The following is a 57,671-nucleotide window of genomic DNA, read 5'->3' as shown; positions in this document are numbered from 1 at the left end:
ACATCAGGAACCAGCAGGTTTTCCGCCTCCAAAAGGTTTAGTGCAATTACCTGTTTGTGCAATTTCGGGGTTACGGCCAACACCAGATTGTACCTCAGTGGTGCAAGAATATTTCTATCCTGAAGATAAAAGTAACTACGAAGGTGAAAATCAGTTCAATTTACCACCAGAGTATGATGAATGGTTGGCAAAACAACAGCAATCGAATTTTACTTCTACCAATTTGAGAATTTTATCTCCGCATCATGGCGATTTATTTTTACTCTATCCAGCTGAAGAAGCGAAGCAAAAACTCGAATTTAAGCTAGTCGGAAATAAATCTGCGCCTGTGGAGTGGTGGCTGAATCGTGAAAAGCTAGATACACACTCAGCTAATTCTTTATTTTGGTATTTGCGTCCTGGTAATTGGACTTTGTCAGCGAGAAGCGGGGAAATGAGTGATAAGGTAAGTTTTCAGGTGGAATTGGCTAATCTTAAACCCACGCGTCGGGGATTTTCTATTAGTAATTCTCCGGTAAAGAGGAATCGCCCATAATTAACAGGACTTACGCAAACAATAGCCGAAAAGAATGATTTTCTTCTTAGGGGCAATAGCTTTCTCCTGCAAAGACGCTACCGCGTAGCTTGCTTCCACATCCCTTGCGCGTCCTGTAAGCAAGTAGTACGGGAAGTCTTTGACTACATGAATTACCCCAGATTGCGTGTAGTTTTTCGTAAGTCCTAATGAAATAGTAAGTGGCCGTGAATAAATCAGGACTTAGGCAAATAATAGCTGAAAAGAATGATTTTTAGGTAGGGGCAATACCCTGCGAGAAGCCTTCGTCCACATGAATTGCCCCTACAGCATGTAGTTTTTTGTAAGTCATAGAAATAAAATTCTACACTCAATATCTTCGGCTAAAAAGAAGGATGAAGATAGAGGACTAATGGACTAATGTCTGTAAGCTAACAATAACTTGTATTTGAGTATCGCCACTTTTTACTAAAATATGATCCTAAATTCCAGCTTATGTAAATATACTAACGTAAATTTACTCTGATTTTTATTTTGTGAAAATTTAAATATTAGTGAATATACGAGTTACGTTTCACTTTTATCTCAATAGGATGTAACCAAACATAGTAATTCGACTTGAATAATGATCAGCATACTGAGAGTCAAACCTTTGTCAAGTAAAGCTTTTCTCTTAAAATCTTTTGATTAATAAAAGCGGATTTCTATATATGCCAGTGAAATCTAGGCAAGAGCAATATTAATCAATCAAACCTGCAATTCAGAGATTTTGAGGTCACAATTAGACTTTTTCTGCAAACTATAACCCATTCTGTACACGGGTTTTAGACAACATTGATATACCTATTTAGACAACGTAACAATGAGTCTTTCATATAGTTGCTGATAGTTTAAAGGTGGAAACTAGTGTCGTTTAATTTTGAGTATTTACCCTAATTCGGATGTTATTTAATCCGCGCTAGCCTTTTTAAGCATTAATTTGATTCAGCAGAGATAGCATTTATCTACTTAGTTGATGTCAAGTAACTTTTCTGACTAGTCTATTAGCTGTAATTACCTTTAATCATCCATTTTAACTAAGATTATTGGCAAATAGACTCAACTTATTGCTAGCCCCATACTCTAACAACTAGCAAAAGTTTAAAAAAGCTATCTCTGAATTGACACAAGTTAAACAAAGAAGAATTCAGAATCAATCAATACAGGATTTAGCGCAAAGTGCGGTCTTTTACCCTTGGGAGAAGAGGAGCAACTTTGTAAAAAAGACCCAGCACTCACAATACGGTTCGGTTAAGGTGCATAGGCACTTATTGATCCCCCTTAAAATATTCATAGCCCTCCTTTTTAAGGGGGGTTGGGGGGATCAAGTCTTATCCGAACCGTATGCCACCACTCATTCAAAAGCACCAAATTCAAAATTTGGTGGGGGACTTAAACCCGTTTATTCAGATGCTCTCTACAGAAGCTGCGCGTAGCTTGCTTAAGAGTAGCGCGAACTCCTTCCTAATGCGCCTATCCTCCACTCGTACAGAACTCAGAATGAATTCTAATTCCTGAATTCTGATTGTTAACTCAGCACGGGCTAAACGCCCCGCTATCTTTAACAGCACTCAAAACTCACCACTCTTCATTACCCACATCAAAAGGAAGTTAAAAATGTCAATTTTGTTTCCTCTACAGCCAAAACAGTGGCTCGGACGGATAGTATCTGCGCGGCTAGTTAGCTTGCTCGCCCTGCTTACAACTGTGATGCCCTTTGAGGTTCTTTCCACCCCAGCATTAGCCATCCCACCAGCTGCGTCTGTTGACACCAAGGTTAACGTGCCTAGTACAATGAGCGATCCGCCTTTCAATATTAGCCGTTACTTGAAAGTGCCGCCCAACTTCTCCATCTCCGTTTATGCTCGCATTCCGAATGCCCGCTTTATCGCAGTTGCTCCTAATGGCAATCTTCTAGTGTCGCAGCCCGCTACCGGTAAAGTGCTAATTGTCAGGGCAAATGGCAGCAAAGACCCAATTATTTCTGAGTTCGTGACAGGTCTAAGCAAACCGCACGACATTGTGTTTCACACGATTAACAACATCACATACGTTTATATCTCTGAGAATAATCAAATTAACCGCTTCATCTACAAATATGGAGACATAACCGCGCACAATCGCCAAGTTGTCGTAGCTAACTTACCATACCCCAGCACCTCGGAACTCCAAGGTCATTACGCTCACGAACTGAAAAATATCGCACTCGATACTAACCACAAACTATACGTGTCGATCGCCTCGTCCTGCAATGCCTGCGTGTCAGATACTGTCAGTAACCCACGGCGCGCTGCGATTTACCAGTACAACGCTGATGGAAGCAATCCGCGGCTTTTTGCCCAAGGTTTACGCAATGCAGAAGGGCTGGCATTCGTCCCTGGCACAAATGACCTCTGGGTAGACGTTAATAATCGAGACAATATCGCCTATCCTTTCAAGGATGCTACTAACAACTACGGTAAGGTTATCCCCTCCTACGTGGACAACCACCCGCCAGAGGAGTTCACGCGAGTTCGAGATGGCGGTAACTACGGTTGGCCATTCTGCAACCCCAATCCTGACACCTCAAGTGGCTTCTACTATATGCCCTTCGACCGCGACTATCAGTTCAATGCTGATGGACATGTTAATTGCAATGCGATGGACAAGATTATCAGAGGTATCCCAGCGCATTCGGCTCCCTTGGGACTAACCTTCTTACAAAATACGAAGTTTCCCAGCCTGTACTCAAGTGGGGTACTGGTGGGGCTGCACGGCTCATGGAATCGGCAGCCGAAAAGTGGCTATGCTGGCTATAAAATAGCTTACTTTCCCTGGGACAGTACGACAAAGATCCCAGGAAACCAGATGGATTTAGTTAGCGGCTGGACACTTCCAGTAACGGAAAAATACTGGGGGCGACCCGTGGATATGGCAGTAGATCAGCAGGGCAATTTGTTAATCTCAGATGACTGGAGTGGCACGATCTACAAACTCTCCTACAAGTCGCCACACTGATTTGTCATCGGATGTGGAAAAGGGGGAATGGTTCACAAATGATGTTAGCGAACCACTCCCCAGATAAAATTTATTTCTAGATTTCATCCAATTTCACACAAACTCTGATACATAAGTAGTAATATCATGTCCGCTTGATTACTTATTAAACCTGAAGAACCCCACCCCGCCAAAGCTGTTCTTTGTCTCCCCTCCCGAAGAGCGGGGAGGGGATTAAGGGGTGGGTATAACTAATTACCTGGACATAATATAAGACAAAATTAATTACACAAAATGTAACCTGAAACCCTTATCCCGCCGAAAATTTAACTTTACAAGTAAGGTTGAAGCATCTAGTTGTAGCTGATTTGAATCCAGCAACAAATAGACAAAGGAAAAGAAAATGATTGTAGAGACGTAGCACTGCTACGTCTCTACAAGGGTTCTGGGTAACGCATATTTAATTTCTGGAGATGTCTAATGATCATAGCGATCGCAGACTGCGATCTAATATAGGCTTTGGTAGCAGCGCATAGATGTTCGCCCTCATAACAGATGGGGAAAGTGTCAAAGTCTATATCAACTCAAAATAGGGACTGTGATGCAAAACTCCATCAACCGCCAGCAAACTTTTGCCACAGTGTACTAATCCGATCACAGACTCTCGTAGGTGAGTTCCGCATTTGCCCAGTTGGTTTCTGCCAGAAATTCCCTAAATGTGGTCAGAAGTCCAGGAAATTCCTCTTCTCGTAAACGTTGGACATCGGCTTGATAACCTTCTTTGCGATACCACTGAATCAAATCGAACAGTTCCTTTTGCAGCAATAGTAAGAAAATCCAGGCGGGTGTCTCTTTGTAGACAACTTTCATTCCCTGTGCTTGGGAGAATGCCTCTGCCATCCCAAGAGGAGTCAGCACATCGCCAGCTAATTCAATTTCTTGACCAATATACTTGGTGGGATGTTTGATTACGTAGGCAGCAACACGGCCCATGTCCTTGGTTGTAATTAGATGAAGGGGCAAATCTTGCTGAATAGAAAACGGGAAACTACCTTTGAGAATAGAAGGTCGCGTGTACTTCTTCCAAAACTCCTCCATAAATAAGCAGGCTCGCAACATAGTAGTCGGTAAGCCAGCTTGTTTGAGAATTTTTTCTACTTGGTACTTTTGCTCAATCCGGGGGATTCCTGAATTCCTGTCCGCCCCACCTGCGGAATTGTAGACAAAGTGCTTAATGTCAGCTTGCTTGGTAACTTGTGCAACTCGCCTTGCTCTCTCCACCTCTAGCGGGTCAATTTTAGTGGAGTCCGCAGAAGTAGCGTGGCAGTAAACAGCCGAAATCCCTGCAAATGCTGTTATCAGGGAGGCTTCATCGTCGAGGTTAGCTTTTACCAGTTCAACTTTGGCATCGTTGAGCTTTGCAAGAGTTGGACGATTAAGGTCAATTTCTCTAGTGATGACTCGCAGGTTGGTAACTCCCTGTTCGAGAAATCCCTTGACGACATTTCCACCTGTGCCGCCAGTAACTCCGATGAGTAAGACTTTATCGGTGTTTGACTCTGTGCGATCGCGGAAATTTGACATTCTCTCTTCTACCTGGAGTTCTTTAATTAAATTAAGTTTATACAAAGACAGGAGAAGCAAACAATAAACTTGTACGATCTCTCTGGGGTGACGTAGGCGTAGCCCAACCTAGGCATCGCTTTGTTCTTTCCTAATGCCCAATGCCCAATGCCTAATGCCCAATGACTAATCTAGAATCCTACCGCGCTTTGGCGCTGCAAGTTACCTGTCATGCAGTCAACCAAACAAACGATGCGCGATCGCTCATGCAAAACTCCATCAACCGCCTAGCTCAACAAATTGCTGCTAGTATCGCTTTCATTGGCTTCGATTGTCGTTTAATTGTACTGCCAGAATATTTCCTCACTGGTTTCCCGATGGGAGATTCTCTCGGAGGATGGGCAGAAAAAGCTTGTATAGAAATGGCTGGGGCGGAGTATGAAGCACTTGGTAAAATTGCTCAAAAGCATAAAATCTTTTTAGCTGGTAACGCCTACGAAGTTGACCCCAACTTTCCCGGATTGTACTTTCAAACCTGCTTTATCATTGACCCCTCTGGCTCAATTATTTTGCGATATCGGCGGCTGAATTCCTTGTTTGCCCCCACCCCTCATGATGTTTGGGATAAGTATCTTGACTGCTATGGTTTAGAGGGAGTTTTCCCCGTTGCCAAAACTGCGATCGGTAATTTGGCAGCTTTGGCATCAGAAGAAATTTTGTATCCAGAAGTGGCGCGGTGTCTGGCGATGCGAGGAGCAGAAATTTTTCTGCATTCCACCTCGGAAGTATATAACAAAAACCTTACGCCCAAAGATGCAGCAAAAATCACTCGTGCCGTCGAAAATATGGCATACGTAGTTTCAGCCAATACCGCAGGCATCGCTAATATTGCCATCCCCATTGCTTCGGCTGATGGTGGCTCTAAAATCATTGACCATCGCGGAATCGTTTTAGCAGAGACAGGTGCAGGCGAGAGCATGGCAGCTTTCGCAGAGATTGACCTAGTAGCATTACGCCGCGATCGCCGCCGACCGGGGTTAAATAATTTACTTTCGCGCCAACGGTTTGAGCTATACGCCGAAAGTTATCGCCAGTCACACTTTTACCCTGCTAATACTATGCTGGAAACAGAAGTAGACCGCAAACACTTCCTCCAAACGCAGCAAGCCACCATTGAGCGGTTAGCCAAATTGGGGATAATTTGAATTTGGGCATGGGGCATTGGGAGTAATAACAAATGACTAATGACAAATGACTAATGACAAAACCAATAGAAGTCCGCAATCCCCGAACTGGCAAATTTGACTACGTAATTATCCCGCCGCCCTCAAAGCTGCTGGTACAACAATGTAAGCGCACACGCCGGGCGCAAGTTCGCTGGCAGCAGTTGGGTTTAGAGGGGAGAATTGAAGCCTTACAGCAGTGGAAACAAGCGATATTATCTGGACGCGATCGCTTAACGGAGGCTTTGGTAAATGATACAGGAAGATTGTCAGTCTCAGTATTAGAAATAGACTCCTTCTTCTCTAGCATTGATCGCTGGTGTCGGTTAGCGCCGGAGTTGCTGCAAGAATCTGCAAAAAATACAGCTATTCCGTTTATCGCCTTGCAACAAACATCCGTTCCTTATCCCCTAGTTGGGATAATTAGCCCGTGGAATTTTCCCCTGTTGCTGTCTACCATTGATACCATTCCGGCATTATTAGCGGGTTGTGCGGTGATTGTCAAACCCAGTGAAATTGCTCCCCGCTTCGTAGCACCAATGATTACAGCCCTCAACGCCGTTCCTAAACTCCACGATGTATTAACTTTTGTTGAAGGAGCAGGCGCAACCGGATCTCTTTTGATTGAAAATGTAGATTTGGTATGTTTTACAGGCAGTGTAGCCACAGGGCGAAAAGTAGCAGAAGCGGCTGCTAAACGGTTTATTCCAGCTTTTTTAGAATTAGGCGGAAAAGATCCGGCGATCGTCTTAGAATCAGCCAATTTAGAATTAGCAACCTCAGCAATATTGTGGGGTTCGGTCGTTAACACCGGACAGTCATGCCTCTCAATTGAGCGAATTTACGTTGCAGAATCCATATTTGAAAAGTTTTACCATCAATTAGTAGCCAAAGCACATCGCCTTAGGCTAGCCTACCCGACAATTGAAAGTGGAGAAATTGGCCCGATCATCACCGAAAGACAAGCAGCAATTATTAGCGACCATCTCCAAGATGCAGTCGAAAAGGGAGCAGTAATTCACTGCGGCGGTGTAATTGAAGACTTAGGTGGGGGTTGGTGGTGTCGTCCGACAGTTATCACTCAGGTTAACCATTCGATGAAAGTGATGACCGAAGAGACTTTTGGCCCGATTATGCCAGTCATGCCTTTTGCGACAGTAGAAGAAGCAGTCTCTTTAGCGAACGACTCAATTTATGGATTAAGTGCTGCTGTGTTTGCCTCGGAAGCGGAAGCTTTAGAAATTGCCTACCAGATAAATGCAGGTGCTATCAGTATCAACGATGCTGGACTCACCGCTATGATACATGAGGGAGAAAAAAATGCCTTTAAATTCTCTGGTCTGGGAGGGTCACGCATGGGTGCAGCAGCGCTGAAACGGTTCATGCGAAAAAAAGCTATTTTGATTAAAACTAACGCTACTAATGACCCTTGGTGGTTTGAGAATGGGGAGTGACCAATGCCATCATCACTCTGTTCAAAATATTTTACTAGAGGCGATCGCCTCTGCCTTTGTTCAGAACACAAGTAGATTCGTTCAGAACACAAGTAGATTCGTTCAGAACACAAGTCTGTTCGTTCAGAACACAAGTAGATTCGTTCAGAACACAAGTCTGTTCGTTCAGAACACAAGTCTATTCGTTCAGAACACAAGTCTGTTCGTTCAGAACACAAGTCTGTTGGTTCAGAACACAAGTCTTTGAGACACTCTAGAAAGTAGGACTTACGCAAACAATAACCGAAACCCTTATTTTCAGGTAGGGGCAATTCATGTAGCTTTAGCTGACCGCAGGGTATTGCCCCTACAGCGTGTACTTTTGCGTAAGTCCTAGTGTGCATTGATGTCACACAAAAAAAGTTCAAACTATTAAGAAAACCTATAGGTCGGTTTCTACAATAGCGTTACACTCTATAACGGACTAAGCCTTTATGTAGATCCTGTAGCGCCTGATGAACCTAGCCGATATCCTCAAAGACTCAAACTACAAACTGTCGCAGTTTACTGTGGCGGAAATTGAGCAGTTAGAGCAGAGCATTACTCTTAAATTACTTAACATCTTGGAGTAGCAATGAAAGCACTTAAAGTCATGGCAACGATTAATGAGCAAGGACAACTAACCTTAGATCATCCTCTCATAACAGATAAAAACAGTCGTGTAGAAGTTATTATTCTAATTTCAGAAGAGGAAATTCTGAATGATCAATCTCAAGCAGAAGTCTTAGCAGATTTCCGCCAAGCTTGGCACGAAGCCATGACTGGGCAAACTATCCCGGTGGCTCAACTTTGGGAAGGGCTTGAAAATGACTGAACAGCCTTTCATTCAAGTTGAAGCTTCGCCAACGTTCAACCGAAATCTACGCGCTCTTGCCAAGAAGTATCGCAGTATTCGGAATGATATACAACCCGTCATCGAACAACTTGAGCAGGGAGAGTTGCTAGGAGATAAAATACCTGGGGTTGGTTATGCGGTCTTCAAGTTAAGAGTCCGAAATAGCGACACTCAAAAAGGTAAAAGCGGTGGCTATCGTCTGATTTACTATGTCAAGACAGCAATGGGAATTATTTTGCTGACTATTTATGCAAAATCTGAACAAGTCGATATTGCCGCAGATGACATTCAGAGCATCATTACAGAATATGAGCAACGCGCGATCAAAGATAAAGAGGATATCTAAACAAGAGCCAGCGAACCTCCTTACAACGTCCAAATCCCAAGCGAAAGGTAGTAAAGCGATGCAAGCAAAACTCCAAGAGCAACTTTCCCCCAATGATGCCGAAGTTATTTTAGGATGCTTACCTGAACGAATTCGCGCTGCTCTAATTGCTCGTGCTACTGAAATTGAATATCCAATCGAAGCAGTTATTGAGATGGCAATTGCAAGTTTTCTCGATACAGAGGCGTTAGGTTTTGCAGATTGCAAGCCAGGGCGTGGACAATAAAACCGTCAACTGGCGATCGCAGGCGGCGGAACTGGCGAAAGATATTGGTGTGGATAAAAGAGGTTACTTGCAGCAGATCAACCGGAACATTAGAAGCTGAGGATAAACGCGATCGCTTGGAAGAAAAACGGAATTCGTTATGCTTGACGTCAAGTTATAATTTATGCTCTCACGACTGAAGTCTCAGCAGTGGGATGAATACAGAAGCCCAATTTTTCGCAGACTCTTTGCTATTGGAGAATTTTCAGTCAGGATTTCGGCACTAATTAACGTGAGTTCGACGGATAGGAAAGGCCAAAAAGGTTGCTAGATATGAATTTGCTCAACTGGGCAGACCATAAGGCGATCGCTAGCCGCGCAAGCCCTCTCAATTTTTGGCGGTTACAGCGATGTCATGGCAGCCCGTAGTACTGGTTTTGCCAGTTTATCTTCTAAAGAATTTACGCCAGCGATGATTAAAGCCATCTTTGATACCTTCCCCACTCCCCACTCATAATATGCGAACATAATTAAGTTGTAGCTGACTACCTGCACAGAGGTTTAAAATGAAGACTGGCATTTGCTGTCACAGACTTAAAAGTTCCAGGCATTGTAATAAAAGACTCTGGTTGTACAGCGAAAACTTTTCCCGATTACTTTACTCGATTTTTCCAGATGTTAGAACAATAAAAGGTGAATTGCAATGACTTCAAATATTCGAGAAGCAATGCCTGTACTTGCCCGTCATCAAGGAGATTGGGTAGGAACTTATACATTAATTGATACAGCAGGAAAAATACTCGATAAGCATGAGTCTCACTTAACTTGTCAATTTCCAGAAAATGACTCTCATCCCTACCACCAAATCAATCGCTACAAGTGGTCTGATGGTAAACAAGAGGAGCATGAATTTCCCGGAACCTATAAAGATAATAAGCTCTGGTTTGACACCGATCGCATTCAAGGAAAAGCTTGGGAAGTCGATGATTCAGTTGTTATTTTGTGGTTTGGTTATAAGACAAACCCAGAAATGAGCTTATATGAAATGATCTACATTAGTCCTGACAATAACAATCGTGCCCGCACTTGGCATTGGTTTAAGAATAATCAAATCTTTCAACGCACCCTAATTCAAGAAGAACGGCTAAGATAGTAATTTCTCCCGTCAGCAAGCAGGGAAACAAGATTTCTGCTCCCTCTCCTTAATAAGGAGAGGGTTGGGGTGAGGTTTAAAGAGCCTTCTACGAAAGTGAAATGCTTCCGGCGGATTCCGTATAACTCAATACAGTTCACTTAAGCATTTATTTCTTCTCTCTGTGTTCTCTGCGCCTCTGCGGTTTGTTAAAAAAATTAACTTTCACAAAGAGTTTTAGCCTTAACCCAAGCATATTGCTGTATAACTCTCAGATCAAATTTAAACTTAGTAAGGTACACGCATGGCCAAAGGTGACAAAATAAACTTTTCTACTCCTAGCGGTTTCCCAGAATTTCTTCCTAGTGAAAAGCGTCTAGAATTATATTTGCTAGATATCATCCGTAGAGTTTTTGAAAGCTATGGATTTACGCCCATCGAAACACCTGCTGTAGAACGTTTAGAAGTTCTGCAAGCTAAAGGGAATCAAGGCGATAATATCATCTATGGCATTGAGCCCATCCTGCCACCAAATCGACAAGCCGAGAGGGACAAATCGGGTGAAACTGGTTCGGAAGCAAGAGCTTTGAAGTTTGATCAAACAGTTCCTTTGGCGGCTTATATTGCCCGTCACCTGAATGAGTTAACCTTTCCCTTTGCTCGCTATCAAATGGATGTGGTTTTTCGGGGAGAACGGGCAAAAGATGGGCGTTTTCGTCAGTTTCGTCAGTGTGATATTGATGTAGTCGCTCGTCGTGAACTCAGCTTGCTCTATGATGCTCAAATGCCTGCAATTATCACTGAGATATTTGAAGCAATTAATATTGGTGATTTTCTAATTCGCATCAATAATCGCAAAGTTCTGACTGGGTTCTTTAAGTCAGTGGGAATTGCTGAAAACAAAATTAAATCCTGTATTGGCATCGTTGATACTTTAGAAAAAGTTGGTGAAAATAAGGTAAAACAAGATTTAGAAAAAGAGGGTATTTTAGCAGAACAATCCCAAAATATTATTGATTTTATTAAAATTGATGGATCAGTTGATGAAGTATTAGATAAGCTCAATCACCTCACAGAAAATCTATCAGAAACTGAGCAATTGAGCCTGGGAGTTGCCGAATTAGAAACGGTAATTGCAGGCGTGCGTAATCTCGGAGTTGCCGAAAATCGTTTCTGTATTGATTTATCCATTGCCCGTGGTCTTGATTACTATACTGGCACAGTTTACGAAACAACCTTATTAGGACATGAAGCCTTAGGTAGTATTTGTTCTGGCGGTAGATATGAAGAATTAGTCGGAGTGTTTTTGGGCGAAAAGATGCCTGGTGTAGGCATTTCTATCGGTTTAACTCGCTTAATTAGTCGTTTACTAAAAGCTGGGATTCTTAGTACCTTAGCTACTACACCAGCCCAGGTGATGGTAGTAAATATGCAAGATGATTTAATGCCAACTTATTTAAAAGTTTCTCAACATCTGCGTCAGGCTGGAATTAATGTTATAACTAACTTTGATAAGCGCCCTTTGGGTAAACAATTTCAACTAGCTGACAAACAAGGAATTCAATTTTGTGTAATTATTGGTTCTGAGGAAGCAGCAACACAAAAGTCCTCACTCAAAGATTTAAAAACAGGTGAGCAAGTAGAAGTGTTACTGGTAGATTTGGCTGAGGAAGTTAAAACAAGGCTTGGCTAATAAACTAGGACTTACGCAAAATATCTCTCAAACTCTGATTTCTCCGTGTCACGCCAGTTGCTACAAACTCCTCCACCCCCCTTCGGGTTCGGCAGTTCCTCATGGGGGAAACCCCCAAGACCGGACTGCCTCACCGCAATGCACTGGCTTCTCTGCACCTCTGCGGTAGCCTGCGGCAAGCCGAAGCGTCTACCTTATTCCGTAACTCGTGCGTAAGTCCTATAAACTACGAAAGTTCTAAGCAAAAATATATGACAATTCTCAACGCTCGTAATTTATCCTTACAAGAAGTTCAGCGTTTGTTTGGCTTTCAAGAACAATATAGTGACTCATTTTCTAACTACTTATCTTTGAAACCTTTCACGGAAGCAGAACAGCAGGAACTTCTGCAAATTAGAAATGACTTTGATAGATATCTTACAGCAGGCAAAGTTTCTGAAGGTCAGGTAAAGTTTCTTGTAGTTGCCCCTTTACTAAGATTAGCCGGTTTTTATCGCTATCCTATCGAGATTGTTTTAGAGGAGAATATTGCTGATATTGAAGTTGAAGATGAAGATATCAAAATTAAAGGAAGATTTGATATTTTAGCTGTTAGTAAAGCTCAACATACAAAACCTCAAACATATTTTTGGGTATTGCTAATTGAATCTAAAAATAGTCAGATTGATATATCCACAGGTTTACCTCAGCTACTCACATACGCTTATAAAAATTTAGATAATCAAAAATCAGTTTGGGGATTAACAACTAATGGTAGAAGTTATCAGTTTGTCTATATCGAACAAGGAAATCCCCCGATTTATTACCTGTTGCCAGAATTAAATTTAATGGAAAGAGAGCGTTCAAGTCAGTTATTACAGGCTCTAAAAGCAATTTGTCAGCTTTAAATGCTTTGCTTCCCTGGCAATGACTCAGGACTTACGCAAACAATAGCCGAAACCGTGATTTTCTTCTTAGGGGCAATTCATGTAGCTTTAGCTTTCCTACGGAACGCTACGCGAACCCGCAGGGTATTGCCCCTAAGAACGTATTTGTATCATTATTAAAGTGAAACGGTATTACCTAAAGCGACAGGATTGATCTATAGTCGGAGTCTCTTCTAGTTGCACCATTATTAGAACAGCTGGCGCATCGCCTACTGTTCCAGATAAGTGACCTTTATGACCTTGAGTGTCTGCTTTTGTACCCTGGTCTTCTCCAAATGAAATTTCGCCAGAACCCATCTCGACTCGCACTCCGTCCATAGTCTCCACAAACCAGCGTCCCGATACCGGGATGATCCATTGGGGCTTTGGGTTCTCATGCCAGTTGCCAACCCAACCCACGGGTAGCACAGTAAAGGTGATTGTAGCACCAGACTGCTTCAATTTAGAAAGCCACTGCGGCGAGGTATCTGGAGCTATGCCTTTCTCGATGAAGTCCTCAATTTGACAACGGGACTGGTGACTTATACCGTCGTGGTCAGTCCAGACGTGCCAGTAGTCAATTGTTGGTTTGTGTGATGAGTTATTCTGCATAAAAATGGCTCTTTTTTATTGTGCTAGTAATTGTTACTAATTAACCACAACGGTATAATTGCGTTGTTCCCATTTACTGGTTTCAATCCAAAAAAAGGTAAAGCTGATTGGCTGTTGCTGCTGATCACAAACAGAGATATCGACAAAATTCACTCCTAACTTTGTGGAAGTAGAAGGCGTATCTTTCACGGTTTGCCAATTATCATCTGACCAGTGCAATTCAAAAGATGCTAAAGCGTGAATTTGCAATGTGTAACCTTTTTTAACTTGGCTGATTTGTCGATTGAACTTCCAAATTTCCAATAATTTACACTCTTGTCTTGCGCCCAGATATCGATTTGCCACCTCTGGAATAAAATCAAACACCTGACCGTCATTATTTGACCGTAGCAGCTTGATATACTCTGCGTGCGCCCACATTAAAGGCATAGCAGAACCTGTTGGTTTTCCTAAATACATATGGATTTCAGGTGTATCTGCTTCATCCCAAACCTGTTCTGCGAGCAAACAAGTGTCTGAAGCAAATCCTTCCATCGCTTTGATATATGTTTTGACATCGCCGCCAGCAGCTAGTTCATAATGTCCTCGTTCTCCTGTCAAAAGAGGCCAAGCACGTCCTTGTCCCCAACTGATATAAGGACTGCCATCTTCTTGCTGACCATAGCCGTCGTGGTTGTAACGATGCCAACAAGAACCAACGGGTGTATCTACTTTCAAGACTGCATCAATTACTTTGACAGAATCAACGATAATTGGGTCATCTGGTTTACGAATTCCATAGCGTACTAATTGCAGAAATCCGCCATCAACAATTTCCTTTGCCGGAAATTCTGCCGGTTCACCAGGAGGTTGACTGCTGATAAAAAGAGTTCCTTGGTTAGGATTTTCGTTGGGTTGAGGATTATTAATATCTGAAGGAGTAATTCGGATATAATGCCGTTTGATGCCAGGAACTAAAGTTCCTTCAGTAGTAACTGTCCAAGCTTCGATGTGAGATTCTAAAAAGTCAGCGTACTCTTCTATAAACTTTGCTGTTGCTTCATCCTCACGTTCACGAACAAATTGAGCAGCACAAATTAAGGCGGCAATATTGGATGCTAGTGTTGATGGTGAATAACCGCTATTTTCTTCCCAGCGTTCTTGTTGAGTCGCAGGTCCCTGACGAATTAAATAACCCGCCGCCCGCAGAACCATCGGATAGACATCGAAGTTTAAGCAAGTTTTCTGCTGGTGCAATAACCACGCTAATAAAATGGGAAATGCCACCTCATCAAGCTGGATACCTGTCCAGTAAGGTTTACCATCAACCCAGAAGTTTTGGGGAAAACCGCCATCTTGTTGCTGACTAGTGGCAAGATAAATTAGCGATCGCACTGCTGTCGCTGTTTCCCCAGCTGCCACTAAACCTGATACACTGCTAACCATATCCCGCGTCCAGACAAGGTGATATCCTCCTTGGTCTTGGTCGTCTTTGGCTTCACCCCAAGGGATAGCCAGAGATGCAATTAACGCACCCGGATAAATTTTGTCTTCATGTGCTAACAACAAGCTAATGCTGTTGTGATACAACTTACCCTGATCGTAAGAAACATTTTCTAATGGTTTGATGCCATCGCGCGATCGCTTCCACTGTTCCTTGTATAGCTGCTTCTGCTGTTCAAAAGGAATATTTAGCGACTGAAAAAGCGTGGAAATTGCATTGTGCAGATTTGTACCAAACGCCAGTCCTAAAGTAAACTCTTTAGTGCTATCTAAATTTAGTTTTCCAGTCAGAGCAATGTTGCCATCCACAGCACTATCAAACTCCCAATCCATCTGAAAATTATCAGCTAAGTCTGTCCAGCCATCACTTTCACCAACGTAACCACAAGAAAGATGGGTAAAGGGAACTGTTGCACCCATCGCTAGCCATGTTCCTTGTTTCTGCGCCGTTAAAATGTGATGTCCAGCAACTTCTATGACGTAACCATTATTACCTCTGCCGCTAACTTCCAGATGTGGCGCACACAAGGCGTATAGCTGGAGTTGGGAGACAAACTCGGACTCTCCTGTTAATTTTGTGTGTTGTAAAATACAGGATAAATGTGGGTCGGCAATCACTTCTTTGATTACGGCATAACGCCCTTGTGGATCGGAATTAGTGATGCGGTATCCTAAACCATGAGTCCACATCGGTTCAATTTTTGATTCGAGATGGCGTTTTTCTTCGTGAAAAAAGCTTTTCCCGTCAGAAATTAGATACTGTAAATCCCGAATTTGGGGTTTATCTACTGTGGGATGGTAAACCTCAGTGACAACACCGTTCCAGATAGTAAACCAAATGTTACTGGAGGTAGAGTAAGCTGTTCCGACTCCATCTTTATTCGCCTGAGTCCATCGAGGTTCGATACCCGGTGAGCCAAAAGCCTGTCCTTGACCAAGAATTTTTACCATGATTTATTGTGCCGATCAGCTTTAAGTTTTTTTTAAAAATGCTGTATCTGATATTTATCTGATTTAAAAATTTATTGAGCAGGTTGAGAATATCTGCGAGCAGCAGTTAAAGATTTGGCTTCAATAAAAATTTGTTTTATTTCAGGATGTTTTTGGCGGATTTTTACTTCTAAACTTTCTACGGTTAATGCTATTTCCTCGCCTGTGAGATTTGGAGAAAATTGAATTTCTAAGTTGAGTAATACTTCCTGTGGAGCAAGCTGCATTGTTAGCACCCGGATAACTTCTTTGACTCCTGGTTCTGTTTTTTACAAAGAGCGGATATTAGCTATAGTTTGAGGATCGGCACTTTCACCAACTAATAATCCTTTACTTTCTCTCGCTAGTACCACTGCTACTATAGCTAAAATAATGCCAATAATCATTGAGGCAATGCCATCAAAATAAACATTATTAAATAAATGTCCTAAGAAGATTCCGATAAAGGCAACGATTAAACCTAAAATTGCCGCAGTATCCTCACATAATATTGTAATTACTGTGGGATCTTTACTATTTCTGATTGCTTGCCAAAAATTTTGTTTACCCTTGGTTGGCAAAAACTCTCTTAAAGCTACAATCCAAGAAAAACCCTCCAATAATATTGCTATAGCTAACACAATATAATTCCATTTTGGGTCTTCTAAAGGACTGGGATTAATTAAATGAATGATTCCTTGGTAAATTGACATACCGCCGCCAATGGCAAAGACCAGGAGAGCAACGATGAAAGTCCAGAAGTAAAGTTCTTGACCATAACCAAAGGGATGGCTAGCATCTGCTGGCTTTTGGCTCCTGCGAATTCCCAGCACAAGTACCAGTTGATCGACAGTATCTACAACTGAATGAATCCCTTCAGACATCATGGCAGAACTGCCAGTAAAAGAGGCGGTGATAAATTTAGTAATAGCGATCGCTAAGTTAGCACCCATCGCCGCAAATATAGCTTTATTAGATGAATCAGATGCCATAAAAGTAAATCATAATTATGTATAAACTTCTAATTCACCATCGAGATGGGTAACTTCCCATTGGGTTTGTTCGCGATCGCGCCAAAAGCGCAATCCAACCGTAGCGTTTCCTACACTTAGATTTGTCAGTTCCAAATCTGACAACCACTTTGGTAGTGAAGGTTGTACCTTTAACTTTCGCTGTGGTGCATCAGCTTCAAGTCCTAAAATGGTGCGAATCAGTAAAAGAATCGAGCCAGCAGCCCAAGCTTGGGGAATATTGGCATCTGGATAAGGTACAGGAAAGTTATTTTCTTGGCGTTCAATTCCCGCAAATAATTCTGGCATCCGGCCAGATTGAAAATAACTAGCAGCAGCAAAAATCCCCTCAGCGATGCGGTTTGCTTCTTCGTGATAGCCATACTTTTTTAATCCAGCCGCAATGATGGAGTTATCATGAGGCCAAACACTACCCCGTTGATAACTAATCGGGTTATAAGCTGGATTTTGGGCTGAAAGAGTCCGCACACCCCAACCACACCACATATCTGGTTGAAAAAGTCGGTTAACAACCTTTTTTGCTCGTTCCTCTGGGACGATACCAGACCAGAGTAGATGCCCAGGATTTGAGGTAATTGATTGAATTTGCTGCTTTTTATCGTCTAATCCTAAACAGTAAAAGCCTTCTGATTCCATCCAAAAGCGATCGTTAAATCGTTGATAAAGTGATTCTGCTTTTTGACGCAGCTTTTTCGCTTGTTCTTTTTCCCCCCAGACTTCATAAATTAAAGCTGCCCTTAGCCAAGCATCATAAACGTAGCCTTGCACTTCACACAAAGCGATTGGCGGCTCAACTAACTGACCATTTGGGTAAACTATTGAATCACCCGAATCTTTCCAAGCTTGATTCCGTAATCCTTTTGACGAACGAGTTAAATACTCAACAAAGCCATCACCGTCAAAGTCGCCGTATTTGTCAATCCAACTTAGCGCCTTTTCCAGTGGCGCTCGACACTCATCAAGCATACTGAGATCGGCGTTCCAGTTATAGGCTTCAGCTAGAGTCACAATCCAAAGGATGGTAGTATCTACTGTTCCGTAGTAGGGTTTGTATGGAAGTAGATTTAGTGTAGTTAACTCATCGCGCCGTAGTTCATGTAGTATTTTGCCCGGTTGGGCATCGTGCCAATCATCCAACTCAGTTGCCTGGAGTTGAGCCAGTTTCAGTAACGTGCCACGGGCAAATTCATGATAGACTGCGATCGCTTGCAAGCTAGCAATTATTGAGTCGCGCCCAAAAACGGCGACAAACCAGGGAATACCAGCAGCAGGCATCCAAAATTGATGCCCATTGTCATATACCTCAATCCGCAGCGCTCCCATATCGACGAGCGCTTGCTGATAGTATTCGGCAATTTCAGCATTAGACGATTGCAACTTTGTCGCATTAGTCAGAAACTCATCCCTGACTTTTGCGGCTTTTGTATTGTAAGGCACAGCGCAGGTGTCTTGAGGTTTGAAGACATTTCCATCAGCTAAGGCTGTAAAGTTGATACAAGTATGCCATGTCTTGCCAGGAGCGATCGCCACATCAAACATTAAACGACCATTGGCATAGCGTGGCTGAGAACTAGCACAAACTGGTTCAATCACAATACCTCGGAAAAAAGAGCCGTTCCGATATTCAGTCGTGAGTAGACCATTTTCCCATTTGGTTTCTGTTTCACCTCGCGTCAATATTTGCTGTGATTTGACATCAAAAATGTCCGCAAAATCCGAGCGCACAGCTAGCATTAATTGAAATTTAACAACTTCATTATGATAGTTACTTATATCAATATCTTCATGCATCCCTTCCACAATGTCGCGCCGAACAGTTACAAGCAAACTACCCGCAGCTAAAGAGCTGTTGATAGTAGGAAGTTGCGGGTTGGTGAATTGGTAAAGCGCATTATGATGGGTGATATTGCTAGAGGCTAGCAGCGAAAGTCGGTAGCGATTGAGAGAAATTTCGTAGTAAGAAATTAGGCGTGTGTCCCAAACAAAAAAACCTTGAGGTAAATTTTCGTCGATGGAACCATCACTAGCTGTTACTAGAAAAGAGGAACCATCGTTGATGGTTATCAAACCAGGATTGACAGTAACTTTTGTCGGCATTGTCAATTAACCATTTTCTGTAAAACCTGGATATAAGGTCATACCACCGTCTACAAACAGAGTTGTACCGGTGACATAATCGGAGTCATCAGAAGCCAACCAAACTGCTGCTTTGGCGATGTCTTCCACATCTCCCACACGTTTGGCTGGAATTAGTTTTAGTAACTTCGCTTCTGCTTCTGGAGTATCCCAAGCTGATTTATTGATTGGAGTTTTGATTGCACCAGGGGCAATACTATTAACGCGAATTTTGTGGGGTGCAAGTTCTTGGGCAATACTTTGCATCATCATATTTATACCGCCCTTACTCGCGGCATAATTAACATGACCTGCCCAAGGAATTACCTGATGCACTGAACTTATACAAATAATCTTACCTGCGGCAGATGAAATATCGGGCTGTACGCCTCGGCGCAAGAATTCTTTTGCAGCTTCCCTAGCACATAAGAATTGTCCTGTCAGGTTTACCCCAATGACTGTATTCCATTGGTCAATGGTCATATCTACAAAGGGTGAATCTTTTTGCAGACCCGCGTTGTTTATTAAAATGTCAAGAGTGCCGAATTGCTGGAGTGTCTGGCTGAACATCGCCTTTATTTCGTCTTCTTTGCTGACATCAGCTTGAATGGCAAATGCTTCACCATTAGCGGCTTTGATATCATCAACAAGTTTTTGGGCTTCTTCGGCTTCAGAATGATAGTTGACAGCTACTGCTGCACCTGATAAAGCTAAATAGCGAGCGATCGCTTCACCAATGCCAGAACTAGCACCCGTCACAAGTGCTTTTTGACCTTTGAGTAGGTAAGGGGAATAGCTCATAATGCTCTCGATATTTTTAAAACTTGCATTTGGATAAGATTTTTGCTTTCTGGGCGTACTATTACCTTGGGAATTTAGATTGTCATAATCGGTAAATTATAGATTCAAGAAGAAAAACTTTTTCTTTCTGATTTTAAGAAATACTGAGGATTTTTCTAATCTATCTAGAGAAAGATAAACAGTATATTCTTTTACTGCGTAATATTTTATTTCAATTATTTGTCATTTCTGTTACCAGAGGATGTCTTTATTTTTTAAGATTTGTAAAATTTTAATTTTCCAGCTAATATCAATCTCAAGAAAGATTTATGGTATATTCAGACTTGGGTTATTAGTTAAGGTAAAATTTTTAGTTAATCAATCTAAATGACTTAAATAAGAAAAGCATATAAGAACATTAAGGTATTTTATCCGCATTTAAAGCCGAGGCAATTTATGAATTGTATGATGTCTGTCTGCCCTTAATTGGAAGTACAGAGGCTGTGGAAGATGCCTAATGAAACGTATGTACAGGTAGAAAGAATTCGAGCTATTGGATTAACTGTGACAAACTGCGATAGCTCTTTGGATTTCTATAAAGAAGCGCTTGGTTTTGAACTAGTTTCCGACATCACTGTTGAAGGACAGGATTACAGCGATCTACAAGATGTGGCTGAGGCAAAAATTCGCATTATCACTTTACGACTAGGTGATGAACTTATTGAGTTGATGGAGTATCTTAACATTCAGGGTAAACCCATTCCCAGCGATTCACAAAGTAATGACCTGTGGTTTCAACATCTGGCGATTGTGGTGAGTGATATGGATCGCGCCTATGCTCACTTGTGTTCATTTCCCATTGAAGCAATTTCAGTTGCGCCCCAGACAATGCCACCTGATAATGAAGCATCTGCTGGTGTCCGTGCCTTCAAATTTAAAGACCCTGATGGTCATGATTTAGAGTTAATTTCGTTTCCGCCTGATAAAGGAAAAGATAAATGGCATCAAAACAGTCATCGCTTATTTTTGGGAATTGATCATAGTGCAATTGCAGTTTCTAACACCGAGCAAAGTCTAAACTTTTATTGCGACCTCCTGGGAATGCAAATTGATAGCCGCAGTCTTAATTGGCAGTCAACCCAAACTCGCTTGGATAATTTACCAGGGGCTGAAGTCCGAATTACAGCACTACGAACTGTTCAAGATGGTATGGGAATTGAACTGTTAGACTATATTTTGCCTGGAAAAGGTCGTCCTATACCGAGTGACTGGAAAAGTTGCGATATTGCACACATGCAAATTGAGCTAGTTGTCAATGACATTGAGCAAGCAGTAGAGATACTGCGGCAGAATGGGGTTCAGTTTGTGTCATCGCGGGTTGTACAGTTTACTGATAGTGCAAGTCCTTATCGCCAGGGGTGTTTAGTTAAAGACCCTGATGGACACGCAATATTGCTAATTGCGGAATCCTGAAGTGACTTGACTCTATCAGAAGCCTTTGTATACATTGAATTTTAAACTTTATTTTGATCAGTTATCGGCAAAGGCTTTTGCAATTTGTTTTAACCCACTTTCTAAGACATCCCGTGGAGTTGCAATATTGATCCTCTGAAATCCTTCGCCGCCTTTACCAAAGGTTGAACCATCGCTTAACCATACTTTTGCTTGATTAAGCAAGGTCTCCTTGATCTGATCGTCGCTGCGTCCCATACCCCTGAAATCCAACCAGACCAGATAAGTCCCCTCTAAAGGGATAGCTTTTACCTGGGGGAGATGGTCACGAACAAAGGACGCTAAAAATTTAAAATTCTGATAAAGGTAGGAGTTCAAGGCTTCTAGCCAGGGTTCACCATACCGATAAGCCGCAATGGTAGCTTCAATGCCAAAGGTATTTGTCATCATTAATCCTGCTTTGGACAGCTCAGTTTTAAACCTGTCACGCAGCGATGCGTTAGAGATGATTATGTTGGCAAGTCCCAGTCCAGCGAGATTAAATGTTTTACTTGGGCCTGTGCAAGTCACAACGCGGCTGGCAATTTCATCGGAAAGCGTTTCAAGTACGGTGTGTTTATACCCCGGCATGATCAGGTCTGCGTGTATCTCATCAGAAACAACCACAAGGTCATGTTTCAGACAAATTTTTGCAAAACGATTTAGTTCTTCGAGACGCCAGACTCTCCCCACTGGATTGTGAGGACTGCAAAAGATGATCAATCGCGTCTGGTCGTCGATAGAACGTTCCAAATTATCGAAATCGATGGCATATGTGCCGTTTTCGTGTTGAATCAATTGGTTGGTTACTAGTTGCCGACCGTTGTTGATCACCGCATTCATAAAGGGGTAATACACTGGGGGTTGAATAATCACCTTATCCCCAGGATTTGTGAAAGCCTTGACCGCGAAGTTTAATGCCGGAACAACCCCAGGAATGAAGGTAATCCAACTCTGTTTAACCTTCCAAGCAAACCGCCGCCGCATCCAGCTGATCACAGCATCGTAGTAATCGTCAGTTCTGACGCTGTAGCCAAAAATTCCATGTTCTGCGCGTTGTCGGATGGCTTCGCAAACCTCAGGGGGAGCCTCAAAATCCATGTCCGCAACCCACATGGGTATAGTATCTTTAGGCTTAAGGTATCGTTCCCGGGTATCATATTTGAGAGAACGAGTATTGGAACGTAAAATGATTTTGTCAAAATTATAGTTCATTTGAACATAATACCCCTAAAAGTGAAATTGGGGGCTGAAACTATTAATCTCTCGTGGGAAATTTAATTTTTGTCAGTGCTATTAGTGCTTGGGAAATTTCGATTAAACAGTCTTTAGGAAAGTTAATAGTTCCTACTAATTTGGAGGACGCTTTGCGCTTTAGTCGGTTTGAGGTTTTAGCGATTACGTTGGCACATGGAATAAAGATTGCTGATTTGCCAATTATCCCATTCTTGCCAGTGTTAACGATGATTCAATGTCCAAAAATTAAAGCATCCAGCGAATATGCACCAGGACCTAAAACTGCGATCGCAATCAGCATAACGCAGTACATAAACGCTTTTTCCCAACTTGGTGGTTCACCTTTTCCTAAAGGGCCTTGATACTGGTCTTCAGGAATTAAGTAGGGATCTTGGGCTACAAAAGGTTTACTTCCAGAGACATCTAAATATATCGCATAAATCATTGAGCCGAGAATGGGCAATGTTGCTAAGAATGTTAGGAATCCCACAATCAGAAAAATTCCGCCACCTAACATAGACGCAGCTGATAAAAAGCAAAGAGAGATAGGCATTTTTAGAGACTCAGCCCAGCGTCGAAGATGCGTTATCTTGGGATAGCCGTGTAGTAGAAATAACCCACCAAGGCTAACTCTTAATAGTAAAAGTGCCAATCCTGGGAGTCCGTCAGGATAGACACCAGAGAGTGAACTTAACAAGTGTAGTCCTAGCTGTGGGAAATTAAATTCAGCTAGAAAAAAGGCGATCGCTACACCCAGCCCAAATTGATAAATCATAGTTGTACACCACGGGTATTAAGGTCTATAGCATATAAGGAATGACCGGCTGTGATAAATAGGCGATCGCGTTCCTTTCCACCGAAAGTTAGATTAGTGCTGATCTCTGGCACAAGAATTTTTCCCAACTGAGTTCCATCGGGGGCGTATACCTGCACACTGTCTTCAGAACTAGTAAAAATGTTGCCATGTTCATCAACCCGCAGTCCATCCGGTTGTCCTGGATCGATGACACAGAAAACACGGCCATTCTTCAGATAGCGATTGTCCCCAACCTCGTAGACGCGAATATGATGAGGTCCGCCAGGAATATTAAACGCAGCTGTATCCGAGACATACAAAAGGCTTTCATCTGGACTGAAAGCCAGGCCATTCGGGCGCACCATGTCTGTTACTACCGGATAAATTTCACCACTAGCCGGATCGAAGCGATATACGTAACTTCCCGGTTGTTCCTGTTCGCCGCCGTAACCTTGGTTCGGCTCAGTGATGCCATAGGGCGGATCGGTGAACCAAATTGTGTTGTCACTTTTGACTACCAAATCATTTGGACTGTTAAGGCGTTTGCCTTGGTAGCGATCGACTAAAACCTTCCATTCACCATCATGTTCGCGTCGGATAATCGCACGCAGACCGGAGGAACATCCAACCAGACGACCCTCCAAATCGCGGTAATTACCGCTTTGGTAATCAGATGGATCTCGGAGGACACTGACGTTGTTGGTAGGACTCCAGTGCAACAGGCGGTTGCCGTGAGCATCACTCCACACAATACTGTCATCTTCGTGGAAGTAAACAGCGCCTTCGCTATGGACTGCACCGTTCGCTAGCTCCTGGAGTGAAGCACCTGGGCGTACTAAGGCAGACATGCGATCGTCATAAATCTCAATGGCTTCAGGCATAGGAATATCTTATTATTTAACTTGCTTACTGGCCACAAATAGTCGGTTCAAGTTAATATTAAATTGCTATAAAGGTACACTTACATCTTTTTTCCCAACGGAGTGTATAACTCATAACTTATATGTTTAGGGTTAATTGTTAAGTATAATTCTTCAGGTAATTGGTATAAAGATAATTATTAAATAACTTTTAATTTACCTCAAACCGTTGATATAGATCGTACAAACATCTTACATATATGATGAACATCACTGAGCGCTACGACATCATCATTATCGGTACGGGAGCCGGTGGAGGGACACTGGCTCACCGCCTTGCACCTACAGGTAAAAAAATTCTAGTGCTGGAACGAGGCGACTTTTTGCCCAGAGAAAAAGCTAACTGGAATCCAGAGGAGGTTTATCAAAAACATCGCTACCATACAGATGAGCAATGGTATAACAAGGAAGGCAAAGCTTTTAAGCCTCAGACAGGTTACTGGGTTGGTGGCAATACCAAACTCTACGGTGCAGCCTTAATTCGATTCCGAGAGCGAGATTTTGAAAGGGTAATTCACAAGGGAGGAATTTCTCCAGAATGGCCTTTGAAGTATCAAGATTTTGAGCCGTATTACACACAGGCAGAAAAGCTGTATGATGTGCATGGCAAGGAAGGGGAAGATCCCACAGAACCACCTCGCAGCGAACCATATCCCTATCCGCCAGTCAGTCATGAGCCAGATATGGAATCCCTTGCTGATGGTATCCGCAAACTGGGTTACTACCCATTTCACCTACCACTAGGATTAAAGCTGAATGAAAGCGATCGCAGCAAGAGTCTCTGCATTCGCTGCGATACCTTTGATGGATATCCTTGCCTTGTAGGTGCAAAAGCCGATGCCGATGTTAACGCCATTCGTCCTACCCGCGAAATGTATGCGAATTTCACGCTTTTAACTAATGCCAAAGTCTTGCGGCTGCATACCAATGAGTCGGGGCGAGAGGTTACAAGAGTAGAAACTGAAATTGCTGGGGAAAAACATTGGTTCACAAGCGATATTGTGGTTGTTGCCTGTGGTTCTGTCAACTCAGCTGCTTTGCTATTACGGTCTGCTAACGATCAGCATCCCAACGGATTAGCAAACAGTTCCGATCAGGTGGGGCGGAATTTCATGAAGCAACTGGAAACAGCTATAGTTTCCATACATTTAGAGGTGAATCACGCCAACTTTCAAAAAACGATCGCTGTCAACGATTTTTATTGGGGAGAGCCGGATTTTCCTTATCCGATGGGCATGGTACAAAATACAGGTAATGTGCTAGCCGATATGATTCCGGGAGAAGCTCCACCACTAATGGCTCCATTTGTCAAGCTGATTCCTGATTATGAGCGCCATTTACTAGCCGAGCGATCGGTTGGCTGGTGGTTGCAAACAGAGGATTTACCAGATCCGAATAATCGGATTCGGGTGATGGGTGACAAGATTCACGTTGACTATACACTGAATAATACTGAAGCAAGCGATCGCTTAATCCATCGCTGGACATCTGTACTCAAGTCAATCCCTGACTCTGCTAAACACGTCCTGCCATTTAGCCTTTATCCCCGTACTAACCTACCTGAACAAGCAGTTGCCCATCAATGTGGTAGTTGTCGATTTGGGACAGATCCCAAAACCTCAGTCCTTAACGTCAATTGCCGTACCCATGATGTCGATAATCTCTACTTGGTAGATAGTAGTTTTTTCCCGTCAAATTCCGGTGCTAACCCGACATTAACGATTATGGCAAATGCATTACGCGTTGGCGACCTACTTGCAGCCGCGCTGAGTGCAAAGCGTAGCTGAACGATTCAAAAAGGGCAAACATTATGACGAACAATGAACAGGAAATTACACCACAACAGCAACCACAGATTCAATCTCAACCAGACGATTTAGAAGCGACAGATTCGCCTCATCCCCTGGCTACAAGTGTAGGTGCTGTGGGAGGTGGTGTTGCAGGAGCCGCACTGGGTAGCTCCATTGGTGGTAGGTTAGGTGCTGCAATTGGTGGGATTGCAGGGGCAATTACTGGTGGGGTTGCAGCGAATAAGCTGGTTGAGTACGCTGAAGAATTAATTACAGAACTCCAGCCGACAAGTGGATTGGGATTAGGAGCCAATCACAAACCAATTGAACTACTCCCTCACTATTCTTGGGAAGAATTACAAGCATTATCAAAACCACAGGGTGGACAAATTCAAGTCCCCTAATCCAAAGATTTAAATCTCATCTAAGTTTATAAGCGTAGTTTTTGCCCTTACCCTAAATCCCTCTCCCATATCTGGGAGAGGGACTTTGAAATTCTGGCTCCCCTTCTCCCAAATCTGGGAGAACGGGTTGGGGGATGAGGGCATCCTTTTGATCAGCGAAGAACTACAGGTTTCAAGATAGACGCGGTTTAATTATTAATATTGAGAATAATATGAATTAATCCGATCGCAATACACTTCACCAAAACTATGATCGGGATGAATCTCAATCATCATATCAACCACTATTGCATCTTTTACCAACGGCTTGATGAATAATTCCGGGTGAAGCGATCGCCCTTCTAAAAAGCTGCGACTATAATTTTGCTGTAGCTTAATATTTGATTCAATGACAAATCTTTTTCGTTGCAGCCTAACGAAGCTGGTCAGTCAACCAAGGGTTAAGATAGCTTTTATATAGGGAATTTGGATTGGATTGCATCTTATGCCCCGTACCAGGTAACGGAAACGTAGAAACCGCAATACTTTGTGCGAAATGACTTGTTTGTGAATCTTTACAATTTGCTGTAAGCCTTATATGTTACAGTTTACAAGTCTCCCAGAATAGAAGAGAAATATTACCTTTCTCTCTAGGTAAGGTAAATGTCCTTGCGGAGAGTTTTTTGTGAAGGTCACGTCTGAGTCTTCCAGCCACTCTTTATTAAAAAACATTCCTTTTCGCCATCCGACGCGATCGCCAAACTTTTCGTAGTCTTTTCCAACGTTTTCCCAAATCCGCTTTTGCACACTAAACCCAAAGTGCCCATCACTGTATTTTACCCACAGTTGGTCAATGGTGCGTAAATCAGGGCAAGGAAAGTTTTCAATAGATTCAGAATTTAGCCAGCCTTTTTGTTCTCTGCCAGTGGCTTTAAGCATAACAGCCAGAGTTTCTTGATCTGCTTCTTTCCAATTCCCAGCTTTCAGTAAATCGCGTAACCGTGTATAGCCTACACCTTTCTCAGACAGGAGATCGTTACCAGTAGATTGCTGTTCTAGTTGCAGCTTATCGGCTTTTTCTTGTTCTCGTTGTCTTTGTAGCCTATCTGCTTCTTCTTGCTTTTGCAGTCTCTCTGCTTCCTGTCTTTGTAGCCTATCTGCTTCTTCTCGTTTTTTCTGTAGCCGCAGCCTTTCTTGTTGCTGTTGTTGTAATTTTCTGGTTTCCTCTTCTTGTTCCCATAGTTGCAGGCTTTCTGCTTCCTGTTTTTGCCTTCGTTTGTCTCTTAGCTTCTCAGCAGCAGCCCGAATTCCTTTAGCTACATCTGTGAAGGCTTCATCTTGATTGTGCCAATTCCTTGAAACCACAGGTTCAGCATTCTTAGGCAAAGCTTGAAGTTTTGCAAATGGTGCGCCACTCCAATCAACGCTTCGCAGAATAACCGGGATAACACAAGCCTCTCCTGCATGGTGACGTTCTATTGCCTTCTTAACTTCGACATCCCAGCAATATTTAGAAAAAAGAAAATCTGAACTGATGAGCAACAGAATGATGTCGGCGGTGTTTAGATTATCATTAATTTGGTAATCCCACTCCTCTCCAGGTAGTATCTTGCGATCGCACCAGCTTGAAATCACACTTTGCCATTCTAATATGGCCAGGTGTTTAGCTAATTCATCCCGCAGAGCTTCGTCTTTGTGAGAGTAAGAGAAGAAAAGCTGTAACGATACCTCTGGCATTTTTGGTCTAAGGAGTAGGATAAATCACGCTTTAAGCAAATTATAGTGTTTTTAGCTGATTTGCTTAAGAAGAATACCAATAGCTAGGGCAAAAGTACTTAAAAGTCGTGTTGAGGTACTTGAAAATCGTGTTGAGGTACTTGAAAGTCGTGTTGAAGTACTTGGAAGTCATGTTGAAGTACTTAAAAGTCGTGTTGAGGTACTCCAAAATGGTGTTGAAGTACTTGAAAATCGTGTTGAAGTACTTAAAAATCGTGTTGAGGTACTTGAAAGTCGTGTTGAGGTACTCCAAAGTTGTGTTGGAGTACTTCAAACTTTGGAGTACCGCGATTAAGTACACAGGTGCGTAGGCGTAGCCCGCCGTAGGCATCGCTTTCATAAATCTCCACAAACAAAGCGATGTCTAGGACGGGCTACGCCTACGCTTGACTTTTAAAACAGTCGCTACAAGTTGAAATTACGAATTAACGCAATGTGCAACTTATTCTTAGAACCCCACTTCCATTCCTCTCCCCCACAAGGAGAGAGGCTTTGATTCTTGCTCCCCTTCCCTTGTAGGGAAGGGGTTGGGGGTTAGGTTTGAGAGAAAGTTACACACGGCGTGAATTACATAGCTTGCTTCTCGCCGGAGGCGAGTATTACGAATTACGAATTAGCCCGATCGCAATATACTTCACCAAAACTACGATCGCTATTAATCTCAATCACCATATCAACCACTGTCGCATCTTTTACCAACGGCTTGATGAATAATTCCGGGTGAAGCGATCGCCAAAAATAATTGACAAATTGCTCTATCTCTGCATTGCTCATCCCCAACTTCCCCGCAGCAATCATCTGCTGTTCCGCCTGTTTGCGCCACTCCAAAGAACAACGGTAATCGGTGGGATAGAGCAAAATTAAGCTGTCTAATCGCTCCCACAGTGGTAAATAATCGTGGAGGCGACGATTAATATCACGGGCAAATGCTCGATCCTCATCTGTGAGAATTGGCGACGGTGCAGTATTAAATGCCTCTGGAACGATTGGGCGCACACCCACAAACCAACCTTCAAATAGTACAATATCTACACCTGTTACCATTTCTGGAGTCGTGCGATCGCCAGCGCCTCTGTATGCAGATTTATCAAAACGGGGAACCATAACTGGGCTTTGCAACTGACGGATTTGATCTAGTACCTTTAAGCCTAAATCTACATCGTGGGTTCCTGGTGGCCCGCGCCAAATCAAGCGGGGATCTTGCTGTGTTAAAACCAAGCGATCGCTGTAAGTTTTATATAAGTCATCCAAAGATAAACTTACAGTCCTGTATCCCAATTGATCGAGAATCAAGGTAAGAATTTTGCACATTGTGGTTTTCCCAGTACCTTGTCCTCCCAATATTCCTTGAATCAAGGGGTGTCCCAACTGTTTGCGTCCTGATGCGAGTTTGATCCCCAAAGGAAGCCACAAGTCCCACAATACCTGTAACATTTTCTGGGGTTGTACTTGGAGAGTAGTTTGGCAGAATTTGCTAAAAGCTGGGAGGATAGATTTTAGTAAATGCGATCGCCTTTCTATCACTTCATCGACATTTTCCGGCGTGATCCCAAAAGCTTTAGCCCTTAACTTATTTACCAGCACTGCTTCTCTTGCTTGATGATGCCAAGTTTCCCCCACCGCATCCATTGCCAAAATTTCACTCAGCCACAAATCCATAAATTCCCCATCTCCCTATGATCCCAGCTTAAAGGCTTCGAGAAACAGGCTATAGGTGAAACCAACTTTCAGGAGATTTAGTGATTCTACCAACAGCGATCGCTTTGACAAAAAACTGCGACTATAAAATATCCTGCTGGTAATTTCCGTCAACAGTACTAAAAAACCAGCTATCATAATGTCCAATATACCCTCTTGACCGGCTGTAGTGGAAACTGCGTTTCCCAGAAAAAAACCGAACAAAAAACTAATTATCAGCAACGACAGTCGCCGCCAAGGATTTAAAAACCATTGCCCCAACCGTCTAGCAATGGCATCGAACAAGTTATTCAGACGAGTGTTTTGCATCAGATAGACTTCTGGGAGAAAGTCAAGATATCTTAAAATATCTCTATATTAAAGAAGATATTGGTTTTAGCCTAAGCTTGTTTGTTAATATTATAGATATAGCAATCTAATTTGATTTTTGAAAAAACTTAACTATATGTAGGGTGTGCGATCGCCGAGAGTACGGCACTAAAATCCTACAGAGGTTCCTTACGCTATGGGAACGCACCATACCTGTATTAGACATCTCCAAGAATGTAGAGATGTAGCACTGCTACGTCTCTACAAGGGTTCTGGGTATTGACTGTAGCCCTTGTTTGTCAAACATCAAAGAAATTACTTACTCCAAAGAATACTTATAATACATTTGTGTCCTTAATTTTAAGAAAGTCTATATTAAGCTACTTTTTATGATTGCCTTTTGTGATAATAGGCTACTATTTGGTCAAGCCTAGACAAAATATTTATTTCTAATAACTATCAATATGAAATTTTCAGTGTATCGTAACGTCGGTGTTACAGCTTGTTGCTTGGGACTGTTTGTTGCTTTGGTGGGATGCTTTGGAGTGAGCGTATCCTTTGAGTCCACAAACCCAGATACATCTTCACAACTGCCAAATGAAACTACCCAGTTGGAAAGAACTTCATCTACACCCGTTTCACCTGAAAAAGGTATTTCCCCCTTAACGAATCAAGTAGAACATAACAGTAGAGAGAATACTCATCCTGTCTTGGCAGATCGTGATAAATCAGCTAGCAAAGTCAAATATCAAGGGACTTTGCGAATGAGCAATCAAACAAATCAGCCTGTACGTCTGGCTCTACTGGCGCGAGAGTCGGTAGCAAAAGGCTCTGGTACGAAACAGACGAACTATGATCTACCGGCACATTGGGATTTTGCTCCCGAAGAAGGTAGTGATAAAGGGCTGATTCTATCCCTACCTCAGAATAATTTAAAACTGGAGAAGGGAGATATTTTAGTTGCTTTTGCACAAGATGGTTCGCGTCGTTACTGGGGACCCTATGTTGTCGGTGAAACTCAATTACCTAAGTGGAATTCCCAAAACAGAGAATGGCAACTAGTGCTGAGTCCATAAATAGTGCTGTTTGTTAGCGGATAGCTAGGGTTTAGCCCGTACCGAAGGGGCATTGTTTCCCGTTTGCTCATATCTTTATTTTTACATCCCTACCCGACAGTTGGTAAAGTGTAAAGTACTGAGTAGAGGAAAATTGTTGAATTTAAAATTCCGAAGAACAAAAGATAGATAACCAACGACTATTGATTAGTGATTGTTGACTATTGACTAATGAGAATGAAATTGAGTGTTAAGCGCACTGTTGATCAGTGGTTCCACAAAATAGAAAAGAATCCAGCCCTTGGTATAACTGTGTCGATTTTGTGGTTGATAGTGATTGGCTGGGTAGCTTTTGGGTGGAATTTGGGCAATACTGGCTTGGTTGATGAGACAGAGCCACTGTTTGCCGAAGCTTCCCGCCAGATGTTAGTCACAGGTGATTGGATAACCCCATTTTTCGATGGTGACACTCGTTTCGATAAACCTGCTTTAATTTACTGGTGTCAGGCGATCGCTTATGCAATGATTGGCGTGAATGAGTGGGCAGTACGCCTTCCTTCTGCGATCGCGGCCTTCGGCTTAATTTGTTTAGCTTGTTACACCGTACACTGGTATTTGGCTAAACAAGACGAATTAGAGCAAGTTTCACGTCCGACTCGCCGCTACTTAACATCTTCCATAGCAGCAGCCCTGATGGCACTCAATGTCGAAACCATTATTTGGGCGAGAACGGGTGTTTCTGATATGCTGCTCACCGGATGCATGGCATCAGCTTTGTTATGTTTCTTTTTAGGCTACGCAGGGAAGGAAGGGAGCGGGGGAGCAGAATTAATAACCAATGCCCAATCCCCAATGCCCCATGCCCTATTCCCTAATAAATGGTACTTAGCTTTTTATGTGTTGATTGCTGGCGCAATTTTGACCAAAGGTCCAGTGGGAATTGTCTTGCCAGGGATAATTGTTGGTGCCTTTTTGCTTTACGTGGGAAAGCTACCAGAGGTATTGCGGCAAATGCGCCTCTTCATGGGTATACTGATAATTATCGGTTTGTCAGTGCCCTGGTATGCTTTAGTAATTTGGCGCAATGGCTGGAATTACATTAACTCCTTTTTTGGTTATCACAACCTGGAACGCTTTACAGAAGTAGTTAATGGTCACTCAGCACCTTGGTATTTTTACTTTATAGTAGTGCTGCTGGGTTTTACGCCATACTCAGTGTATTTACCAGCCTCGATCATCAGACTAAAGTTTTGGCAGCGATCGCATTGGCGATCCCTTGAGCGTTTTCAGCAGTTTGGTTTATTCGCCTGGTTCTGGTTTGCTAGCATCTTTAGCTTTTTCACCATTGCTGTTACCAAACTTCCTAGTTACGTCTTGCCTTTAATGCCAGCAGCAGCAATCCTGGTAGCCCTGTTGTGGAGCGACCTTTTACCAAACATGGAGAATGAAAATGATTCAGAGAGAGTATTTGATCATCTCCCCGCGTCTTCTTCCATCTCCCCCTTACTTGTCTGGAGTGGTTGGGTGAATGTAGTATTTTTATCATTTTTGGCAACAGCACTGTTTAACATAACCCACATATTAGGTAGTGATCCAGCGATAACCAACTTCCACGAAGTAATTCAACAATCTGGTTTACCAGTCATAGCCGGCGTAATTTGGTTTGTTTGTGCTGTTTTGGTTGCGGTTTTTTTACTAAATCGCCGTTGGAACTACATTATCAGTATTAACTTGCTAGGATTTGCGGCGTTTTTAATTTTTGTTTTATCACCTGCTTCCTTTTTCATTGATCAAGAACGTCAATTACCCTTAAGAGAGTTGTCTGCGGTCATTCTAGAAGCAAAACAACCAGATGAAGAATTGATCATGCTTGGCTTCAAAAAGCCTAGTGTAGTCTTTTACAGCCACATTCACGTAAATTATTTAGGATTTCCCCAAGAGGCTGTAGAGCATATTAAAAACCAGGCTGCCAAGGGGCTAAAACCTCGCTCACTGCTGCTATTGGCGGAACAGAAAAAGTTTTTACAAATGGATTTACAGCCAGATGATTACAAGAATTTATCGACCAAGGGTGCTTATAACTTGGTTCGAGTTCCTTTTAAGAAAAAGAAAAATGAAAAAATAGACATATCATAATTGGGCATTGGGCACTTGTACTGAGCGAAGTCGTTGGCGCAGCCTCTCGTAGAGAAGTATTGGGCATTGGGCATTGGGAAAACACTTTCTTTCTTCATCCCTTTGTCTCCCTTGTCTCCCTCATTCCCCTCATCTCCCTCATCTCCCGCACTCCCATTCGGCTACGCTCACGGCAAGCCCACTCCCCACTCCCATTAACATTTGCCATTGTAACCATTGACAACTAAAGCTTGATTAATCTGATTTAAGAGGTCTTCCATTGATATCGATCGCGGTAATATTTGAGTAGCGATCGCACTAACAACAGTTTCTATGGATTCCAAAATATTCTTCTTCTGCTTGTCAATTTCCTTGTAAGCTACCCCAGCCGGAAAACTGGTTTTTGGCTGATTTAATCGCTGATTCAGTACCAAAATTGGTGGTAACTTTAAAGGCGAATCTCCCAATGTTTTCAGTGCTTTTAGTACATCTTTGTGGATAGCTGATTCTCCTAAACAAATTAGCAGTAAGTCAACGCTTTGGTGGCGAATTTGTTGTAACACTTCTGCCCAACAGGGACTGATCGCCGCTTTGAAACCTGCTGTTTGTAGATACTGAATTAAAGCTTGGAACCACTCAGAACCCCGTTCAGCATCACTACTAATTAAGGAATTTTTTTCAGTCTGATAACCTTTAACTTGCTTGCGTCTTACCTGTGGAAAATCACGCAGCATTGTCAAATCTACTACCAAGATGTTAGGAGGGCAGCAAATACCAGAAGCAATTTGCAGTACTGAGAGTAAGGCGTCTGTTTTCTCGGTGCGACTACTGTTGTCTTTAGCAAATGGTGTTAAGTAAGGAAATACAGATAATTCTGGTATTTTAGAAGCTATTAGGGTAGTTGCAACATCGCAAGTAACCAGTGGTATAGCTGCCAAATGTGGATGTCCAATTAGTTGTTGCAAATAAATTTGGGCAGTGGTACTTTCGACATCTAGCAAAATGACATCAAACTGCCATACCCGCGCCAAAAGTTCTGCCTGATCTAAGTCATCTACTTCAATTACCCGGTGTTCTCGAAGTGAGAGGTGGGGATTCACCGATTCCAACTGGGGATTCACCAACCTGAGAATTCGCAGTGGAGTCTTAGTCGGGATAATTGCGTTGTTGTCTAACCCTAGTTGCAAAACTGCTTGTGTAGCACATAATTTTTCTAGAACTGGTGCTAAAACCTGATGCTCTACTGGCAAACTTAAGAAACCATCGGCTCGGTTAGCAAATGTTTGCTCTTTTTCGGCTGCCGTCGCTGTCACAATTACAGATATATGACGGGTTGCAGTATCAGATTTTAGTAAAGTCAGCACATCCCAGCCTGATAGCAGGGGTAACAACGGATTCAAAAATATCGCTATTGGTTGCAAGCGCCGAGCTTTTTCAACTGCTTCTGTCCCCGATCGCGCAATCATTACGCGATATCCTAAACTTTTGAGTTGTTCAGTCAAGTCTTCAATATATCGGGCTACTGCCTCAACTACCAAGACTAACCGTTGCGAACTAACCGGATGATGCTGTGTGGAAGTAGACGATATTACGGGGTTTTGCCGTGTCTGTTGATGTCGTGTTTCTTCCTCTTCTCTGATTCCCATATCTGCTTCCGAAAAGCCTGTTTTCGGGGGACTGGGCGGCAGAAGTAGTGTAAACTGGCTACCTTTTCCTTCACGAGATAAGAAGCTGACATCTCCTCCGTGGAGACGAGCCAAGGCACGAGTTAATACCAGCCCCAAACCAGTGCCTTCAAATTGGCGGGTGAGGGGATTTTCTAGTTGTTGAAATTTTTGAAAGATTAAGTGTTGCTGGTGTTCAGGAATGCCAATGCCTGTATCCCAAACGGTAAAGGCAATCCATCCTTCCCAACGACTCACCCGCAGCCCCATTTCCCCAGATATTTCGGTGAATTTAAAGGCATTGGAAAGTAGGTGTACTAGCATCTGGCGTAAGCGCAATTCATCAGCCACCATCTGATCTAAGCCTAGTTCAATGGAAAGGCAGAATTGGGGAGCAGATAAACGGGCATTTTGAGTTGGCGAGGCAGATGTAGATTTGGTAGTTTGAGTGTGGATGGCTTTAGCTTCCGATAGGGCGCGATCGCACACAGCCCGAATTTTCACCGGAGTCAGCGTCAAATCCATTTGTCCCGTCTCCATGCGGGTCAAATCCAAAATGTCATTAACCACACTCATTAGGTGGCGTCCACTTTGATGAATCAGTCCCGCATAACGGGCTTGACGCTCGTTGAGTTCTCCCATCTGTTGATCCACGAGCAACCGCGATAACCCCAAAACGGCAGTTAGGGGAGTTTTGAGTTCATGACTAATACAAGCTAAAAATTCATCTTTCAACCGATTTAGTTGAATTAAATCGGCATTTTTTGCTGCCAGTTCTTTACAAAGCTGTTGCTGCTCAGTCACATCAGTAGCTAAAATTAACCACAAATCATTGCTGAGTGCAATCTCTGAGTCAGCACTCATGACTTTAAACTCAGGACTATCTAAGGGAATTTTGGCAAATTGCCAGATTTGCTCCTGACCATTTTGCACTTCCAGAACGCAGGTACAAGTCCCCACCTGACTATCCAAATAGCAGCGACTGTATACAGCCTGTGGTGATGCTTCTTGCTGAGTCGGTTCCTCTTCACCCTCAAGCTCATTCTCCCGACCATTGCGATGAACCTTGATTGCTCCTTGGGTGGTATATTCTGGTTTTTCGGAGGGTTTAGGAACAAGTATTGCCTCCACCTGTTCCCTAACTCCTTCTGGATCTTTCAAGGCTCCTAATTGCTGCCACCAGGCGGGATTTCGTGCTACCACCTCGCCATTACCCGTTTGCAACATCAAAGGCCAAGGCAGTCTTTCCAGCAAGTGTACTAGTGGCTGGTGTCCCAATGACTTGAGTTGATTTGGCTTCTGCACACCAGGATCATACTCATGGCGATGCTCACCTGAATTTTGTAACCCAGTCATGCGTTCCTTAGCCAGCGATCGCAACAGCCGAGAACTATCCAGCAGTCCCAAATATCGACCCTCAGAGTCAATCAACGCCCAATCTAAGTTCTGGTGTTTTTCGCCTTGGAGATAACCCAAGCGCAAACTTAATTGCTCTACACACTCAGAAGCTGATATTGTTTGTATTGGCTCAATTAGAGCTTGACCCCAAGTTGAGAGTGATTGGTGTAAATTTAGATTTTTATCGTCACTACTTGTTAATAATTTTGGGATTAAACGGACAGAATACAGCAATCCGATCGGGCATTGCTGTTGATTCACTACTACCAAGCGATCGCACTGCTCCTGCTCAAAAATCTCCAACACCACTGCCAGAGAACTTGTTTGGGGGCAGCTAGGTACGGTTGCCTGAAAGTCATAAAGCGGGTAATGTAGCATTAGCATAGGGCTTTGGGGGTCATTCTTCCTCTGGAAACCTCCGGCATTTCCATCTGCCAGTTGATGGTCTTTTCGCCTGAAGCCATATCCTCTAAGAAGACTCATCTAAGCAACTCTGGTTAGTTCAACGCCATTAAAACAACGGGATTTCCCCTCACGGACACTTGGTTGCGGACAAGTGCATTTTTCAAAAGAGGCGACGTTTCTGATTTGTAGTAACTAGCCTCCCCAGTCTCTTACTGGTATTTAAACTCCTGATCGATAGCGACGGTTAAAACAATTATCACCCCAAAGATTCGCTTTAGAACCTTGAGGAATTATAATGATTTAGAATGCGACAAACCTTGAACTTCGTTTAAGTATCTTAATCAATGAGCAAAATAAAAAAATCTATTTAGATACAGAGATATGCAAATAATAAATTAGCTCCTGTGTCTTGCTATGCCGACATCTACCTGATCATCAAAGACCTACTAAGTCCTACAACTAAGTTGCTGAGTGGCTAGCACTATCTGCTAACACAGAGTGTTATTTTGGGGTAGAATCACCAGTTTACTGCACACCCAGTATTACCCTAAAAGCGTTTACCAAACTTATCAACCCAGGTTTATTGGTCAGGGCAATCAAAGGGATATATTCAAGAATAGATGTTATTACCGATATTGATTCTACAACCTAATGTTACCAAATGTTTAGATAATCGAGTTGACTTAGCCAAGCAAAAAGGTTTGAGCGTGTGGGTGGGAAAATTAATTGATGCAATTATTGCCCGATTTTGCTATTTACCTGTTGCTGCAACTACTTGTGGAAAAATCAACTACTTACCAAATTGGCAGCGACAAAATCCAAGTAAGGCCTACACTGGGAAATACATACAGGTATTTGCCAGTCACACGCAAAAAAGCCAACAGCATTTCCAGGAGATGACTACACCAGAAAGGCAAAAATTATTAAAACAGCTTAAATCAGATTACAGCCTGATTCTTATACATTATTTTACCACAGACAAAACACTCCCAGAAAAAATTGATAAATTTATCAATACTATATTTTATGCTCATATTCCTGTGCCTCAAATCATCGAAATTCACATGGAGGTAATTGAAGAATTTTCTCACCAGCTAAAATTAGAAGGAAGGAGCAATGAAACTTTACTTGATTACCGCCTAACGTTGATAGATATCCTAGCTCACCTGTGCGAAGTCTATAGGAGTTCGACTTCTAAATAAATTAAATTTATCGATATTCAACTTGGAACAAGCTACTGCTGTTAGTGACTCCCAATCCGCGAACAAATATTATATTTCTCTGATCATGACTAGCGATTAAGTAGATGAATAAAGCCAGAAAAACCTACGTTCTCAAGCTTTATGTAGCAGGGAACACCCCGAATTCCGTCCGGGCATTAAAAACACTCAAAAATATTTTAGAAGAGGAGCTTGAAGGTGTTTATGCTTTAAAAGTGATCGATGTCCTGAAAAGCCCGCAACTGGCTGAAGAAGATAAAATATTGGCAACTCCAACATTATCTAAAATTTTGCCTCCACCCGTTCGCAAAATTATTGGGGATCTTTCAGATAGAGAAAAAGTATTGATTGGATTAGATTTGCTCTATGAAGAACTCAGTGAAGAAGATTTTGAAGAGTAGAATTTTAATCATCAAAAAATTCAGTCCAAACTTTAGTTATAAAAAAACTGGGTTTAATGCCCTTGTGTGATCAAGCAATGAGTGAAAACGAGCAAGTAGAACCAAAGCAACCACCGAAAATTGGGGGTGTAGAAAAAATTCGGACGATGATCGAAGGATTTGACGATATTACTCATGGTGGTTTCCCAATTGGTAGAACTACCTTGATTAGTGGCACATCCGGCACAGGCAAAACTTTATTCTCTCTTCAGTTTCTCTATAACGGTATCACCTACTTTGATGAACCAGGAGTATTTGTTACCTTTGAAGAATCACCCACTGATATTATTAAAAATTCCTATATTTTTGGTTGGAACTTGCCACGCCTAATCGAAGAAGGCAAGTTGTTTATTCTTGACGCATCTCCAGATCCAGAAGGTCAAGATATCGTGGGCAATTTTGACCTTTCTGCACTCATTGAGCGCTTGCAATATGCCATCCACAAATACAAAGCTAAACGAGTTTCAATCGACTCAATAACAGCAGTATTTCAGCAGTATGAAGCGATGGGAGTAGTGCGACACGAGATTTTTCGCCTAGTAGCACGTCTGAAACTACTAAGTGTCACCACTGTAATTACCACTGAACGTAGTGAAGAATATGGGCCTGTTGCCTCTTTCGGAGTAGAAGAATTTGTTTCTGATAATGTCGTAATTGTTCGCAACATTTTAGAAGGAGAACGCCGCCGTCGCACAATTGAAATCCTCAAATTGCGCGGCACAACTCATATGAAAGGTGAGTATCCCTTCACAATTACTAATCAAGGAGTTAACATCTTCCCACTGGGGGCAATGCGCTTAACTCAACGATCTTCTAATGTCAGAGTATCTTCTGGTGTCCAAACCTTAGATGAAATGTGCGGTGGTGGTTTCTTTAAAGATTCAATTATTTTAGTAACAGGAGCCACTGGTACTGGTAAAACCTTGTTAGTTAGTAAGTTTATTCAAGAGGGCTGCCTGAATGGAGAACAGGTAATATTATTTGCTTATGAAGAATCACGCGCCCAACTATCTCGTAATGCTTCCTCTTGGGGAATTGATTTTGAAGAATTAGAACATCAAGGTTTACTCAAAATAATCTGTACCTATCCCGAATCAACTGGTTTAGAAGACCACCTACAAATTATTAAATCAGAAATTGCTGCATTCAAACCAGCTCGCATCGCCATTGATTCGCTTTCAGCACTAGCTAGAGGAGTGAGCCATAATGCATTTCGGCAGTTTGTAATTGGTGTGACAGGTTATGCTAAACAAGAAGAAATTACTGGTTTCTTTACCAACACAACCGAGCAATTTCTGGGAGCGCATTTGATTACTGACTCCCATATTTCCACGATTACCGATACAATTCTGATGTTACAGTACGTAGAAATTCGCGGAGAAATGTCGCGGGTAATTAACGTTTTCAAAATGAGAGGCTCTTGGCATGATAAGGGCATTCGTGAGTATAATATCACTGCGGATGGTCCCGATATTAAAGATTCTTTCCGAAACTACGAACGGATTATCAGCGGTGCTCCTACTCGCGTTAATATCGATGAAAAGGCGGAACTTTCTCGCATTGTCAGACGTTTTGAAGACAAACAGAGTTCCGAACCCTAAATTTAGTATCGTAGTATATTCTTTCCTAAGTTTAGTATCGTGCTATATTCTGTGGTGAAGAAAGGTTTTCTGCCGCTAGATTGATTTTTGTGTGAGGGGATGCGGTGAAAGGACAGCAATTATTTTATAGCTTCTTACCTGGTTTGACAGCAGCAGTCTTAACAACTGGGCCCACCTGGGCTGATACTGTGAAAGTAACAGGGGTACAACTGGCGGCTTCTCCTAGTGTTTTGACTTCTACTTCTGGTCAAGACTTTGCTGTGGACACCATGAATACGCAACTGCCTAATGGTGCAGATGTTAGTGTTCCAACCCTAGTACCTGCTTTTGGTTTTACTAAACTTAGTCTGAAGCCTTTAAGGAATAACAGTATCCCAGTGTTAATAACTGGAACTACTGGTGTACCCATAGAACAAGTTATTAAGAAAGATAAAGGTAGATTTTTCAGTTTGACACCTACCTCTAATCCTTCCCAACAGCCTGATGTCAGCCGTTCTGCTCAAAATGATCAAAAAAACAGTAATTCAGACCCGAATAGGCAGAAATTAAAGAGCGTAGTAGTTCCTAACTACACTTCAAAACCTCATTCTGTCCAAAAACAAATTTTGTCGCTGTCTTCTTTACAGCCGTCAGTGGTTCAACAGGTAAATACTGTTAATCAGTTACAGACATTTTTACAAGCTTCAACTACAGGTGCAGGAGCCGCAAAACTGTTGTCAGCGCAGAGGTGTCCACAGGAGTTGGGGAAAAGCAAAACTGACTCCTCGGCTTCTTTGCTCCTGGACTCAAGCACCTGCTTACGGCAAAATGCGGCTACTGTACGCGTGGCTCAGAGTAATACTCAGACTCCAGGAGGTTCGGTGCCACCTCAGATTGTGCCAGGAACCGTAACTCCTGCACCGTCAGATTCGGTGCCACCTCAGATTGTACCCGGAAACGTAACTCCTGCACCAGGAGGTTCAGTGCCAGCTCAGATTGTGCCAGGAAAGCCAATTCCTGCGCCGTCAGATTCGGTACAAATTCCCAATAACCTGATTCCTAGCTCAAATCCCCTGCTATTTCCCACCAAATCGGAGGAAGTGAGACTTCAGGGAAATCAGCCGATTACTTTGGCACAGGCTCTAGAGCTAGCACGGCGGAACAATCATGATCTACAGGTGTCGATATTGCAGCTAGAACGTAGTCGCGCTTCTGTACGCGAGGCACAAGCTGCTTTGCTTCCTAATCTTGCTATTAGTAGTGATATCACTCGCGGTCAGTCTGCTTCTGGTCAACTTCAGGACGAATTATCCAAACAGCAAGGTTTTCCCTCAAATACAGGCGCACCTAGTACAGCTTTCAACGGTCAAGCACAACTGACATATAACCTTTATACTTCTGGAAATCGGCAAGCTACTATCAGACAGGCCGAGGAACAGGAGCGCTCCGATGAGCTGGCTGTAGAAACTCAGTTTGAAACAATCCGTCTGAATGTTGCCACTGACTACTACAATCTGCAACAAACGGATGAACAAGTACGTATTGCCCTGTCGGCTGTGCAGAACTCCGAAGCTAGTTTGCGTGATGCAGAAGCTTTAGAGCGAGCTGGGGTTGGTACACGGTTTGATGTGTTGCGATCGCAGGTGAATTTAGCAAATGCCCAACAAGATTTGACTAATGCTAGATCCCAACAGGCAATTGCCCGTCGTCAATTAGCAACTCGGATAAGTTTGCCGCAGGGGATAAATATCAGTGCAGCCGATCCTGTACAATTAGCTGGTCTTTGGAACCCAACACTAGAACAAAGTATTGTGCTGGCTTTTCAAAACCGTTCAGAACTGCAACAGCAATTGGCGCAACGTAACGTTGGCGAACAACAGCGACGGCAAGCACTTTCATCATTAGGCCCTCAACTTAGTTTGGTAGCCAGCTACAGCCTACTAGATCAGTTCAATGATAATATCAGCGTCACTGATGGTTATTCAGTAGGAGTCAGGGCAAGCCTAAATTTATATGATGGGGGAGCAGCAGTAGCAAGGGCAAATCAGGCAAAAGCTAATATTGCGATCGCAGAAACTCAATTTGCTGAACAACGTAACCAAATTCGCTTTCAAGTAGAACAAGCCTATTCTACCCAGCAATCTAATTTGGAAAATGTTCAAACCTCTAATACCGCTTTAGAACAAGCTAGGGAAGCTCTACGTTTAGCGCGTTTGCGATTCCAAGCTGGTGTAGGCACTCAAACTGATGTCATTAACTCTGAAAACGACCTCACAAGAGCCGAAGGTAATCGAGTCACAGCAATTTTGAATTACAACCGTGCTTTAGCTCAGTTACAACGGTCTGTTACCCTCAGAGCTTTACGCTAATACTGCTGACTTATTTCCTAATTAAAAATTCTAAAAGCCTCATTTTTCAATGAGGCTTTTTGGTAAAAAAGCTGTACTGTGAACTACTCAGACTTGCCTACGGCTGAAGTCGTAGCTCTCCCAATTCATCGGGAATAGCCATCAATTACTCCGTAGTTTTTTTTGGTCTGACATTCCCTCCAAGGGCAGGAGTCCTGGTTCCCAAGACCCAAATCTTTCTCTTCTCCCAAGGGGAGACGCCAAGGGCGATGCGACATGTACCTATAAGAAAAGGTTTTCGCTTGTGGCATTGATGGTCAAGACATCACCTATCTTACCAGAAAATCTTCTCCCAAGGGGAGACGCCAAGGGCGATGGGGATTCGTCATACATCCAGAAGAGAGTTTTTACTGTGTAAAAAATCAATTCCAGATGCAATCCTTATCACCCGCTCACAATCCCCATCTTAGGAGTACCTTGTTCGCGTTAGCGTCTGTCTGCGACACGCTGCGCGAACGCAGAGAAGATGGGGACTTCCGCGATCGGTTAAGGGACTGACGAATAAAAAAATATCCAAAAAACGTATTTGTAACAGGAATTTTGTGAAATGATGTAGCATAACTGAATGCCCGTAGTTTACCGCCGTAGGCATCGCTCGCCTTGTTAAAGACTCATGACTAAAGTAACATCTCAAGAAATTGCACAGTTTCGCTCTCAATTGGCAGATGATCCTAGCGATATGGAAGCGCTAGATTTGATTGAAGACTGTGATGGAGATTTAGAAGATGCGGCGATGACACTAGCTATCCGGGCAGGACAACAACCAGAAAGAGCAAATTCCGAATGGTTAGATGCCTTGGCTAGAAAATGGCGTGTGGTCATTTGCGAACAAGAATATCGGGAAGATTTGCTTAATACTTCACTTCAGAAGATGATGGAACGTTTAAAAGCAATGCCAACGTTTCCGAAGATTTTGGCAACACCAGTTTTGATATATGTCCTCAAACAAGGCGTGAACCATTTTTGTGAGCCACTAGATTCGCTGAAGTGATCAGCCCATGTAGATTTAACTTGGGCGATCGCCGCTTCTCCCCTTGGGAGACACCAAGGGCGAACGCCGCAGCGCTTCTCTACGAGTTTGCGAACGCGATCGCGGTTTGCAATTGATTCGACCAGGACTGATACGCTGTTAGTTAAAGCAAAACTTCTATTAAACAAATTGTAAAATCAATGAATTACCTTGTTGCCGTATTACCAGACCGCATTCAAGCCGAAGCTGCTTACTTAGCTTTAGAAAAAGAAGGCATAAACAGTACTATTTTGGGGAGGGGGTATAAAACGGCTGACGAGTTTGGCTTAATTGACCCCAAAGACCAAGCCAAAAAGCAAGCAAAACTGATGGCAACCTGGCTGATCCCATTTGGCTTTTTTGCAGGTTTTACATTCAGCCTGATCACTGATTTAGATACTTTTGCCTGGGCGGGTGAAGTTGGCAATCACATGGTTGGCGGGCTGCTGGGTGCTGCTAGTGGTGCTATGGGTGGTGTCTTTGTCGGTGGTGGAGTCGGTTTATTTGTCGGTGGTGGTGATGCTTTGCCTTATCGTAACCGCTTAGATGCAGGTAAATATTTAGTTGCCGTTCAAGGTTCTGAAATTCTAACTCGGCAAGCAACCCGAATATTACGTAAGTTTGATCCCGAAAATATCCAAGGTTATGCTGACACAAATACTGTGTATTGAATGAGTCATAGTTTACAGATCACGACACAGCGACTTGAGTTGCTTCCCTGTTCTTTGGAGGTGGCGCAAGCGGTGATTACAAGAAATAAATCACAAGTAAAGAAGCTTTTGGGGGTAACGGTTCCCGATGATTGGTATGCATCTGAGGTGTTAGACATTTTCCCAATGTATGCTCAGATGCTAATAGATGATCCTTCCCAGTTGGGTTGGGGTGTCTGGCTAATGATTCACATTGCCGATTCTAGTTTAATTGGCGATTTGGGTTTTATTAGCAAACCCGATCAGACGGGAACTGTAGAAATGGGTTATCGCTCATTCTCCAGACGATCACACTGCCTCGATTCGCATTCTGGAAAAATTAGGAATGCAACAAATTGGTAGAGATGAAAACCTGCTGAAATGGGAATTAAAGCTAGAATCAAGATAGTTATAGTAGATTAATTCTCAATTCATAACTCATAATTTTTAAGAATGTTGCCACGAGAAGAACTTTTAAAAGGTGTTGAAAATCGAGATAGTCTAGCTCGTGTAATTGATCAAGCCGAACAAGCGATCAAAACTTGGGAAGTGGTTTTGACAGATTTTCTATCTCCCCCAGAATTGGCAGAAATTCAACGGGTATTTAGTCGATTAACAGAAGTGCAATTGGCGGCGTGGGGTGGATATCCGCAAGCTGAACGCCAAAGAATAGCGATCGCTCGTTCGGAACTTCCCTTAGATCAATCTCAAGTCAGCCTTGTGGCGGTGGAAATTGGTGGTAATTTCCTATTTGATACCGCCTCTCACCGCGACTTTTTAGGCGCAATGTTGGGAACGGGAATTGTTCGTGAAAAGACGGGAGATATTATAGTTTTGGGAGAACGAGGGGCGCAGGCGATTGTCGCCCCAGAGTTAGTGGAATTTTTGTCAATGAGTCTTAACCAGGTGCGATCGGTTACTGTGAAAACTCAGCAGATTCAGGTAACTGAATTAAAGGTTCGGGAACCCAAGAAAAAAGAATTAACTACTGTGGAGGCTTCTTTGCGATTAGATGCGATCGCATCTGCTGGTTTTGGGATGTCCCGCAGCAAAATGGTTGATTTCATTGATGCTGGTGATGTCCGCGTCAATTGGAAGGAAGTTACTCAAGCTAGTTCTCAAGTGAAATCAGGTGACTTAATCGCTATTCGCTCTAAAGGACGTTTAGAAGTTGGGGAAATAGCTGTTACAAAAAAAGACCGTTACCGAGTTCAATTAACAAGATATATCTAATAAGTCAGAAGTGAGGAGTTAATAGGAGTTTGAAATTCACCACTTTCTTTAACTCCTGTACAGAGGCGATTAATCGCGTCTCTGCTCCAAACTCCTGTACAGACGCGATTAATCGCGTCTCCTAACTATATACTTAGGCTTTAAAGTGTTTTGCTAAAATATTCAGCAGAAGTTTGCGCGGTACGAGCCGAGATAATTTGCTTCTAATTTGAGTGTTAGTATCAGAACTAATCACAGTTGGATACCCTTTTTCTAAAGCCTCTAAAGATTCCCAAACCACTTTTTCAGAAGAATATACTTTATTTGTACTGCTTGCCAGCGCTGGAGGAAAATTAGCTTCTGCAAAAAAGTTTGTTTCTATTGGCCCTGGACAAGTAACTAAAATACGCACACCATATTGACGATTTTCTGCCCATAGTGCTTCGCTAAAGCTGAGAATAAAAGCTTTACTGGCAGCATAAACAGAAAGGTATGGTATCGGTTGAAATGCAGTAATAGAAGATACGTTAATAATACTTCCAGAACGACGTTGCCGCATCAACGGTAAAAATTTATGGGTTAAATCTACCAATGCCAAAATATTTAATTGTACGATTTTAATTTGTCTTTCTCCATCCCCTTCAGCAAAGTCACCATAGTAACCAAAACCAGCATTGTTGATTAATAAGTCAATGGTTAATCCCTTTGCTTTTGTGGCATCCAATACAGCAGTAGCTGCATTAGGTTCTGTGAGGTCTTTAACTATAACGTCTACTTGAATTTTGTGTTCTTCTTGTAGTTGTTTAGCTAATTGGCTTAGTTTCTCTTCGGAACGAGCAACGAGTACAAGATTAGTCTTACGTGCAGCTAGTTCATGGGCAAAGGCTTTACCAATACCACTAGATGCACCAGTAATTAAAGCAGTTGGCATTCTACATATTCAGATAGTTTTTAACCACCATTAAAATCTTAGCTATGCTGGCTCGAAGTTTTAACTACCCAAAGTGATATACCCAAAAGGATAATTGAATTGCTAATTACCATTTTTCAGACCAATAGATAATTTCTGAGGCTGAACTATTAATTGCGACACCGTAACTATCTCCATGATTCCACTTGAAGCCAGGTCTACCTTTATCCTCTGCATTTAATACTAATATTTCATAAGTAATTGGAAAAGATTCTGTATGAGAGTCACTGGTGTAGAAGAAAGTTGTCGGCACACCATTAGGCTGGTTTATGTGGTCGTTTGTGTTGCCACCCCTATATTTGTGCTTTGCACTACTACTGTATTGTGAAAGTAATTTTTCTATTTTTTTTGGTGGTTCTTTTAGTCTAATTTGAAAAAAACTACCTGCTGGCAAAAATTCGGGAGAGTAAGCAAGGCGAACGTCTTTGGCATCAGTGGGAATCTCATTAGGAAAATGTTTTACTTCGTCTTTATTAGACCATAGTTGATTACGAATTTCTTTATAGCGTGATGTATCAGTTATTATTTTAGGTTCGCTAGTACTGCTAAAAGTTGTTCTCAGAAAAAAGCTTACCCCGACAATACTAAGACTAGCAAGGGCTAATAAAAATTGCGATCGCTTCATCAAGTTGGGTGTATCTAACTTACATAGTCATATACCTAAGTACTAAACTAAATTAGTCATATTGCGGTTATGCTGCCAAAAATATTGACAGAAACTTTGTATATTCAGGGAAAATATCAACTATTTGTAAAATTATTGTGAATATAAGCCATGCTTACCTAGTCAAATACCGCAGGTTATTCTCCAGGAGGCTAGGGTAGTTATTGTTACTTAAGTGAAACTAGGGAAGTATAGACCTCTTGCAAAAGTCCCTAACACCCCTCCCCGCCTGCGGGGAGGGGTTCTTTTTTTGATTTATGCAAGAAGTCTATTCTATTCTCTTTTCAATTCTTCCTGATGCAGCAATAATTAAGGCGGATATATAAATAGTAGATGCACCTTAATTAAATTACAGCCCTCAACTTTTAGTTGGGGGCTTTTTTTATCACTGATATTTTTTAATTTGACAATAAAATAAATTTGTTCAGAAGTTTAATTTGCCCGGATATGGCAATCAATAAAGGGGATTAATAAATGGTAGATGCACCTTTATTAAATTACAGCCCTCAGCTTTTAGTTGAAGGCTTTTTTATTGCTGATATTTTTTAATGCGTGAAGAAAATAACTCTGTATACAAATTAAATCTTCCCGGATCTGGCAATCAATCAAGCGGATTAATAAATGGTAGATGCACCTTAATTAAATCATAGCCCTCAGCTTTTAGTTGAAGGCTTTTTTATTGCTGATATTTTTTAATGCGTGAAGAAAATAACTTTGTACACAAGTTAAATCTTCCCGGATCTGGCAATCAATAAAGCGGATTAATAAATGGTAGATGCACCCTAATAAATTACAGCCCTCAGCCGAAAGCTGGGGGCTTTTATTATTTAAATATAGATGGCAGCAAACTGGGAGCTAACCATACTGCATAACCAATAAATCCAAACAGCAAGGTAATCAGGACAGTGATGCCGTAGCTGATGCAAATTAATAAACCGTCTGATTCGATGGTCGCAACAGTCAAAAGTAAAATACCTACAGTGGGGATGGGATTTGTAAACGGAATTGGTAATATTAGTAACATTGTTAATAAAGAGATACAAAACCCATTAATTCGCCAAATCAAAGGATTATGGGCTATTTTTGCGAATCGGGGACGGGCGATTTTCTGTGAAACTTTGGTAAAACGTCCCAAATTTTGCAAAAGTAACTGGGCAAAGTGACGAGGAAATTTGTAGTTAGCGATTCTTTTCGGCAGCCAAGGCGATCGCCTCCCTAAAACCATTTGCACTGACAACAGTAAACAAGCACCACCAAAAGGGCCAGTTAATCCCGGTGGCATAGGAAATAAAAAGGGCAAAACTAATAATGTAATTACCAGGCTGAACCCTCGTTCTGAGGTTTCTGCTAGAATATCACCTAGAGTCAGGGGTTGTTCAGCTAGGCGTTGCAACAGCGACTTTATATCTTGAGAAAATCTCAGATGCATTTGGCGTGAGTTGATGCGAGTTACTACATTTTTAGCAGAGGGAGAAATCAAAACACATGGGGAGCAAATTTTTGAGCCAAACAGCATCAGTAGGGCGATAATAGATATAGAGATCAAAATATATTATATGTCCATCGCCTCCAGCGCATGTTGTGTTGTCGTCCTCAATCAACAACAAGAGCAAAATCAAAATATCTGCTACCAAAATCAGTGCCAGGATGTGCCAGTGAACCACAGCAAGAGCATGGTTAAAAGTTGCACTGTAGTTGAAAATGGTCGAGTTGTCGTTAAACCCTTGCAACCACCACTCAATCAGACTTCTGAGTGACTTTCAGGCATTTCAACTCTTTTCATCTAAAGGGAAAACATCGTGGAAGCGGTTGTAATCAATGTAGCGATGTCCATCGGGTGCGTGGTGGAAGATATCGACAAATTGATTGTTCCACAAAATATCATTAGCACCATAAGTATGACGGGCATGGACGACCTGTGCAACCGTCTCATCAAGGCCACTCAAAGAGATGATCAGAATAGTATTTGTCTGGGTTAAGGATTCTGGTGTCATCCCATATAGAGGACTAAACTCATCAATGACATGCATCACCGACCAGCTTAACGTGAAGCTAGGTGTTTGGTTTGTTAGCAGTTTGAGATCGTAGAACCGACGGATGGACTGCCCTTCTATGGTTACTTCGTCGCGCATCAAGTAGACTCGCATCTGCGCCTCCAGAATTATATTGCGACGCTTATTAGCGCTGCGAAATATGAGAGTCGGCATCGCATTATGAGGTGTAATTACAGCAACACGGCTAAAGACTACACGGGCTGTAGGTCGGGAGAATCGAGCAAACGCTAGTCCTGTCATCACAGCAATTCCCATCAAACCGATCATTGCTTCAATGGTGACAACAATGTTGGCGTAAGTTGTTTTAGGATACATTGCCCCATAGCCGATGGATGCTAGGGTTTGGACGCTAAAGAAAAAGACATCTAAAAAAGAGCCAGGTCGGGCGTTGGCTATACAATCTCCTCCTATCAAGTAAGCTAGGGCAAATAGAGCATTAATAGTTAGATAGAAAGTACAAATCAGCAGCAGAAAGCCAGTCCAGGGAATCGTTAGCAGCAGATGGTAAGGATCACGCCAGTAGGAATACCATGCACCCATACCCATAATCTCAAATTTTCCATCTCGAACTTGAATCTGAATCGGTGGGATCAAACGCTGTCGTTTCTTCGGTGAAAGTCTCTTTAGTCGAAATTTCATTGCAAGTAGCCAAAAGAACGGCAACTGCTTAGTATTGTAAATTAAGTTGGTTTGGAGACATTCCACTTACCCGCAAAGGAACGAAAATTTAACTTTCTTTTCTTAAATCAGTAAAAAAATAGGGTGGACAATGCCCACCCTACTAATTTATCTGCTAGAAACTTATTTTTCCGGCTTTAGTGATTGACTTTTAGAACATCGGTCAAACCACTCCTGGTATTTTTTCTGATGTGATTCATCTTCAATAACAATCGTCACTCGCACCTGCTTGCATCCGTGATTTTGCTCTAGTGCGATCGCATTTAATAATAAACTAGCAATTTTAGGCGAACTAAATTCGCCACTTACCGTTAAACCGCTATCAAAGCGTGTAACTTCAAGGCTTTCTACTTCCGTCAAGTCAAGGCCAAGAATTTCCCCTCCATCTAAATCAATTTCTGCAAGTTGTTTGTGTTCTGGACTAATTTGTTCCACAATCAGCTTTTCACGCCGGACAGGAACTTGTATCATCCGAGTTTCGATGACTTTGCGAACAATCACCTCACCAACTTTACGCTTACTGCTTTCAACAACTAGTCGTTCTTCTAGTAAACGAATAATCTGTTGTTCGTTAACCGGTTCTAAATTTACTGGCTCAACTGGGCTATTTATAGTTTGATTGTTGACTAGTTGCTTGGTTGAGTTTTCTGATAGTGTGCCATCGCCTGGTGTTTCTGCTTCTAAATATTCAGGCATATATTCAATTTCTGATTTGTTTAAGTCTATGAAAACAGATTTAGTCGGCTTGTCAATTTGTTTTATTCTCTGGCTCTGCAATTGAAATAAAGAAGGATGTTTATTAGCTAACTGCTGACCATATTCTAGAGTTTCTTGATTCGCCTGGTTAGATATAATTAAGTTTAGCCGGCGATTAGCATCAACAATTAAATCATGAACTACTCCTACTAGCTCACCTTCCCTGTCGATGACAGCAAAATTCTTCACCTTCTTTCTTAAATCTGCTAGTGAGGTGCTAGTGCGAGTCTTCGTATTTGCCTGTCCAATGTTTTTGGTCATCGGTTGGCTATTCATATGCAAAACTTCTGAACTGCTTTCTGGTTAGCTATATTAAATCTATTGTTCATTTTGACCTTTTAAAAGTACAGGCAAAGCTAATTAAACAGCCCCACCTGTACTCTGTCAAATTAGTTATTAGTTAAGAACTAATAACTACGTTGGTTAGCGTTCTTCAATCGGAAGATTACCAGAATTAACATCTAACTCTTCACGACGCACAGTTTCTTGAGTTTCAACTGTCTCTTGATCTACCACTTTTTTGACTCGAACTTCTTCACGCAAAAATGCTTCTTTGCGAACATCAGCAGTTTCTTCGTGGAGTTCTATCCGAGTAACTTCGCCTTCACGGAAGTCTGCTCCGCGCCCAGAAGCGGCAGTACCTGCATCTGCGGGAGTGACACGCTCAATCACAACTCGTTCTCTTTCTATTGGTATTGCAACCCGTGCAGTATCAGTCTCAACACGCTTGCCAATCGCTACTTCTCCAGTTTTTTGGCGTTTTTTATTGGCAACCAGCCGTTCTTCATATAATCTTAGAGTTTGATGATCTTGATCATTTAACGCATATAAAGAAGGCTCATTTTCGTAAGTGTAGCTATCACGATTGTAAGTAGGTGTAACCGGCTGTTGAGGCGTAACTGGCTGCTTATAGGTTGTATCTACTGGTGTTGTCGCTTGCAATGGTAATGCTGGTTCTACAGGAAGGGCGTAGTCTCCCGGTTGTGCTAATGAAGCTTCTAGAGGTAGGGCGTTGTCTGTGGGTTGGCGATATACCCCACGCACCCGTTCTTCATAGTCATAATCAAGGCTTTGGCGTTCATTGAACTCAGGTAAATCTTCTGCTTGGACTCTAGTCAAGCCAATTGTGTAGACGCGATCGCTATTATGATCGATACGGGCACGAGCAACTGGTAGTAATACTTTTTTACCAAAAATCCAGAAGCCTAAGTCAACCACAAAATAGCGGAAATGACCTTCTTCATCCACTAAAACATCGCTGACAGTGCCAATTTTTTCCTCAGTTCCTTGTGTATAAACCCCAAGTCCCTTAATGTCCTGACCTTCAATGGTATCCCGGTAGTTAGGCTCAAAATCTTCCAGTTTGTAGAGAACCATTATATTAACCTCAAAAATTTTCTCTTTATCTACTAATAACTAAATTATACATTTATTTACTTGCTTACCTCCTTCTGCCGAATGAATTATTTCAATAGTTCAATAATCAAAAGTTATAGATATTGTTTTATATATGGCTAACTAAAGATGCGAAATTGGGAGCATCTCACTTTTGTAAAAATATGTTTAGCCTTGGTGCATGGAATTCGCCGGATATATTAAAATCGTCACCGCAAAATTTTGCATTTTTAAACGGTTTATCAAGATGTAAATTTTTTGAAGGCATAAATTCCCAACTTGTCTAATAAGTCGGGTATCTTGTTGTTGAATAAAAAAACACAGGCAGAGATAAAAATTAACTTTGCCTGCATGATTATTTTCAGATAATATCACAAATTTATTGACCAGCTACTTAAATAGCTTCATCTGTAGTGGGAATATTTTCTTCGACATGTAAATTACCCACAGTATTAAGATCTAACTCTTCTCGGCGAATAGTATCTTTTGCTTCCACAGTTTCCCGTTCTACTACTTTCTTAACTCGGACTTCTTCACGCACAAACGCTTCTTTATGTATCTGAGGCGTTTCTTCGTACACTTCTATGCGTGCTACTTCTCCTTCTTGGAACTGAAGTTCACTGGGATCTACAACCTTTCCTGCTTCTGTTGGCACAACTCGCTCAATCAGAACTCGTTCTTTTTCAATATCTACTGTAACGCTTGCAGTTTCTGTTTCAATGTGCTTACCAAGCGTTACTTCTCCGCTTTTTATGCGTTGTTTGTTGGCAACTAATCGTTCTTCATAAAGTTTAAAAGTTTGATCAGATTGCTCATTTAACCCATATAAAGCTGGTTCTTTCTGGTAATTGTATGTATCGCGATCGTAAGTTACACCACTAGTTGGAGAACGAAATACACTACGTACCTTTTCTTCATAATCATGATTAAGGAGCGCGTCTTCTTTGTGATCAGGTAAACTTTCTACTTGCTGTCTGCTTAACCCATCAACATAGACGCGTCTTCCAGGATAATCAATTCGGGAAAGACCAATAGGGAGTAATATTTTCTTACTAAGAAAATCTAAGGTTATATCAATAATTAAATACCGAAAATGACCATCGTCATCAACTAAAACATCAGCGACCGATCCAACTCTCTCTCCTCCCTCAGTATAAAGCTCCAACGCCTTAACGTCGTCTCCGCCAAAAGTTTCTCGATAGTCTGGGTCAAAATGTTCAAGTTTGTGAAGAGGCATCTGCTGTTCCCAAGTAGTTTAGAATATTTCTCAACTATTTTAATAAATATTGTGCTATTTCTCCTCTTACTAGCGACTGAATTTAACAGGACTTACGCACCAAAACCTGAAACTTCGTTCGCGTAGCGGCACTCCCCCCTAACCCCCTTTTTAAGAGGGGTTGGGAGATATCTTATGCGTAAGTCTTATTTAATTGAGATATTTCGTGGCTTGCAGTTATAGTTTATGAAGAAAGCACTCAAGTTAAACACTGTTGATCATCAATAGAGATATAACTAAAGTTATAATAAACAGTATTTAGATGGTATAAAATGTTTCAATACAATCTAATTAATCTCAATAAAAAATTAAATTACTTAAATAGGATTTTGGCTAATATCATTACACAGTAAACTAAATAAACATCTCTAGAAATTAAATATGCGTTATCCAGAACCTTTGTAGAGACGTAGCACTGCTACGTCTCTACATTCATTTTCATTCCTATCTCTAATATGCGATCGCACATATTGAAAATATCTCAAAGTCTGCCAAGAGTCAGCTACTAAATTCTATATTTACACTACTTGAAAACTAAAGCTAAAACTTGCCCAATTATTCACATCTAAGATATATGAGTCGGCTGCTGTGCCGTTCATCCCCGTTTTGAGGGCGCTGGCGTTATGTAAGTCTTGTAGCAAGCTTTGGGCAACGTCTAAGGAATTCAACAATGGGCTAATCGGCCCTTGTTCTGTTGTGGAATACTTCGCAGTGTTCAAGGCGGCGAGAGTTTCGCTAAAGGGGGCAGTACTAAGAATCAGTTGTTGTTCATAAAATAAAGCTAGCCCTGAAATCACCCATTCGGAAGCAGTATTAGTTTGGGGTAGAGTGAGGGTTTCACCTGGAGGGATAACGACTTGTTTGAGGAGGGGCTTAGTGTCCGCAGTGTTTGATTCTTGAGGAGTTTCCCAAGAGTAGAAGGCAATTGCTGTATGATTATTGTTTAATCCCAGCAAGATTAAATATACTGGGCGATCGCTCTGGTTTTCTACTCGATATTGCATTCGACTACCCATAGGCACAATCGCAATGGGGAGTGATTTTTCAATCGAAGTTTCAGTTTTGAAAGTTCGCACTGTTTCGCGCTGCATGACGACACTCGGCAATCTGTCAGTAATTATTTCTAATGTTGCCTTGAGAGGCAAGCGGGAAGAACCTTGATTTTCTGTGAGTCGCCATAACTTGGCCGCTAGCAAGATTGATAATTTCGGCGCTAACCTCTGCACTGTTAATTTTACTGCTTCTCCTACTTCTCCGGTGCTATTGGGAATTAACTCGCCACCAAGAGAAAATAGACCATAACGACTAGGCGTTTGCTGTAGCTTGGCAAATAGATAATCAGCTGGTTTTTCCCCTGCTACTATAGTGGACACACGGGAAAATGCAGCAAAGGCACTGATAGCGTCTACCCGCTCAATTCTTTCTAATCCAGTATCCAAAGCAATTGTTAAATTAATATTCCGGGGTAAAACTCGGACTGCTTCTTGGACAAGTTCCCCGACTTGCAGAGGAGTTGTACGATCAATTTTGGAAATTTGCGCTTTTGCTGTTAACCCAGTGCGCGATCGCAATATTAACTCTTCTCCTGTTGCTAAGGTCAATCGAGAATTCACTCCGTAGTATACCAGCACTTGTGGAGGTAATCCTGCCAACCACAGATGGACTGTTTTGCCGTCGTCTTCAATAGCATTCACGGCGCCTTCTGCACCAATGATATTGTCTGGTGTTAGAGACGTTATATCTTGATTTTTCTGATCACTTAATAACGCTGGTTGCTCTTTACTACCCAATTTGGATAGAGAATTTTCCACCTGAGAGAGGGCGACTTGAATTGTGGTGACTGGGGTAAATTCCCACAAATACTGCGTTAAGGCGTAGGTAAATAACCCGGCACTAAAACCAGAAAAGAGTCCTTCTCTCGCCGACTGCTTTGGATTTGAGGTAGCTGTTAAGACAACAGGAGTGCTGGGTAAGTTTTGAGTTTTAAGTTGTTTGAGCAAGTCGAGTTCATCTACTGCTAGCTTTGCTTCTACTAACTCCTGAAGGGCGCGAGTTTTTAATCCTAAGACTGTGTTAGCAGCATAATAGCTAGTATCCAATATTGCTGTTACTCTGTCTGTGGGGAGCGATCGCAATAATAGCAGTAGAGTTTCTTCTAATATATAGTTGACTATTTTCTCATCTTGTGATTCTTTACTTCCCTTAGCTGGCACCAGAGCATTTTGCATTGGATCTGGCGATGTTTCCAATTTTACACGACTGCCATAGCCGCTAAAGTGGAAGACAACTACATCACCGGGTTTAGCTTGCTTACTCAAGTGATCCGAAAAAGCCGCCTCAATGAATTCCCTACTAGCTTGTTCCTCAGTTAAAGTTAGGATATCTGACCCTTGGAAGCCAAAGCGATGAATCAAAAGTTCTCTTTGCAGTTCCACATCCGTCAGACAACCACTGAGGGTTGGGATTTTTGGGTATTGGTTAATACCTATTAGCAATGCCAACTTGCGCGGATTGGGTTGTGCCAAAGCTTGATAATAGCGATTTCCCAAAGTCAACCACTCAGCTTCAGTTACCCCCAATACCGCGAGTATTGAGCCAATTCTCTGTAAAAACGTGCGCCGTTTCATATATTAGCTATCAGCTCTCAGCTATCAGTTAGCAGCTTACAGGGCTGAACTCTGTAATGTAAAGTTACAGATGGTGTTTGTTTGTTGATCCAAGTGGGGGGAGGTGAGGGAGATGTAGCTTTAGCTTTCCTACGGAACGCTACGCGAACCCGCAGGGTGGGGATGAGGGAGAAATAACCAATGCCCAATGCCCAATGCCCTAAACAGGTACTTCTATCCGCATTGCCCGCGCCAACTCTGCCGCCACCTCTGGACGGGTAAATTCTGGAGGAGGTAACTCACCACGCCGCAGCATTTCTCTAACTTTTGTCCCCGATAGGTGAATGCGTTCTTCTGGCCTGCTGGGACTAGTTTTAGATGTTGCCATCTGCTTAGTGCGCGTACAGTAGAAAGCGTGTTCAAATTTCATCGGCACAATGCCCAATTCACTTGGCTCAAATTCGTCAAAGATGTACTGAGCATCGTAAGTACCGTAATAGTCACCGACGCCAGCATGATCCCGTCCGACGATAAAGTGAGTACAGCCGTAATTTTTGCGAACTAAAGCATGGAATATTGCCTCACGAGGGCCAGCATAACGCATTGCGGCGGGATTTATTGCTAAACTTACCCGGTCTAAGGGGTAGTAGTGTTCCAGCAAAATTTCATAACAGCGCATCCGCACATCGGCGGCAATATCATCTTCTTTTGTCGCCCCGACTAATGGGTGCAAAAATAGACCATCAACGATTTCTAAAGCGCACTTTTGAATATATTCATGGGCGCGGTGGATGGGGTTGCGAGTTTGAAAGCCGACAATAGTTTTCCAACCCTTGTCTGTAAATAGTTGCCGTGAGGCGGCTGGATCAATTTGGTAAGTGGGAAACTGGGGATGAGGTTCGCGTTGCAACAGCCAAATATCACCCGCAAGATGTACATTACCTTGGTTATAGAGTACCTGCACGCCGGGATGATTGACATCATCAGTGCGGTAGACATTTATTGCCTCGCGGGTTTTGTCGTAGTGATATTTTTGCGTCAGTTGCAAAACCCCAATAAATTCACCTTTGGAGTTATCCAGACGGATTAAGCCGCCTGACTGCAATGGGTCAGCTACTTCTTCGCTTACCGATAGTGTAATCGGGATTGACCACACAAGACCGTTAGCTAGTCGCATTTCTGTAACAGTGCGATCGTAGTCTTCCTGGTTCATAAAACCCGTGAGTGGACTAAAAGCACCGATCGCAATCATTTCTAGATCAGAAACGGCGCGATCGTCAAGTTGCACTCGTGGCAAAAAGTCAGCTTTTGAGAGAAACTCTGCTCTTTGTTCTGGTGTGGCGATTCGGTTAACCAACTGTCCGCCGTGGGGGGCTATGGCATCTAGGTTGTGACTCAAGGTAATCCCCTCTTTGTATTAACTGTTATTGTTTCAGATTATGTACTAACTTACCAAATGCTGGTACGTAGAGAAAAAGAGTTTAGGTATTGGTCTGTAGTTATTACCCTTGTCTTTATCGTTTGTGTTAGAAGATTTGTGGAATTTAGATACTTACAGCAGTTTTCATGTATTTGAACCACATCTGTCGTAGTGGCACAGCAATGCTCATTGGTGTCAACTTAACGGGAAACCCTTGTAAAAACTGGATATTGAGTTCACTTACCATCACGATCCGCGTTACCCCACCCTAGCCCTCCCCTTATAAAGGGGAGGGAACCAAATTTT

48 protein-coding genes (1 of these 48 running past the window's edge) are annotated in these 57,671 nt (G+C 42.3%); 24 read left to right on the top strand and 24 right to left on the bottom strand.

Annotation, left to right across the window (positions count from 1 at the left end; translation table 11 throughout):
* A protein-coding gene (pbpC, locus tag V7K15_RS21075) for a penicillin-binding protein 1C (protein ID WP_334908399.1) crosses the window boundary here: on the top strand, nt 1-535 show its final stretch. 1,799 nt of this gene lie to the left of the window's left edge; the window shows 535 of its 2,334 coding nt (coding positions 1,800-2,334); its start codon lies beyond the left edge, outside the window; it ends in the stop codon at nt 533-535.
* Between the two features lie 1,635 nt (nt 536-2,170).
* On the top strand, nt 2,171-3,550 hold the full coding sequence (locus V7K15_RS21070; RefSeq protein WP_334908397.1) for a PQQ-dependent sugar dehydrogenase: 1,380 nt from the start codon (nt 2,171-2,173) through the stop codon (nt 3,548-3,550).
* 633 nt (nt 3,551-4,183) lie between these two features.
* Here V7K15_RS21070 and V7K15_RS21065 read toward each other — a convergent pair.
* Nucleotides 4,184-5,113, bottom strand: coding sequence for an NmrA family NAD(P)-binding protein (locus V7K15_RS21065; protein ID WP_334908395.1), 930 nt, complete (start codon nt 5,111-5,113; stop codon nt 4,184-4,186).
* Nucleotides 5,114-5,274: 161 nt separating this feature from the next.
* Here V7K15_RS21065 and V7K15_RS21060 point away from each other — a divergent pair, with 161 nt between their 5' ends.
* The 8 genes from V7K15_RS21060 (at nt 5,275) to V7K15_RS21025 (ending at nt 12,945) form a co-directional block, all read left to right on the top strand.
* Entirely contained in the window at nt 5,275-6,297 is a 1,023-nt protein-coding gene (locus tag V7K15_RS21060; protein WP_334908393.1) for a nitrilase-related carbon-nitrogen hydrolase, read from the top strand.
* A 53-nt stretch (nt 6,298-6,350) separates the two neighbouring features.
* Nucleotides 6,351-7,769 (top strand): aldehyde dehydrogenase family protein, encoded by a 1,419-nt coding sequence (locus V7K15_RS21055; RefSeq protein WP_334908391.1) that lies wholly within the window; start codon nt 6,351-6,353, stop codon nt 7,767-7,769.
* 613 nt (nt 7,770-8,382) lie between these two features.
* Nucleotides 8,383-8,622, top strand: coding sequence for a type II toxin-antitoxin system RelN family antitoxin (locus V7K15_RS21050; RefSeq protein WP_334908389.1), 240 nt, complete (start codon nt 8,383-8,385; stop codon nt 8,620-8,622).
* The gene (locus V7K15_RS21045; protein WP_334908386.1) at nt 8,615-8,989 is read left to right on the top strand and encodes a type II toxin-antitoxin system RelE/ParE family toxin; all 375 of its coding nucleotides are present in this window, start codon (nt 8,615-8,617) and stop codon (nt 8,987-8,989) included. The genes V7K15_RS21050 and V7K15_RS21045 overlap by 8 nt, the downstream gene beginning before the upstream one ends.
* Nucleotides 8,990-9,047: 58 nt before the next feature.
* Nucleotides 9,048-9,254: a hypothetical protein gene (locus V7K15_RS21040; protein ID WP_104907658.1), complete on the top strand. Its 207-nt coding sequence runs from the start codon at nt 9,048-9,050 to the stop codon at nt 9,252-9,254.
* A gap of 682 nt (nt 9,255-9,936) precedes the next feature.
* Complete coding sequence (locus V7K15_RS21035; protein WP_334908384.1) at nt 9,937-10,386, top strand: DUF3598 family protein; 450 nt, start codon at nt 9,937-9,939, stop codon at nt 10,384-10,386.
* 283 nt (nt 10,387-10,669) lie between these two features.
* On the top strand, nt 10,670-12,058 hold the full coding sequence (gene hisS, locus V7K15_RS21030) for a histidine--tRNA ligase (protein WP_334908383.1): 1,389 nt from the start codon (nt 10,670-10,672) through the stop codon (nt 12,056-12,058).
* A 251-nt stretch (nt 12,059-12,309) separates the two neighbouring features.
* On the top strand, nt 12,310-12,945 hold the full coding sequence (locus V7K15_RS21025) for a restriction endonuclease subunit R (RefSeq protein ID WP_334908405.1): 636 nt from the start codon (nt 12,310-12,312) through the stop codon (nt 12,943-12,945).
* A gap of 171 nt (nt 12,946-13,116) precedes the next feature.
* Here the strand turns inward: V7K15_RS21025 and V7K15_RS21020 are convergent, their stop codons facing one another.
* From V7K15_RS21020 to V7K15_RS20995, 6 genes are all read right to left on the bottom strand, one after another.
* Nucleotides 13,117-13,575, bottom strand: coding sequence for a cupin domain-containing protein (locus V7K15_RS21020; RefSeq protein WP_334908382.1), 459 nt, complete (start codon nt 13,573-13,575; stop codon nt 13,117-13,119).
* Between the two features lie 36 nt (nt 13,576-13,611).
* Entirely contained in the window at nt 13,612-16,008 is a 2,397-nt protein-coding gene (locus V7K15_RS21015) for a glycoside hydrolase family 15 protein (RefSeq protein ID WP_334908380.1), read from the bottom strand.
* 71 nt (nt 16,009-16,079) lie between these two features.
* Nucleotides 16,080-16,274 (bottom strand): hypothetical protein, encoded by a 195-nt coding sequence (locus tag V7K15_RS21010; RefSeq protein WP_334908378.1) that lies wholly within the window; start codon nt 16,272-16,274, stop codon nt 16,080-16,082.
* A gap of 42 nt (nt 16,275-16,316) precedes the next feature.
* Complete coding sequence (locus V7K15_RS21005) at nt 16,317-17,018, bottom strand: cation diffusion facilitator family transporter (RefSeq protein ID WP_334908376.1); 702 nt, start codon at nt 17,016-17,018, stop codon at nt 16,317-16,319.
* Between the two features lie 15 nt (nt 17,019-17,033).
* On the bottom strand, nt 17,034-19,154 hold the full coding sequence (locus tag V7K15_RS21000) for an amylo-alpha-1,6-glucosidase (RefSeq protein WP_334908374.1): 2,121 nt from the start codon (nt 19,152-19,154) through the stop codon (nt 17,034-17,036).
* Between the two features lie 6 nt (nt 19,155-19,160).
* Nucleotides 19,161-19,973 (bottom strand): SDR family oxidoreductase, encoded by an 813-nt coding sequence (locus V7K15_RS20995; protein WP_334908372.1) that lies wholly within the window; start codon nt 19,971-19,973, stop codon nt 19,161-19,163.
* Between the two features lie 489 nt (nt 19,974-20,462).
* Here V7K15_RS20995 and V7K15_RS20990 point away from each other — a divergent pair, with 489 nt between their 5' ends.
* Nucleotides 20,463-21,425, top strand: coding sequence for a VOC family protein (locus tag V7K15_RS20990; protein WP_334908370.1), 963 nt, complete (start codon nt 20,463-20,465; stop codon nt 21,423-21,425).
* 57 nt (nt 21,426-21,482) lie between these two features.
* On the opposite strand, the gene V7K15_RS20985 is transcribed toward V7K15_RS20990, so the two are convergent.
* The 3 genes from V7K15_RS20985 to V7K15_RS20975 all read right to left on the bottom strand — a co-directional run bounded on the left by V7K15_RS20985 (nt 21,483) and on the right by V7K15_RS20975 (nt 24,356).
* Nucleotides 21,483-22,658: a MalY/PatB family protein gene (locus V7K15_RS20985; protein ID WP_334908368.1), complete on the bottom strand. Its 1,176-nt coding sequence runs from the start codon at nt 22,656-22,658 to the stop codon at nt 21,483-21,485.
* A 253-nt stretch (nt 22,659-22,911) separates the two neighbouring features.
* A complete protein-coding gene (locus tag V7K15_RS20980; protein ID WP_334908366.1) occupies nt 22,912-23,454 on the bottom strand; it encodes a DoxX family protein in 543 nt (180 codons plus the stop codon).
* Nucleotides 23,451-24,356, bottom strand: coding sequence for an SMP-30/gluconolactonase/LRE family protein (locus V7K15_RS20975; RefSeq protein WP_334908364.1), 906 nt, complete (start codon nt 24,354-24,356; stop codon nt 23,451-23,453). Before V7K15_RS20975 ends, V7K15_RS20980 begins: the two co-directional genes overlap by 4 nt.
* Nucleotides 24,357-24,598: 242 nt before the next feature.
* On the opposite strand from V7K15_RS20975, the gene V7K15_RS20970 reads away from it, so the two are divergent.
* Both V7K15_RS20970 and V7K15_RS20965 read left to right on the top strand, forming a co-directional pair.
* Nucleotides 24,599-26,182, top strand: a complete 1,584-nt coding sequence (locus tag V7K15_RS20970) for a GMC oxidoreductase (RefSeq protein WP_442949704.1) — start codon at nt 24,599-24,601, stop codon at nt 26,180-26,182.
* A gap of 23 nt (nt 26,183-26,205) precedes the next feature.
* Nucleotides 26,206-26,589, top strand: a complete 384-nt coding sequence (locus tag V7K15_RS20965; RefSeq protein WP_334908360.1) for a colicin V family bacteriocin — start codon at nt 26,206-26,208, stop codon at nt 26,587-26,589.
* A 573-nt stretch (nt 26,590-27,162) separates the two neighbouring features.
* Here the strand turns inward: V7K15_RS20965 and V7K15_RS20960 are convergent.
* The 4 genes from V7K15_RS20960 to V7K15_RS20945 form a co-directional block, all read right to left on the bottom strand.
* A complete protein-coding gene (locus V7K15_RS20960; RefSeq protein WP_334908358.1) occupies nt 27,163-28,305 on the bottom strand; it encodes a GUN4 domain-containing protein in 1,143 nt (380 codons plus the stop codon).
* 245 nt (nt 28,306-28,550) lie between these two features.
* On the bottom strand, nt 28,551-28,694 hold the full coding sequence (locus V7K15_RS20955) for a hypothetical protein (protein ID WP_334908356.1): 144 nt from the start codon (nt 28,692-28,694) through the stop codon (nt 28,551-28,553).
* A 256-nt stretch (nt 28,695-28,950) separates the two neighbouring features.
* Nucleotides 28,951-30,003, bottom strand: a complete 1,053-nt coding sequence (locus V7K15_RS20950) for a glycerate kinase (protein ID WP_334908354.1) — start codon at nt 30,001-30,003, stop codon at nt 28,951-28,953.
* A 15-nt stretch (nt 30,004-30,018) separates the two neighbouring features.
* On the bottom strand, nt 30,019-30,351 hold the full coding sequence (locus V7K15_RS20945; protein WP_334908352.1) for a DUF565 domain-containing protein: 333 nt from the start codon (nt 30,349-30,351) through the stop codon (nt 30,019-30,021).
* Nucleotides 30,352-30,815: 464 nt separating this feature from the next.
* On the opposite strand from V7K15_RS20945, the gene V7K15_RS20940 reads away from it, so the two are divergent.
* Together V7K15_RS20940 and V7K15_RS20935 are read left to right on the top strand one after the other, a co-directional pair.
* Complete coding sequence (locus V7K15_RS20940; RefSeq protein WP_334908350.1) at nt 30,816-31,427, top strand: hypothetical protein; 612 nt, start codon at nt 30,816-30,818, stop codon at nt 31,425-31,427.
* Nucleotides 31,428-31,637: 210 nt separating this feature from the next.
* Nucleotides 31,638-33,542 carry an ArnT family glycosyltransferase gene (locus V7K15_RS20935; RefSeq protein ID WP_334908348.1) on the top strand — a complete coding sequence of 635 codons (1,905 nt, stop codon included), beginning with the start codon at nt 31,638-31,640 and terminating at the stop codon, nt 33,540-33,542.
* A gap of 194 nt (nt 33,543-33,736) precedes the next feature.
* Here the strand turns inward: V7K15_RS20935 and V7K15_RS20930 are convergent, their stop codons facing one another.
* Nucleotides 33,737-36,967: an ATP-binding response regulator gene (locus V7K15_RS20930; protein WP_334908403.1), complete on the bottom strand. Its 3,231-nt coding sequence runs from the start codon at nt 36,965-36,967 to the stop codon at nt 33,737-33,739.
* A 641-nt stretch (nt 36,968-37,608) separates the two neighbouring features.
* On the opposite strand from V7K15_RS20930, the gene V7K15_RS20925 reads away from it, so the two are divergent.
* The 8 genes from V7K15_RS20925 to V7K15_RS20890 all read left to right on the top strand — a co-directional run bounded on the left by V7K15_RS20925 (nt 37,609) and on the right by V7K15_RS20890 (nt 45,567).
* Nucleotides 37,609-38,190, top strand: coding sequence for a KaiA family protein (locus V7K15_RS20925; RefSeq protein WP_334908346.1), 582 nt, complete (start codon nt 37,609-37,611; stop codon nt 38,188-38,190).
* Between the two features lie 104 nt (nt 38,191-38,294).
* Nucleotides 38,295-38,609 carry a circadian clock protein KaiB gene (gene kaiB, locus V7K15_RS20920; RefSeq protein ID WP_334908344.1) on the top strand — a complete coding sequence of 105 codons (315 nt, stop codon included), beginning with the start codon at nt 38,295-38,297 and terminating at the stop codon, nt 38,607-38,609.
* 77 nt (nt 38,610-38,686) lie between these two features.
* Entirely contained in the window at nt 38,687-40,249 is a 1,563-nt protein-coding gene (gene kaiC, locus V7K15_RS20915) for a circadian clock protein KaiC (RefSeq protein WP_334908342.1), read from the top strand.
* Between the two features lie 104 nt (nt 40,250-40,353).
* Nucleotides 40,354-42,597 (top strand): TolC family protein, encoded by a 2,244-nt coding sequence (locus V7K15_RS20910; protein WP_334908340.1) that lies wholly within the window; start codon nt 40,354-40,356, stop codon nt 42,595-42,597.
* Nucleotides 42,598-43,249: 652 nt separating this feature from the next.
* Nucleotides 43,250-43,627, top strand: coding sequence for a hypothetical protein (locus tag V7K15_RS20905; RefSeq protein WP_334908338.1), 378 nt, complete (start codon nt 43,250-43,252; stop codon nt 43,625-43,627).
* Nucleotides 43,628-43,806: 179 nt separating this feature from the next.
* Nucleotides 43,807-44,316, top strand: coding sequence for a hypothetical protein (locus V7K15_RS20900; protein ID WP_334908336.1), 510 nt, complete (start codon nt 43,807-43,809; stop codon nt 44,314-44,316).
* Nucleotides 44,317-44,697 carry a GNAT family N-acetyltransferase gene (locus V7K15_RS20895; RefSeq protein WP_334908334.1) on the top strand — a complete coding sequence of 127 codons (381 nt, stop codon included), beginning with the start codon at nt 44,317-44,319 and terminating at the stop codon, nt 44,695-44,697. It abuts the gene before it with no gap.
* Nucleotides 44,698-44,787: 90 nt separating this feature from the next.
* Nucleotides 44,788-45,567, top strand: a complete 780-nt coding sequence (locus V7K15_RS20890; protein WP_334908332.1) for a photosystem II S4 domain protein — start codon at nt 44,788-44,790, stop codon at nt 45,565-45,567.
* A 133-nt stretch (nt 45,568-45,700) separates the two neighbouring features.
* Here V7K15_RS20890 and V7K15_RS20885 read toward each other — a convergent pair whose 3' ends face one another.
* The 3 genes from V7K15_RS20885 to V7K15_RS20875 all read right to left on the bottom strand — a co-directional run bounded on the left by V7K15_RS20885 (nt 45,701) and on the right by V7K15_RS20875 (nt 48,609).
* The gene (locus V7K15_RS20885; protein ID WP_334908330.1) at nt 45,701-46,477 is read right to left on the bottom strand and encodes an SDR family NAD(P)-dependent oxidoreductase; all 777 of its coding nucleotides are present in this window, start codon (nt 46,475-46,477) and stop codon (nt 45,701-45,703) included.
* Nucleotides 46,478-46,583: 106 nt separating this feature from the next.
* Nucleotides 46,584-47,141 carry a hypothetical protein gene (locus V7K15_RS20880; RefSeq protein ID WP_334908328.1) on the bottom strand — a complete coding sequence of 186 codons (558 nt, stop codon included), beginning with the start codon at nt 47,139-47,141 and terminating at the stop codon, nt 46,584-46,586.
* 862 nt (nt 47,142-48,003) lie between these two features.
* Nucleotides 48,004-48,609, bottom strand: a complete 606-nt coding sequence (locus tag V7K15_RS20875; RefSeq protein WP_334908401.1) for an exopolysaccharide biosynthesis protein — start codon at nt 48,607-48,609, stop codon at nt 48,004-48,006.
* Nucleotides 48,610-48,736: 127 nt separating this feature from the next.
* Here V7K15_RS20875 and V7K15_RS20870 point away from each other — a divergent pair, with 127 nt between their 5' ends.
* Complete coding sequence (locus V7K15_RS20870) at nt 48,737-48,937, top strand: hypothetical protein (RefSeq protein WP_334908326.1); 201 nt, start codon at nt 48,737-48,739, stop codon at nt 48,935-48,937.
* A 12-nt stretch (nt 48,938-48,949) separates the two neighbouring features.
* Here V7K15_RS20870 and V7K15_RS20865 read toward each other — a convergent pair whose 3' ends face one another.
* The 6 genes from V7K15_RS20865 to sat form a co-directional block, all read right to left on the bottom strand.
* The gene (locus V7K15_RS20865) at nt 48,950-49,873 is read right to left on the bottom strand and encodes an ion channel (protein WP_334908324.1); all 924 of its coding nucleotides are present in this window, start codon (nt 49,871-49,873) and stop codon (nt 48,950-48,952) included.
* A 162-nt stretch (nt 49,874-50,035) separates the two neighbouring features.
* Nucleotides 50,036-50,944, bottom strand: a complete 909-nt coding sequence (locus tag V7K15_RS20860) for a YsnF/AvaK domain-containing protein (RefSeq protein ID WP_334908322.1) — start codon at nt 50,942-50,944, stop codon at nt 50,036-50,038.
* A 147-nt stretch (nt 50,945-51,091) separates the two neighbouring features.
* The gene (locus V7K15_RS20855) at nt 51,092-52,045 is read right to left on the bottom strand and encodes a DUF2382 domain-containing protein (RefSeq protein ID WP_334908320.1); all 954 of its coding nucleotides are present in this window, start codon (nt 52,043-52,045) and stop codon (nt 51,092-51,094) included.
* A 412-nt stretch (nt 52,046-52,457) separates the two neighbouring features.
* Nucleotides 52,458-53,300: a DUF2382 domain-containing protein gene (locus tag V7K15_RS20850; protein ID WP_334908318.1), complete on the bottom strand. Its 843-nt coding sequence runs from the start codon at nt 53,298-53,300 to the stop codon at nt 52,458-52,460.
* Nucleotides 53,301-53,857: 557 nt separating this feature from the next.
* Complete coding sequence (locus V7K15_RS20845; protein WP_334908316.1) at nt 53,858-55,966, bottom strand: caspase family protein; 2,109 nt, start codon at nt 55,964-55,966, stop codon at nt 53,858-53,860.
* A gap of 199 nt (nt 55,967-56,165) precedes the next feature.
* Complete coding sequence (gene sat, locus V7K15_RS20840; protein WP_334908314.1) at nt 56,166-57,344, bottom strand: sulfate adenylyltransferase; 1,179 nt, start codon at nt 57,342-57,344, stop codon at nt 56,166-56,168.
* Nucleotides 57,345-57,671 lie beyond the last annotated feature (327 nt).

Source organism: Nostoc sp., from assembly GCF_036919815.1.
Classification (GTDB): domain Bacteria; phylum Cyanobacteriota; class Cyanobacteriia; order Cyanobacteriales; family Nostocaceae; genus Nostoc.
The sequence above is the reverse complement of the archived record's forward strand: the minus strand, read 5'-3'. Positions and strand labels throughout refer to the sequence as shown.

Coding starts and splice junctions, on each gene's coding strand:
- V7K15_RS21070 (WP_334908397.1), top strand. CDS start 2,171: ATGTCAATTTTGTTTCCTCTACAGCCAAAACAGTGGCTCGGACGGATA.
- V7K15_RS21065 (WP_334908395.1), bottom strand. CDS start 5,113: ATGTCAAATTTCCGCGATCGCACAGAGTCAAACACCGATAAAGTCTTA.
- V7K15_RS21060 (WP_334908393.1), top strand. CDS start 5,275: ATGACTAATCTAGAATCCTACCGCGCTTTGGCGCTGCAAGTTACCTGT.
- V7K15_RS21055 (WP_334908391.1), top strand. CDS start 6,351: ATGACAAAACCAATAGAAGTCCGCAATCCCCGAACTGGCAAATTTGAC.
- V7K15_RS21050 (WP_334908389.1), top strand. CDS start 8,383: ATGAAAGCACTTAAAGTCATGGCAACGATTAATGAGCAAGGACAACTA.
- V7K15_RS21045 (WP_334908386.1), top strand. CDS start 8,615: ATGACTGAACAGCCTTTCATTCAAGTTGAAGCTTCGCCAACGTTCAAC.
- V7K15_RS21040 (WP_104907658.1), top strand. CDS start 9,048: ATGCAAGCAAAACTCCAAGAGCAACTTTCCCCCAATGATGCCGAAGTT.
- V7K15_RS21035 (WP_334908384.1), top strand. CDS start 9,937: ATGACTTCAAATATTCGAGAAGCAATGCCTGTACTTGCCCGTCATCAA.
- hisS (WP_334908383.1), top strand. CDS start 10,670: ATGGCCAAAGGTGACAAAATAAACTTTTCTACTCCTAGCGGTTTCCCA.
- V7K15_RS21025 (WP_334908405.1), top strand. CDS start 12,310: ATGACAATTCTCAACGCTCGTAATTTATCCTTACAAGAAGTTCAGCGT.
- V7K15_RS21020 (WP_334908382.1), bottom strand. CDS start 13,575: ATGCAGAATAACTCATCACACAAACCAACAATTGACTACTGGCACGTC.
- V7K15_RS21015 (WP_334908380.1), bottom strand. CDS start 16,008: ATGGTAAAAATTCTTGGTCAAGGACAGGCTTTTGGCTCACCGGGTATC.
- V7K15_RS21010 (WP_334908378.1), bottom strand. CDS start 16,274: ATGCAGCTTGCTCCACAGGAAGTATTACTCAACTTAGAAATTCAATTT.
- V7K15_RS21005 (WP_334908376.1), bottom strand. CDS start 17,018: ATGGCATCTGATTCATCTAATAAAGCTATATTTGCGGCGATGGGTGCT.
- V7K15_RS21000 (WP_334908374.1), bottom strand. CDS start 19,154: ATGCCGACAAAAGTTACTGTCAATCCTGGTTTGATAACCATCAACGAT.
- V7K15_RS20995 (WP_334908372.1), bottom strand. CDS start 19,973: ATGAGCTATTCCCCTTACCTACTCAAAGGTCAAAAAGCACTTGTGACG.
- V7K15_RS20990 (WP_334908370.1), top strand. CDS start 20,463: ATGCCTAATGAAACGTATGTACAGGTAGAAAGAATTCGAGCTATTGGA.
- V7K15_RS20985 (WP_334908368.1), bottom strand. CDS start 22,658: ATGAACTATAATTTTGACAAAATCATTTTACGTTCCAATACTCGTTCT.
- V7K15_RS20980 (WP_334908366.1), bottom strand. CDS start 23,454: ATGATTTATCAATTTGGGCTGGGTGTAGCGATCGCCTTTTTTCTAGCT.
- V7K15_RS20975 (WP_334908364.1), bottom strand. CDS start 24,356: ATGCCTGAAGCCATTGAGATTTATGACGATCGCATGTCTGCCTTAGTA.
- V7K15_RS20970 (WP_442949704.1), top strand. CDS start 24,599: ATGAACATCACTGAGCGCTACGACATCATCATTATCGGTACGGGAGCC.
- V7K15_RS20965 (WP_334908360.1), top strand. CDS start 26,206: ATGACGAACAATGAACAGGAAATTACACCACAACAGCAACCACAGATT.
- V7K15_RS20960 (WP_334908358.1), bottom strand. CDS start 28,305: ATGCCAGAGGTATCGTTACAGCTTTTCTTCTCTTACTCTCACAAAGAC.
- V7K15_RS20950 (WP_334908354.1), bottom strand. CDS start 30,003: ATGGATTTGTGGCTGAGTGAAATTTTGGCAATGGATGCGGTGGGGGAA.
- V7K15_RS20945 (WP_334908352.1), bottom strand. CDS start 30,351: ATGCAAAACACTCGTCTGAATAACTTGTTCGATGCCATTGCTAGACGG.
- V7K15_RS20940 (WP_334908350.1), top strand. CDS start 30,816: ATGAAATTTTCAGTGTATCGTAACGTCGGTGTTACAGCTTGTTGCTTG.
- V7K15_RS20935 (WP_334908348.1), top strand. CDS start 31,638: ATGAGAATGAAATTGAGTGTTAAGCGCACTGTTGATCAGTGGTTCCAC.
- V7K15_RS20930 (WP_334908403.1), bottom strand. CDS start 36,967: ATGCTAATGCTACATTACCCGCTTTATGACTTTCAGGCAACCGTACCT.
- V7K15_RS20925 (WP_334908346.1), top strand. CDS start 37,609: ATGTTATTACCGATATTGATTCTACAACCTAATGTTACCAAATGTTTA.
- kaiB (WP_334908344.1), top strand. CDS start 38,295: ATGAATAAAGCCAGAAAAACCTACGTTCTCAAGCTTTATGTAGCAGGG.
- kaiC (WP_334908342.1), top strand. CDS start 38,687: ATGAGTGAAAACGAGCAAGTAGAACCAAAGCAACCACCGAAAATTGGG.
- V7K15_RS20905 (WP_334908338.1), top strand. CDS start 43,250: ATGACTAAAGTAACATCTCAAGAAATTGCACAGTTTCGCTCTCAATTG.
- V7K15_RS20900 (WP_334908336.1), top strand. CDS start 43,807: ATGAATTACCTTGTTGCCGTATTACCAGACCGCATTCAAGCCGAAGCT.
- V7K15_RS20895 (WP_334908334.1), top strand. CDS start 44,317: ATGAGTCATAGTTTACAGATCACGACACAGCGACTTGAGTTGCTTCCC.
- V7K15_RS20890 (WP_334908332.1), top strand. CDS start 44,788: ATGTTGCCACGAGAAGAACTTTTAAAAGGTGTTGAAAATCGAGATAGT.
- V7K15_RS20885 (WP_334908330.1), bottom strand. CDS start 46,477: ATGCCAACTGCTTTAATTACTGGTGCATCTAGTGGTATTGGTAAAGCC.
- V7K15_RS20880 (WP_334908328.1), bottom strand. CDS start 47,141: ATGAAGCGATCGCAATTTTTATTAGCCCTTGCTAGTCTTAGTATTGTC.
- V7K15_RS20875 (WP_334908401.1), bottom strand. CDS start 48,609: ATGCATCTGAGATTTTCTCAAGATATAAAGTCGCTGTTGCAACGCCTA.
- V7K15_RS20870 (WP_334908326.1), top strand. CDS start 48,737: ATGTCCATCGCCTCCAGCGCATGTTGTGTTGTCGTCCTCAATCAACAA.
- V7K15_RS20865 (WP_334908324.1), bottom strand. CDS start 49,873: ATGAAATTTCGACTAAAGAGACTTTCACCGAAGAAACGACAGCGTTTG.
- V7K15_RS20860 (WP_334908322.1), bottom strand. CDS start 50,944: ATGAATAGCCAACCGATGACCAAAAACATTGGACAGGCAAATACGAAG.
- V7K15_RS20855 (WP_334908320.1), bottom strand. CDS start 52,045: ATGGTTCTCTACAAACTGGAAGATTTTGAGCCTAACTACCGGGATACC.
- V7K15_RS20850 (WP_334908318.1), bottom strand. CDS start 53,300: ATGCCTCTTCACAAACTTGAACATTTTGACCCAGACTATCGAGAAACT.
- V7K15_RS20845 (WP_334908316.1), bottom strand. CDS start 55,966: ATGAAACGGCGCACGTTTTTACAGAGAATTGGCTCAATACTCGCGGTA.